Source organism: Microcoleus vaginatus HSN003 (assembly GCF_022701255.1).
GTDB lineage: Bacteria > Cyanobacteriota > Cyanobacteriia > Cyanobacteriales > Microcoleaceae > Microcoleus > Microcoleus vaginatus_B.
On sequence record NZ_CP031705.1, the window covers coordinates 288358 to 346028 of the forward strand.

Consider the following 57671-nt stretch of genomic DNA (forward strand, 5'->3'; position numbering starts at 1 on the left):
GTCAAAAAAATCACAAACCCCATAAAAATGCAATTTAAAAAATAATTTAGTTAATATAAAAATATTCCTTAAAAAGCCCAAAACATACAGAAAATATGCAATTTGCTAAACGTTTAGATCCACTGCAATTTAATGTATTTGCCGATATGGATCGGGCAAAAGCTCAAGCTAGAGCAGCGGGGCAGAATGTGATTGACTTGTCTCTGGGTTCTTCGGATTTGCCGGCGGCTGCTCACATTACAGAGGCGATCGCCCATTCTCTGTCCGACACCAGCACTCACGGCTATTTGCTATTTAACGGCACAAGAGATTTTCGGGAAGCAGCAGCTATTTGGTACGAGCAAAAATTTGGGATTGCAGTCAATCCAGAAACAGAAGTGCTGCCGTTAATTGGTTCCCAAGAAGGCACGGCGCATATGCCTTTAGCTGTACTCAACCCTGGGGATTTTGCTTTGTTGCTCGATCCGGGATATCCTTCCCACGCGGGCGGTGTGCATTTGGCGGGCGGTCAAATTTATCCGATGCCGCTATTAGCAGAAAATGCGTTTTTGCCGATATTTGAAGATATTCCGACAGCAGTGTTGGCTCAGTCGAAGATGATGGTTTTGAGCTATCCTCACAATCCTACAACTGCGATCGCCCCGGTTGCTTTTTTTGAGAAAGCTGTGGCTTTTTGTCGAGAACATGGACTGGTGTTAGTTCACGATTTCCCTTATGTGGATTTGGTGTTTGACGATCGCAATTCTCTCATAGAGGCAGAGTCTGGTAACGAGGAAGAATATCGAAAATTGATGGCGCCGTCAATTTTTCAGGCCGATAGAGATAAGAGTGTGGCGATCGAGTTTTTTACACTATCCAAATCCTACAGTATGGGAGGTTTTCGAGTCGGATATGCGATCGGCAATTCCGAACTAATTGCAGCGCTGCGACAGGTAAAAGCCGCAGTGGACTTCAACCAATACCGAGGGATTTTGAACGGAGCGATCTCCGCATTAACCGGCCCTCAAGATACCGTCAGAACCAGCGTAGAAACCTTCAGAAAACGGCGGGATGCCTTTGTAAACGCGCTACAGGGCATCGGCTGGCAAGTACCCGTACCCCCCGCCACCATGTACGTCTGGGCGAAACTGCCAGAACCTTGGGCCCAAGATTCCGTGAAATTTTGCACTCAGCTAGTGCAGAGTACAGGAGTCGCAGCTTCCCCCGGTGCCGGTTTCGGGAAATCAGGAGAAGGCTACGTGCGATTTGCCTTAGTCGAGTCGCCAGCAATTTTGGAAGCAGCAGTTAGAAAAATTGCTGAGTTTCTAAATTGAGCGAGGTGATATAGCCTTTCTGAGTAACAGGAAGTGCTCTCGGATCAAGGGCCTAGCGCATAGGGTATAGGGCATAGGGCCTACCTCACCTTCTTGAGAACTGCTATACAGCGTATCCCAGGTTTATCAAGGACACCAGCCTATCGCTCTATCCCCGCCCTAGGGAATTACCCTAGGCCGTGTCCCTACTTCATAAACCTGGGCGCTATAGGTATCAACTTAACGCGCAGCTCAAGATGGATGCAATTGCTAAAATAGTGTGATTTCTACCTAAAGAAATAGATATTTGCACGCAGTATCTGTCACAATTTCTTTTAAGAAATGTTAACGTGAGACATCTTGGGAATTACCAGTTCCGCTCACCCACTCTACAATTCCTTGAAGTGAATTCTGTCGGGGTAGCGATTGTTCCGTAGCCGCTAGCGCACACCCGAAAAAGACCACACTGCCCAAAATTGCAATCAGCGGAAAAGGCTTACCGAGCCCAAAGTCCCGCTGAAGGCGAGCTAACGGTCTGCTCTCGCGCCTGAGCATCTTTCCCACCGTCAGTTGTTTGAGACTAAAAGGATCGCGCACAAAATGACCGCTCCAGCTAATTACCATATGAGAATGGCAGTGGGGACAAGTGAATAGTCCACTGACCATCCCGACAGGGCCTACGACGCTAGAACGGTTGCAGATCGGGCAAGTGACAGAATGAGTGTTATAGGTGGGAGCGTTCATAACGGTTTTTCTTGACTAAAAAAAACTAACAAGTAATTGGGAGCCTGCGTTAACGCCTAAGGTATAGACCTTGAGAGGCACTTTTCCTTAATTCCTAGTTTACCGCTCCGATCGGGTCGATTGGAGCTCACTGCTTGGGAAAACCTTCAAATTGCCAATCCCGCAACGAGTGCAAGTCTGGAGCACAGGTGAGATTATATTGCAAAGGAGTTACGGTTATTCTGTTGTCGCGAATAGCTTGTACGTCAGTAGGAATATCATGCGGCACCGCCGAATCGGGGGCTTCTTCTACATCTTCTAACAATTCGCCAGCCAGCCAATAATAAGTTTTGCCGCGCGGATCGGTGCGCTTTTGAAATATGTCGAAATAGCGGCGAATGCCTTGACGGGCGATCGCAACTCCGGTAATTTCTGCTTGTGTGACTGCCGGTATGTTGACATTCAACAGCATCGGTTTCGCCATTGGCTGTTTTTCCAACTGTGCCAGCAAGGTGACAGCGAAATCCACCGCCGGCCCAAATTCCTGCGAAGTAAAGCTGGCGAGGCTGAAAGCAATACTGGGAATGCCTTCCATAATTCCTTCCATTGCTGCCGAAACCGTACCCGAACAGATGATATCCGTGCCTAAATTGGGCCCGTGGTTGATACCGGAAAGAACAAAATCCGGCGGTTTGTCAAGTAAAGCCCACAAAGCAAGTTTCACGCAGTCGGCGGGAGTACCCGAACAGGCCCAAGCTTGAACTGCGGGATCAAAAATAGATTCGACAATTTCGGCGCGGATGGGTTGGTGCAGGGTAAGGCCGTGGCCGGTAGCGGAGCGCTCTCTGTCGGGACAAACTACGCTCACGTCGTGGCCAGCAGCAGCGAGAGCGTTGGCCAGGCTACGGATGCCTTGTGCAAAGATGCCGTCGTCGTTGCTAATTAAAAGTTTCATTGAAATTTTTAGAGGCCTTATAACAATACTAAACTAGATTTAACTAGGGCGATCGCTCTAACATCGAATTACCTATTACAAATTATCCCTAACTGCCGAAAAGCTAAAACCTAAAATCTAAAATCTAAAATCAACCAGACTGTCGAGCCAAAATTGCCCTAAACTCAACTTGGCCCAAAACTGCCATCAATCTAAAATCTAAAATCAACAAGCTGAAGAGCCAAAATTGCCCTAAACTCGACTTGGCCCAAAACTGCCATCAATCTAAAATCTAAAATCTAAAATCTAAAATCAACAAGCTGAAGAGCCAAAATTGCGCTAAACTCAACTTGGCCCAAAACTGCCATCAATCAAAAATCAAAAATCAAAAATCAAAAATCAAAATGACTGTCCAGCTAAGCGACATTGAAACTCAACTAGAAACCCTCGGTCAAGAGTCCAAAAGTGCGATCGCCACTGCCAATACCCTCGAACAACTCGAACAGTTGCGCGTCGGCTATCTCGGCAAAAAAGGCCAACTCTCTCAAATTTTAGGCATGATGGGCAAACTGTCGCCAGACCAGCGACCCAAAGTAGGTGCGATCGCCAATACAGTCAAAGAAGCCCTGCAAGCCGATTTAGAAGACAAGCGCGCTGCCCTCCAAACCGCCCAAATTGGAGCCAAATTAGCCTCAGAAACCATCGATGTCACCATGCCGGGGATTTTTCGCCCCCAAGGCCGTGTGCACCCATTAAACGCAGTCATAGACCGCGCTCTCGATATCTTTGTCGGCCTCGGCTACACCGTCGCCAACGGCCCGGAAATGGAAACAGATTATTACAACTTCGAGGCGCTGAACACACCGCCAGACCACCCAGCGCGGGATATGCAAGATACATTTTACTTGCCAGGTGGCGACTTGCTGCGGACTCAGACATCCTCAGTGCAAATTCGCTACATGGAACAGCACAAACCGCCGATTCGGATTGTCTCTCCCGGCCGCGTTTACCGTCGCGATACTGTTGATGCTACTCACGCCGCAGTTTTCCACCAAATTGAACTTTTAGCAATTGGTGAAGGTCTAACATTTACTGACTTGAAAGGTACAATTAAAGAGTTTTTGCGGCAAATGTTCGGGCAAGATTTGCCGATTCGTTTCCGCACGAGTTACTTTCCCTTTACCGAACCTTCTGCGGAAGTAGATTTGCAGTGGAACGGCAAATGGCTGGAAGTATTGGGTTGCGGAACTGTCGATCCGAATGTTCTTAAAGGAGTCGGTTTAGACCCAGAAAAATATACTGGGTTTGCGGCCGGTTTTGGGGTCGAGCGGTTCGCAATGGTACTTTATGAAATCGACGATATTCGCCGGGTTTATGCTAGCGACTTGCGCTTTTTGCGGCAATTTTAAAGCAGGGTTTGGCGTCGGTTCTACAAACCCTCTAGAGATTCTGCTTAAGCTACATCAATTTTTCAGTTTCAAGTAAGCAGACAAGAACGACAAAACCATAAGATATGGTGGGCGGGTGAGTGCAATTAACTCTTGCTATCCAACTTATTTCAGGTCAAAACCCGCCCCGCACATCAGTTTATTCATGCCCGCTTACTTAAGTAGACAAGGGCTTTGCACTTACCTACTTATTTATTTTCTAATTGCTAAAAACACCCTTGATGCTGTCAACAGCGCTCTCGACAGCATTCTTGGTATTATCTACTGCTTTCTGAGTCCGAGCTGAATCTTCCGATGCTCTTTTCTCAATTGTGGCCGCATCTTTCTTAGCTTTGCGCTCTACTACACTACCATCCTCCGATGAGCGATCGACTTTACTAGCATTTGTCTTGGCAGTTTCCTTAACCTTCTCTTCTGTATCTCGGATGAAGTTCTTGGCTCGTCCAGCATCTTTGCTGGCTTTTTCTTGAACCACATCGCCCGCATCTTCTGTTGCTGCCATCGAGTTTACAGCAGGAGAAGCCATTGCTGCGGTGTTAGAGAAGAACGCACCAGACCAAACAAACGCCATTGCTGACACGCAAAGCACAGTTGCAGCCATCAAGCGCCCTAAAGTCGAAAGCCGTTTCGTAAAATAATTCAGTTTCATAGAATACAAAGCAAGATATGACATTCTATTTTTACTCGATCAGAGCGATCGGCGTAACCGTTCTCTAGATAGAGGTTATCCAGCGACGAGCGGTTAAAAAAGTTCCCTCTTTTGATAGATTCAAGCCAGGAATGTTAGTCACTGTTAGATTTTAGATTTTAGATTTTAGATTTTAGAGTTGACTCCCCAGCCGCCATTTGGAAGCTGGAACTTTGGTGAGTCGATTAAATATTAAAGATTAAACAATGGACTCCCCAGCCGGAGCGCAGAGCCACGCGCTTAAGTAGGTAGGCGGAAAAAATTATGTTTATGTAAAAAAACATTAACTAGCGTGATTAAAGTTAAATTTAACACGTTGTGTACGGCCATTAGGTAGGTGCCAATAAACTTTGGTATATCACAGACTGGCCAACTATCATAAATCTGGCGATTGTTTTCCTAAAATATCGCTTCTAAGCATTCTTTCACGGAGTGACAATCGCTTTGGACTACATACATATTTGGCGACTCATCTACTTATTTAGGAATAGGTTGTTCCCGAAATTGTGCGTGGAATATCAACATATAATACTTATCATGACTAATCACAATTTAGTAAAAAAGTCAATACCGTTTCATCAATTCCCTTTAGTTTCAAAGGCTTATATTTAACAATGCGATTTTCCTCAACATAATCTGCCACCGCCGCCGAAATTAGCACGGTGTTTGGTTCCGTCACCTCTTGCAAGCGGGCGGCAATATTCACGCTCGGCCCGATCGCAGTATAATCCGATCGATCGGGGCCGCCAAACATCCCCACCACCGCAGTACCCTGGTGAATTCCGCAGCGAAACCGCACCGGAGGCACCCCATTTTCCCCAACAATTCCCTGCTCCAACCAGCCCTTGTTAAGCTCCTTCAGAGATAGCACCATTTGCCTTGCAGCAGCGAGAGCGCGGCGTACTTGCTCGTTAGGCGTTAGTTCCTCCGGCGCGCCAAAGAAAGCCATTACCGCATCTCCAACAAACTTGTCCACCGTACCGCCACTGTCAAAAATAGCCTTAGTCATTGCCGCCAAATATTCATTCAACAGCTCAGCTACCCGGCGCGAGCGCAGCGTATTTGCCATTTGAGTAAAACCGACAATATCGCTAAACAAAATAGTAATCAATCGCGGTTCCGGGCGCAAATCCAATGCCAAATCTCCAGCCGCAGCGGCCTTCACCATCGCCGGCGGCAAAAATCGGCGTAACACCGACTCAGTTAAATAACTGTTCAACTGCTGCACTCGCCGCTCGTTTTGTTTGAGGGCGATCAAATTCCGCACTTCCGCCAACAATTCTCGATCGTTAAAAGGCTTAGACAAATAAGCATCCGCACCCCGTTCTACTCCTTCAATTCGAGTATCTTCGTCGGCTTTAGCAGTCAGCAAAATTGCCGGAGTTCCCTGCAATTCCTCATCCTCTCGAATCATCTTAATCAAATCCAAACCCGAGACCAAAGGCATCATCAAATCCGTTATAATTAAATTAGGGCGACGTTTTTTAGCCACGGCAAATCCTTCTTCTCCGTTGCGCGCCAGCAAAACTGCAAAACCGGAATCTCGCAGAATTGACGACACATAAAAGCGCAAATCAGGATTGTCGTCAACCACCAAAACAGTTCCCACTGCTGTTTCTGATCGAATCGGTTCGAGCGCCTCAAAATTATGATTCTCTGCCTCATTTTCCGACAAATCTGCCTCCACATCTGCCAGTTCCACCGCAGCTTTGGATGAGTGAAACTCCGCAGGTATTTCTAGTACCTGTTCCGGGGGCAAGTGAGTCGAACCGAAGTGCAGCCAAACGGTAAAAGTAGTACCTTCGCCGTAAACTGACTCAACTGAAATTTGACCGCCGTGGAGTTCGACCAATTCTTTGACAAGTGCCAAACCTAAACCGCTGCCTTCGTAGGAACGGCTAGCAGAACCTTCGGCTTGGTGAAAGCGCTCGAATAAATAGGGAATTTGTTCGGTGCGAATGCCGATACCCGTGTCTTTTACTTGCAACAAGCAGTGAGAGCCGGCCGATTCAACTTTCAGGGTGATAGTTCCGCCTTCTGGGGTGAATTTAACAGCATTTGATAGCAGGTTGTAAATAACTTTGTCAAATCTTTCCAGATCCAAATAAAGTAAAGGACATTCTTGCAGTTGGGTAATTAACTGCAGTCCTTTTTTCTCACAGTAAGCGCGGAACGACTCTGCGGTAGAGTAACAGAAACCGACTAAATCGCAGGGGCGAAAACTCGGCTGCATCCGTCCGGCATCGAGCCGCTGCAAGTCCAGCAGTTGATTTACCAAGCGCAGGAGGCGGCGGGAATTACGCAAAGCGATTACGGCTTGTTCGTAGGGCAAGTCTTCGTGGCGCCTGCAAGCTGATTCTAGAGGGCCGATAGTTAGAGTTAGAGGGGTGCGGAACTCGTGGGAGATATTTTGGAAAAATTCGGTTTTGAGCCGATCGGCTTCCAGAAGCCTTTCTGCCTGCTGTCTGGTAGTCTGGTAGAGGCGCGACTGCTGAACCGCTAGAGCCGCTTGAGTCGCGACTATTTGAGCCAGGTCAATATCTGAGATGTTCCAGCGGCGGATGCTGCGATTTTGGCGCAGGGAAATGCTGCCGATGATTTTGCCTTCTGAGAGTAAGGGAACGACTAACAAGGCGCGGGCTGGCGATCGAACTTGCAGTTCTGTAACATTTAACTCCGGGTGTTCCTCAAGATCTTCGATCGCCACCGGCTCTTTTGATACCATAACTTGCAGCAACACCGGATTGCCCCGAATCGGCACCAAAGACTGTGGCAAAGAAGGATGGGCAAAAACCCAGGCGCGAGTGTTCTCAGCAGCATCGTTAGAAGCCGTGTCGTAGCCCAGAGAGTTCGCAACTACCTCTGGATTGTCAATAAAACCCTGTTCTACAGCCACGGTATCTCTATCTGTGTCGTATAGCCCCACGCATTGGACGTATTCATCATCTTCAGTCCACAGAGATAGGGCGCAGCCGTCAACTTGCAAAGCTTGGCCGAGTTGTTGAGTAATGGCTGCAAAAATATTTTGGGGATCGAGACTCGATCGAATTGCCGTAGTAATAGTATTGACTAATGCCTCGCGCTTGGCCAGCGCCCGCACCTGTTCGTAAGCCCGGGCTTGAGAAAGCGCCAAAGCCGCTTGGTCTGCCACCGTAATTACCAACTGTACCTCGTGGTCTTGCCACTGGCGCGGTTGATCAAACTGGTGCAGCGCCAAGACTGCCATCAGTTCGATTTTGTAAAACAGCGGTACGATCAAGCTCGATCGAATATTCGCAGCTTCGTAAGCCTGCTGTCGCTGTTGATTATCCGAGTGTAAAACTCGATCGTCAGTTTGGGCATCTTGAATCACCTCCACATCCAAAGTTTCCCAAACCAAATCCGGCAGCAAATCCGGGGAGAGTTCCGCAGCAGAAGCATCTCCGGGCATCGCTTCCTCATCGCCCCCCAACCCTTGAGTTTCTGCCTTCTGGTAAACGAACCACTCATCAGCCACCCGGCCGTCTTGGAACGGCCGCAGCAGACAGCAACTCACCTCAAACATCTGCCCGACAGTTTCCACAATTCTTTGCAGCATTTGCTGGTAATTGGGAGCCGATCGGATAGTATTGGTAACGGCATAAAGCAGCGATTCTTGGCTCAAAGCACGGCGCAGTTCATTGGTGCGCGTTTTCAGAAGATTGTGAGTCTCAACAGCTTGACTGACAAGATTTATCAGCTCTTGAGCATCCCAAGGCTTGGTAACGTATTTGAATACTTTGCCCGCATTAATAGCTTCAACTAAATCTTCAACATCCGTATAGCCAGTTAAAATAATTCGGATCACGTCGGGGTACTGAGCCGCCGTCAGGCTGAGAAACTCCGTACCGCTCATTTTTGGCATTCGCTGGTCAGAGATAATCACCGCAACTTCTCCCTCTTTTGCCAAAATTTCGAGAGCAGCCGGGCCAGATTCGGCTCTGAGCACTTTGTAGTCTCGATGAAAGGTGCGGTAAAGCAAGTCGAGGTTATCCGGTTCGTCATCGACGATCAGAATTTTTAGCTTAGGATTTTCTTGGGAATTCATGCACCGTTCTCCTGTGCCCCGGGGCTGTTCGATTTAATAAGTCTGATCAAAGGAAGAATTCGCCGATTTAAATTGCTGAAGTCATACCATTTTCGATTTTCGATTTTTGATTTTCGATTGCGAATGACTGATGACATAAGGGTTGGGATTTTGCCTAGAGTGCCATTATTTTGGGAAAATGGTATCACAATAATTCGTGGATATGAAGTTGTTGTGAGTGTGCAAGGCAAGCATCAACCTTGATTTTTGAGGTCTGGGTTTTCAATTCGGAATTCTTCTGAGCCACAGTTATCTGTCGTGCACCCCAATTTTATTATTTAATAATATTCACATAAACTCGTCTCCCGATAATTTTCTTTCACCCCTTACCTTTAGGCAGCAGGAGAGCAAACACAAATCTGGCGATTTTAACTGCCGTCTGAATATCTCAGAATACATAGGAATAACCGTCCTGAGTGTGAGTTGACTTGCAAAATTTATGTTTGATCCTGGCTCCTGGGACTGTTTTATTTGGTATGTGAAAGCTGCCCGCAGCAAGATACAATAGACAACCAACCTCTTCGCCTGTGTTTTTTCCTACAAGTACCAGCAACTTTAACAGTCAGCCAAGGATACCGACCACAATCCGGCGCCGAGCCCTTGAGTGATATTCGGGGGTGGCTGACAGACCACAGAGGTGTCTGTGGGGGTGGCGCAATTGCTGTACCATTTTAGTTAGACTTGCACTTTTTTCCCCGATCTCGGCATTTTTTTTGCCTCCTGCAGACCAACGCCCAGGCCAATTACTGTGGCTAAACACCGCAAGCTCGAGCATCCATCTGTTAATCTTAGCTAGGGATGTACTCTGTGGAAACCGATCAGTCGATTTTAGATTTTAGATTTTAGATTTTAGATTTACTCCACAGATGAATCGCGGAGCTTGAACTAGGGTCTAAAATTTTGATCTGTCCCCGACGAGTGTCGGTGGCTTGTATCGGTTTTTGGGCAGGGTCAATCAGCTCGATCGAGGTTTTGAAGGTCTCGCTCGCGCGCAGCAGAGTATCGAACCGACGGAGAAAACCCCTGCAGACTGTTTCCAGGCATCCAAATTTAAATTGGAAGTTGGGAAAGTACCCCCTAGCTCAACAGGTAAGGCCGGTTCGATCGGGGACGGGCGATGGATAGCCCAGAACTGCTGAAAGCTGGGGTGTCAGGTCGGGAGGCGGCGGTGAACATCCGACGCGCGATCGTACCCGGTGTTAGTCTGGTCAGTCGTGGAGTTTTTCAACTACCGCTTGACGGATAAATTATATTCGATCGGGTATTTCCGTAAGCAGAGAGCGGTAGGATTCCGGGAACCTGACGTTAAAAAACCTTTGTGATTGTTTTTAATACCTTGCCCGCTAAGCTGTCGCGCATTTAATTTGTAAGCTACTGTTTACTTCAACTCTTGTGACGCTGGTCGAAAGCCCGCGATCAAGCTTCAATTTAAAAGCCAAATAGCTGAGCCATAAATCTAGTATTATGGGATGAGTTTTATTTTTTCATAACTAGAGTATTAAATGCTAAAACTTTTCCATTTCCCTCAAATACTACTTAAAGTCAAACACAAAAAAATGTAATTTAATCTGGCTAATAAACTCTGCCTATAAGTTACGTTATAAGATCAGTATAACATCAGTGAACGTTCTAAAAGGGCAGCTTAGAAACCCGCGTAAAAAAATCAATATAGTGGCCTGGCATTGTGAATCCTTCATTTTTTTCCTCACCATCTCACCAACAACAAACTCCCGGACTTTCTGGTTTTTCGATCCGGGTGGCTGCGCCCAACGACTTAACGCAGCTAGCTGATATTTTAGCCATGAGCTTTCACTCCCGCGAGGGGTTTGTAGAATGGGTGTATCCAGTGTTGCGTTTGGGCATTTACGAAGATTTAAAAAATCGACTACGTTCTAAGGCAGAACATTACATTTGTCTGGTTGCTGAGCTAGTCTCGCAGGAGGAGGGAACGCAGAATTATCGATCGCACCGAACTCAGCGCATGGCAGGAACAGTAGAAATGGCTCTGCGTTCTCGCTTTCCTTGGCAAATACCGAGTTCTGACTATCCTTATTTGTCGAATTTAGCCGTTCACCCGGACTACCGACGACAGGGCGTTGCTCAACAATTGCTCAGCAACTGCGAGGAAACAGCCAGAGAATGGGGATTTTCTGAGATTTACCTCCACGTTCTGGAAAATAATCACGCGGCGCGACAGTTGTACTATCAGGCCGGCTATCGCTTGCAACAGGTGGATTGGAATTGGACTGGTTGGCTGTTGGGCCAGCCGCGTCGGCTATTTTTACGCAAGCAGATTTCGCTATCTTAAGCTAAGTATTGGAATGGATCGTGGAGAATTGGGGCTTCGCCGTGAAAAAGGAAAAAACAGCTATCCGTGTATCTGTGACTTCCGGAGCGTGAATCAAGAGAATTGGTAATAGGGAATTGCGACGTAGAAAGAAGAAGTATTTAGTTATCTAGGAAAGAAGTATTTAGTTCAGGACTTACGCAGGCACCATACATACATCTAGTGTGCCGAAAAAAGAAAGGAGCTCGCGTTTGCTCTCACGAGCCCTCTTTTGTCACTTTGGGGACAGTATAAGACGCCGACAGCCACCGAAAATGTAACTGCTCGCTCCTTAAAATAGTTCCAAAATAATTCATAAAAGAGTTTATTAACCATTCTTAAAATGTTAGAATAGTCATCAGAGCATCTAAGATGTGACGGTTGTTTCGTCGCTTTTTTCCGAAATATAAAGTAGGGGAAATCGGGAGATTTTTTGTATGGTATCTAGGGAGCATCTCATATTTGTAAAAACACTTATTCTGGCTCCTTCCTTCTTCCTCCTTCCTTCTGACTCTTTCCTCCTGACTCCTGACTCCTGGCTCCTGGCTCCAATTTTGGGCTTGGCTGCAAAAGTGAGATGCTCCCGGTATCTAATTATTTTTGGGTGCGTTCAACATTTTTTACGAGGCCGAACCAAAAGCAGCTATCGCATCGTCAAGCCGATCCCCGATTTCTGAGAAAAATTATTTTGGGGAAACGCCATCGGCTGAGATACTACCCAATTACCTTCATGTGATACTACCGATCCAACTGGTGAAAACAGTTGGTTGGTATATTATGGCTACCCTTGAGGGAATATTCACCTAAAAATTGCTCTACTTTATAGTTTTACAAATTGAATTGAGTATGGCTTTAAGCAAGTCAAGAACGAGTTAGGATGGGTCGATTATTGTCGCAGGGATTATCCAAGCAGAGAAGGGTGGTGGGAAATTATTTTGACTGTTTACTTATTAGTAAGTATTCACGCCAACTATTTCGATGACGATGATGAGTTAGCTCGAAATTCAAGCAATAAATTGACTCCTTCATCTCAGTTAATTCTCCAATTTCAGCAACATAGTTGGTGCTAGAGTGCTCAAACATAAAAAAGAACGGTGAATAATTTATTTTAAATTATTCAACCGTACATTTTTTATTGTTTAATTCGTCGCTGCTTAGAAGGGTTCAAGCTGACAATTTTGGGACTAGAGTTGTGCAAATTAATCCATTAGTTGAATGAGTTTCGGACTCTTCTTAATGAAGGAGTAGTTATGGATTTGGTTGGGCTGCGAGCGTCTTATACTCTCCCCAAAGTGACAAAAGAGGGATTAAATATGCGATTTAGATGCACAACAGCTTAATAGTCGCATGAGGAAATTCAAATTTATAGTCAACACGATCGCTCCCTTCTACTGTTCTACAAGTGCTGGAGATAAAACGCCGTCGTCCATAAATTGTAGCAATCGCTGCCTTAAAGTATCTAAACCCAAGCTTTGAGTGGCTGAAATAAATACAGCTTCGGGATATTCTTGCTGGGCTAAAGCTAGAGTTTCGCTATCGACCCGATCCATCTTATTAAAGGCAATCAAAGCTTTCCCTGGAAGAGCAGGCATTTCTTCTAACACGTCCATCACTGAACGGATATGGCTTTGCCAAGCTGGATGGGAAAGATCGACGACATGAAGCAGGGCATCTGCCTCAGTAACTTCCTCTAGCGTGGCTCGGAACGCATCCATTAGCGGTGGCGGGAGTTCGTGAATAAATCCAACCGTGTCTGTCAGAAGAACCGATCGCCGTTCCTGGGTTTGCGGATCTTTAATGACAATCTTTCGCGTCGTCGGGTCGAGGGTGGCAAACAGGCGATCGGCTGTGTAAACTTCGGCATGAGTCAACACATTTAACAGGGTGGATTTACCCGCATTCGTATAACCTACCAATGCAATAGAGGGGACTTCTTGCTGCTGTCGTTGTTGCCGTAAGCGGGCGCGATGTGCCTGTAGTTGGTTCACGGATTCCTGGAGTTGCGCGATTCGTCGCTGAATGACTCGTCGCTCAGTCTCTAGTTTGGTTTCACCAGGGCCTCGCGTCCCAATTCCAGCCCCTAGTCTTGACATCGCCTCACCTCGACCCCGAAGCCGAGGTAGCATATACTCCAATTGCGCCAGTTCCACTTGCAATTTACCGGCCTGCGATTGAGCACGTTGAGCGAAGATATCGAGAATGACTTGAGTCCGGTCTACTACTTCGATCCCAATCTGGTTTTCCAAGTTTCGCGCTTGAGAGGGAGAGATATCTCGGTCAAAGACAATGAGATTGGCTCCAAGCTGATGAGCCAACAGCGCAATTTCTTCTACTTTTCCTTGACCGACCACAGTTTGAGGATGGGGATGCGATCGCTTTTGGTGCACCGTCTCCAGTACCTGTCCTCCCGCACTCTCAACTAACCGGACGAGTTCGTCTAGTCCATCTTGAAACCGTTGGGCAGTAAGATCCTCGGTCATTAACCCAACCAGCAGAACGCGATCGCCCTTAGTCTCAATTGCTGGCAATTGAGATGTTTCAAAGCCTGCTTCTTCAAACTCCCTTTCCCATCCATCAACTAAGTCGTCGAAGTCTTGCTCAGTCAGGTCATCCAGACTGAGGGGAGGAGAAACGAGGCAAGGCGTGTCTAAATCGGGTACCAGGTGAGCTAGATAAGCTTCTTTGACATAGCCAGTAGGGCTGTCATCTCCTCTTTGGGTTCCATTGCTGTTGGGGATTAACACCACCAAAGCATCTAAGCGTTGCCGTGCCATTGCCATCAGTGCTGCAGGATCAGGTGCCTCTCCTTTGAGTTGAGTGGCAACGCAACGGATTCCACTCAAGTGTCCAGCGCCCTGTTGAGGCAGCTCTTGTGGCGGAATTTGAGTCTGTTGCGGCGTACCTACCCCGACTCGGACTACCTGCCCGCGTCGATTGATGTAGCTGCATACTGGCTGATGAATTTCTGTACTAATGGCTGCTAGCTTCTGAGCAAATTCGAGGGCGATCGGGCGATCGCTTGGCTGCCGCTGCTCGGAAAGCTGCTGTAATTGTTTGATGTGACTCGGTTGTAATCCTTTAAGATTGCCGTAAATATTTTCGCTCATATTCCTCATAAAAATTGCGTCTGAATCCGTTGACTCTCTATATTTCTCTATGTTATTCGTCTTCCTTTTTGAGCCAATCTTTCCTGGGGAATAACTAGGGTATGAAGCTACAACTTGCTGTTTATGAGAACCGACCGTGACAATCCTTTGAATGTTCTACTAGAGGCCTACCAAATCTTAATTGTCAATCAAAAAAACACTCGCCTTCCCCTTAGACATTTTCCGGCTCAATCAGCCCCATCTCTGGAGAGAAACATAGTCATTTTAAGCATCTTACTAGAAAGTCTTCGACTACTAGAATTTACCGACTTTTTTTCCCCACCCATTCCCTATTAATTAACCTATGCTTCTACCTAAAGGAGTGGATTAAATGGTAAACTACAGTCGCAATATCTATCACCATGTCGTACTTGTCGAGGTACGGCTTGCGGGCGGCTAATGCCTGAGTAAAATACTGCACTGCCACTTTGAGTTCGCTATTAGCTTCACCGAACTGTTCTAGGATCAACCTAGCAAAGCGTGGATCGGGCTCGAACACCCGCGCATTGAATTCCAGCTCTTTGATGTGATAAAATATTTGGACTTCTTACCTAATATTGCTGTGCTTTGATGGGCTAGCGATGGGGATAAAAGCTTAAATCAATAGTTCGGACAGTTTTTAAGCAGCCAGAGTACCATAAGACAAGACTGAAGGAAGGTTAGGGTGATTTAAAATCAAATCCGGGTCTAAATCTAACTTATCAATAAAGGTAGAAAGTAGATGCTTATTGAATTCCAGACGTTTATAAGAAGCCATAGAAAACACAAAAGATTTGGCAGATGAATGACAACTAGAGAGTTCATATTTGGCTAGATTTAAGGCAATCAGACTGGCATTAAAATGAAAATCAAGCCGTGGTAAATGACGAGCTTGACAATCAGACAATCCCGTAAATTGTTTAGGATCACGAAAAATAAATTCGATTTGAAAACGAGCCTGATAATATTCAACAATTTGCTCAGGTGGTAGATGAATATCAGTGCTAAATAATAAAGTATTTTTGATTTTCCCATTGGCTTGAACCTCAGAAATACAAGCCAAGCTAATTTGGCAATTTAAACAACAACTCGCCTTCTACTAATGTATATAATGAAACTCCCGGTTTAATTTGTTTAACAAACTTAAGACGACTCAGATCTTGGCAGTTAACCTTACCATCATATTTGCGAGGTGCTCCCAGTTTATTTTGTTCACCTGTATAGAGATAGCGTAGGTTAGCATCAACTCTTAGCTTGCCAATAAAGTCTAAATTCAACTCCCGCACAGCATCCCAGAATTTAGAGCGATAATAATAGCCATCAGCCACCAAATAACGTACAGAAGTTGGGAAGGAACAACGAGTATTCTTTAGATGTTTTGCATAATCATCAACTCTTGTGATGTCAGGCGTTGAGCTTTGAGACTCCTGTTTTTTGCGAGATTTTTTTGAGCAGCTATTCTTCGGTTTTTGTGGCAGTTTTTTTCCTGGCTTTATTTGAGGACGTGATGGAGTTTGTTGCACGCTTAAGCTATAAGATAAACGAGTCTCAATTTCGACAATAGAAATCACAGAAATTTCCAATCCCTGTTCCGATTTACCAGCTACACCATTATAAAAATAAGCCTTGCCGTCAGTTTTTTTGCCACTTTTTCTTAAAAAAGAACAATCAATAACAGCAATGACTGTGTGTTCAGGATTTAAAGCTTGTTCGAGGAAATATTGATTAAATTGTGGAAAATTAAAGCTTTTGAGAAAGTGACGACGGTAGGTTTTTTCGCTCAAACAACTATAACGACTGAGATTTGTGAAGTTGACCTTGCCATAAGCCAGCAAGATAGTTGAGAATAAAGTGATTAAAAACTTCTTTTGGGGTTGACTAATCCCTGGCATTTGTTGTAAGATGGATTCAATGATTTTCATAAGGCAATCTGTTGAGCTTGTGTGTTTTTATAGCTTAACCGAAAAGAGTGCCTTTTTTTCTGTTGATTGTGGGTTCAGATTGCACTCACTTTTTTCACTTCTCTGCTGCAAAAGCGATCGTATCCCTCTTTAAAAACTGTCCGGAGTATTGTTAAATCAACGTTAAATCAACTCAAAAACTTGTTAAACAAACAGAACTGTAGAGAGACTATTATTGTAGGTTTATTTGCTTCCTCTACTTAAACAAAGTAACGGCTACACTTTTCCTTGCTTTCTATCTAGAGCTATAGATTGGAAGAGGATTTTTTCTAAGCTCTTATTAAAAGAGCTCCACGAATAAATTCAGGAAACTCTACCGCATTTTTTCAATCCAAAAACTATCCCACTACGGGAATGAGCATACACTCATCCCGCAGTAAGACGGTATCAGTCCTCTCTTAAGATCTGGGCGACGTGTTCATCTGTGGCATTGTTTGTGTGGGTTGGACAAACCCAAAGTAGCCAGCGACGGTGGCTGTTAGGGCGTTGAACCAAACATTAATGCCGAAAATCGGCATTAAGCCGAACGTTGTCTGAGCCACAGGCAGCAATCCCATGATTGCGATTAAGGCATAGGCGATCGCAAAACCCCGATTGTATAGACGCGCACCACCGGAACTGGTATACGCAACAATCCCCACGCTGCCAACTACTATGTGTACGATGTTATGCAAGAGATTGGTTGGGAATAGCCCGAATAGATAGCCAAATCCCGCCGAATAGATGTTAGGAGATGTATCAACCGGGATAGCCGCACCTGTAGGTGGCAGTGAAACAAGACCAGGTACAAATCCAGCCAGACCTATAACCGCGAAGAGGATTCCGATAATCAGGGCACAGTAACGCTGTCCCATATTTTCCCTGTTCATGTTGTCCATCTTTTTTATTCCCTCATTTTTTCAAATCTTCTTGAATGGTGTTCTTATCGCTTTTATTTCCACTTCAAGGGAGTTCCCTAAAGAATAGAAAGAAATACTATTGGGTAAGCTGACGCGACATATACCCCACAAGTACCGTCAGATTATCTATCCCTATTCTTCACCTACTCCCCACTCTTCATTTGAGAATCTCCTAGAAGCAGTGCAATAATACTTTCTATTAAAGCCATATTTTAGCCCGTTTACTCTATCAAAAGGAAGAAGTAGAGGGGTAGAATTAAGGCCGAGTGACAAACTCTTCGGTAACTAAAGGATGAAGCCGATTGCTTCATCGAAATGTTTATTGGTTGCCCTTAAGCGGGGGGATAAAGCCAGACATTTAATAATCTCTACAGCCGCTTCACCCACCATGTGAGCAGCACCAGATCAGATCGGCTATCAACAATTAACTTGATTAACGTGAGTTCGACGCGAGCGTGAGCGACTGGAAACATAAACGAACTCTTGCTCGCCAGCGTGCTCGCTCACGGTCTCGACAATTATCGGACACGGGCTTTGTTACTGCATCAACTGTCGCGCTCCGCGATCGTGAGTCCCTCAGAACTTACGTATGCACGCTATATAATATAGGGTATAAAAATTCCGAACGCTCGGAAAAATATGTGAGCGATCGTCATGAAATTAAGAATTTCAATTCTCAAAAAAATACCGATTTTTCTGTTAAAGGAGGAGGCAACATATAGTGGTTTTCAAGTTGTTGTTTGAGGTAACGTAACAATAATTACTACTTTATGTACTATATTATTTTTGCTATTAAATGTGCTGTTTTTGTGAAAAGATTCACACTAAAAGTGCACAGATAATATGATTTATTTGCTTCACGGCTTGGCGATATTGACCAGCTTATATGCCGATGAATTCTTTGAAATCGCGATGGAATTCTTCAACTGTCCAAAGTTCTACCAACTTTTTTGATATCGGTTGTGTCACCTTAATTTAAGTCATTGGTTGCTATATATTCCGTGCTGTTGGTAGAAACAGTAACACCAAAAAGCTTGACTTTTTTCTGTGCCGGGAACTTACGAATTTTTATGAGTTTACCTGACTGGATTTCTTGTGATATACACTCCATTTTTTCAAGTGATTTATTTAGACTCGGGTACTCCTCCGGTGTCATCTACTAAACGATTATTTTTCAATGGGAAATAGTAAATATTTCGCAAAATGTCAATTTTTGCCATCAGTTTTACCGGAGGTATACCAGCTATCCATAAGCACTTGGGCGAAAGAGATATGTTTGCTTTTGACCAAATCATCTAGCATATCGGCAACGTGTTATAGCTGGCTTTTACCGTCATCACAAGGGTAGTAAATCCGGTAAGTTATTACCCAAAATCCACCGCTTTCTTGGTTAATATATACAATTTATCAATTCTATTCCTGGTAATAGTCTGTGTTCTATTCCACTATATTGACGGCAGACAAATTCGATATTTTGATCGTATTTTTGGTCTAATACGCTCGTCATCAAAAACTAGGGATGCCTCAGCATATTCTTTGAGCTCTCCTTTCAGGTTGTGCCACAATAGGTTGGGTGTTAATTTTGATTTTTTTAAGTAACGGTTGATAGTATGATGGCTAAATTATTCTAAATGTTCGGCTAAATTGGTTAAAGTGTAGTAGGTTTGACTGGTCAGTAAATATTGGCAAGAATATCTGGGGGGGTGACGACCCGCCCCAAACCCATATTTAGTAAGGATTGAGCCAACTTGTGGTAAAAAAAGATAGGCAGCAGAGTTGTTACACGCTTGCCTATCCAAAAAAATAATGATACCAAGATTCTACCAGACTCATTTACAAAAACACCTGACGCCATCTCAGTTTTTGGTGATGACAATTTTGCTATCCTTGATGCAATCAGAAAAACAAGTGAGATTAGAGCGGCTCTCCCGAGTATTTCCCTGTCTAATTACAGCCGAAAGTCGGCGACGTAAATTACAAAGATTTTTAGATTTACAGAACTTAACAATCGAATTAATTTGGTTCCCATTAATTACTTATTGGTTGACCACTTATTGCCGTGTTGGTACTCGCTTATCAATCGCAATTGATCGCAGTCAATGGGGCTGTATTAATCTGTTCATGGTTAGCTTAATCTGGGAGCGAAGAGCAATTCCATTGTACTGGTCATTGTTGCCGAAATTGGGCAGCAGCAACTTCGAGGAACAAACTACAAATCTACAGCAAGTTTTACCATTGTTTTCAGAATATAAAGTCATCGTTTTAGGAGATCGTGAATTTTGTTCGGTCGATTTAGGAAACTGGCTGAAGGAAAAGGGTGTGTCTTTTTGCTTAAGAATAAAGAGGAATCATTGTATCGAAATAGAACATTTAGTTTGGCAGCGGTTAGATGAATTAGGAATAGTAGCAGGAACCTCTTTATATTTTCAAGGTAAAAGAGTTAGGAAAACACGGGCGTCCCACTGGATTTGATGTTGCTTGTAAGTGGAAAAGAAACTATGGAGCCTGGAAGGTTGATGAAGCATGGTTTATTCTCACAGATTTAGGTTCATTATCGGCAGCTATCGATGCTTACAAGCAACGGATGGGCATTGAAGAAATGTTTAGAGATTGTAAAACAGGAGGCTACGATCTGGAAGGAACTAGCTTAAAAGAAAATCGACTTATTAACATAATTCTGCTCATGACACTCGCCTACAGTTCGGCAATATTTGAAGGCACATCTCTTCGGAAAAAGCAGGTAGAAAAATATGTATGTCGGCGTCAAGAACCTAAAAAAAGATATCGAAGACGGAGTACATTTGGTGTTGGCTTAGATGGAGAAAAGTGGGTTAATTATCTCGAACAATATTCTGATGTGGTGGAACAGTTAATAAAGTTAACTCCAAATAAACGTCGCTTTTATCAACAAGGTATGCGGGCTGCAACCCTGATGGGGTCTATCTCCTAGGCCTCTTTGTCACCCCCCCCAGCAAGAATATACATAGCTAAATAACATTTAGACCAGGGTTCAGATGTGGAACAAGTATTTTAGCAGGAATCGCCTTCTAACGAGTCAATTGTGCAATACGATCAGCCTTTTCGTCAGCCTTTCATGCTGCGGAGCTCGCTCAATGTTAACTTGTGCTTGTACGATCGCACCTCTCTATCCATCCCGAACAAATTTTGAGTAACAGATCAATTAGTAGCGATTGCACAAGCACAGGCAAGCTACATATAGCGTGCCTGCGTAAGTCCTTTAGTTATCTATAGCCTTTCTCAAAAAGATGAGGTACAATAACAGCAGTGTGTAAACCAGTTAAAAATATTTGACGATGTAACTTGTCCGAACGCAAAATCTATGGCTTTTCCTAATTCTTGATAATTAGTAGTCTTGATAGAACGGAGAATGATTTTAAGTTTTGACCACAGATTTTCAATTGGTGAAAAATCTGGTGAATAAGGTGATAAGTATATTAATTTTGCCCCTGTTTTTTCGATCGCTTTTTTCACTTCTTCTCCCAAGTGAATGGGACAATTATCCATCACTACACAAGCACCTTTCCAGAGTTTTGGCACAAGTTTTCTGATAATAAAAGCTTCAAATGTAATTGCATCAGTTCCGCCTCTTAGATTAACCGATGTCAAAATCTCATTGACTGACATTGCTCCAATTATTGAGACATTTTTGCCACGTTTAGTTGGTTTTGACCCCTTGGCTCTTTCACCTTTTTGCATACCTAGCATATAACCTAACCATTGCCAAATTAACTCCCGATTCGTCAATGAATATTAAGTCTTTCAAACTAATCTCTTTAATTGTTTTCCAGAACTCACATCGCAGGATTTGAACTCGCTCTGTCCCTTTCCCTGAAGGGAAGAGAGTTTTTTTTGACAGTAATGTCTAAGAGTTTTATCATTCTTCCTATTGTTGCTCTACTAACAGAAAATCCAATTCTCCCATAAAGTAAATAACGGAGTTCTTCAAGAGTTGCATCATTATTTCCTTCAATCAATTCCGCCAAGATGAGTAGTTGCTCCGCATTCAGTTTGCCTTTGACTCCACATCGGTCAGTTCTCGGAGTAATGTTTTTTGTTTCACGATATTGTTTAAGCAATTTTTGTACAAAACTCAGGGCTACAGAAAAACGCTTAGCTATTGCTTTTTGTGAAATGGGTTCAGTATGATAAGTATCAAGGATTTTTTGCCTAAAATCAATCGAATAAGCTTTCATTTTTAACAATGTATGAAGTTTGGTACAAGTAAACGTGTTGTGAGTCAAGCATCGTGTGCTTTCAAAAAAATGCTATTATGTGTGGTATCCCTTTCGCGTGGCTTTACTCAACCATGTAATTATAGTTCATTTGATCTTATCTTCTCTGTTTGACCCTCACGAGTGAGTGTCAGTAACATCATACCTCATCTTTCTGAGAAAGGCTATAGGAGATTAGTTTCCTATTAAGTCCGATCGCACAACCCCAATAAAATTGGTTTGTAGTAAAAACTTGAACTACCAGCCCTTGTGTACCTTGGGTCACCTGAAAACCGCGATACAAAGTTATACCAAATCCGGTTTCTATACGCCTTTATTCTTTAGTCTCTTAGAGAGGGACGAAAGACAAGTGTAAGAGCGATGTCAAGGGCCGAGTGCTACAAAGTTTCTAACCCGGATTGAGTAGGGTGAGGAACGCCACAGAAGTTCTGATCTGCTGCGGCGTTTTGTTCGTCAGAACAGGAGACTTTCGCCGCCAATTCTAGAGCTCAGAGAGATTTGGTAGGAAATCCGAGGAGCCGATCGCCCCGTTAACCCCAACCAGATTCGCTAAAACGCGATCCGTTCCTGCTACTCGCAGCAACGTACCGTTGGGAGTGGCGCTAAATTGCAACTGCTGGAAACTCACCCCACCGCTCAAAACAAACTTATCGACGCCTACCTCGAAGTTAATCACAGTATCAGTGCCGCCCTCACCATTCAACACAAATCGATCGCTACCAATACCTCCAATTAAAGTATCGTCGCCCAAGTCGCCAAACAACCAATCGTCTCCAGCGCCGCCATTGAGCAGGTCGTTATCTTTACCCCCAATCAGGGTATCGCTGCCAGCATCTCCGTTGATAGTATCTTGGCCTTCGTTGCCGTAAAGCAAGTCATCGCCATCACCGCCGTTGATGCAGTCTTGCTGGTCGTTTGCGCCCACCGAGACACCCCGGTTATCAGCACGATCGCCATAGATGGTATCGTTGCCCTCGCCACCGCAGAGTTCATCGCTGCCGTCACCGCCGTAAATCAAGTCGTCGCCCTGATCTCCGTGTATGAGGTCGTTAGCTTTACCACCGTAAATCAAGTCGTTGTCTTGACCACCACTGATAGTATCGTCACCCTCATCGCCGAACAGCACATCAGCACCGATGCCGCCAAAGAGCAAGTCCTGACCGCCAACATCATTAGCTCGACTTCGAGCACCGCCGTACATGGTGTCGTCGCCGCTGTCGCCAACAAGGGTATCAGAGCCGAGTTCGCCCCAAATCAGGTCATTATCTTTGCCACCCCAAACACAATCATTGCCTTTACCTGCTTGCACGGTATCATTACCGTGCCCGCCGCCGATGATGTCGTTGCCGCTGTCGGCAAAGATTAAGTCTTGTTCGCCGAGATCCCCAATGGACTGGGAACTGCCACTGTCGCCGAGCAGAGTATCGGCTCCTTGGCCGCCGTAGAGGGTATCGGAGCCTAATTGACCGTAGATGATGTCATTGCCTTTACCTCCGTAAGCGCGATCGTTATCTTTGCCTGCAACCAGCGTATCGTTGCCTTGTTGGCCGTTGAGGAAGTCGTTACCGAAGCCTCCGTACAGCAAGTCGCGTCCCTGGGAGTCGCTGGCCCTTTGGTCGGCGATGCCCCCAAACAAGCTGTCGGAGCCGAGGCCACCAAACAATGTATCGGAGCCGAGTTCGCCCCAAATCAGGTCATTTTCTTTACCTCCAAGGGCAATATCGTCACCTTTGCCGGTATGGATGGTATCGTCGCCCTCGTTGCCGTTAATGAGGTCTGCACCCTCGCCTCCAAAAATCAAATCGCGAGCATCGTCAGGGTTCTGGGAGTTGTTCTGCCCGGTGTCTCCGAGAATCGTATCCGCACCTCGATCTCCAAACAGGGTGTCAGAGCCTAAGTCGCCGGCAATCCAGTCATTCTGTTTGCCTGCAAATACGATATCGTTGCCCTCGTCTCCGTAAACAATATCGGTGTCAATGCCCCCAAAAATCGTGTCATTGTCTTCGTTGCCGTAAATTTCGTCCGCGCCGTCTTCACCTAAAAGCAGGTCGTTGCCTTCAAAACCGACAATTTTTTGGTTGCCTTTGGTGTCTACGATGAAGTCATCGCCGTCGGTTCCTTTGGTGGTTTGTCCCTCTGAAAATTGTGAAATAGGCCGGACAAATCCAACTGCGGGTGGTTGCTGCGGGGGCGCAAAGTTAATTCCCGGTTTTTCAATAATGGGCTGACACAAACAGTCCGTATCTGGTTCTCCGAGCGGATTTGAGATGATCGGCGAGGCCGGCGTTGGTGTGGGAGTTGGCGCAACCGGCCGCAAGATAGCGACAACAGTAGCGGGTGCGGGACTGGTGGCGCCGCTGTTGTCTGTGGCGCTGTAGGTGAAATTGGCTCCTGTAAAGTTACCTGTCGTAAAGAAAAATAGTTGCTGCAACTGTTGAGGAGTCAGGGCTTGGCCTGGTGTCACTGGTACACCACCGTTGGCTGGATCTCCTAAAAACAGGAGTGCTTGGTCTGGTGAGGGCAGGGTGTTGATGGTGTAAGAGACGATCGACCCGTCGGGGTCGCTGCCTCCCAATCCCGTGACTAACTGGCTGCTGTTGGGCCCTAGGCTGGAGTTGGCATTGTTGGCAATTGGTGGTTGGTTGGGAGTTGAAAGTATGGCAGCCACAGTAGCGGCTGCGGGACTGGAGGCACCGCTGTTGTCTGTGGCGCTGTAGGTGAAATTGGCTCCTGTAAAGTTGCCTGTGGTGAAGAAAAATAGTTGCTGCAACTGTTCTGGCGTCAGAACTTGACCTGCTGTCACTGGTACGCCGCCGTTGGCTGGATCTCCTAAAAACAGGACGGCTTGGTCTGCTGGGGGCAGGGTGTTGATGGTGTAGGATGCGATCGACCCGTCGGGGTCGCTGCCTCCCAATCCTGTGACTAACTGGCTGCTGTTGGGCCCTAGGCTGGAGTTGGCATTGTTGGCAACTGGTGGTTGGTTGGGAGTTGGTGTGGGAGTGGGAGTTGTGGGAGTTGGTGTGGGAGTTGGTGTTGTGGGAGTTGGTGTGGGGAGTTGGTGTTAGCACTATCAGTCCATTCACAGTAGCGGTAGCGGGTGAACTGATAGCCCCGCTGTTGTCTGTGGCGCTGTAGATGAAATTGGTTCCTGTAAAGTTGCCTGTGGTGAAGAAAAATAGTTGCTGTAACTGTTCTGGAGTCAGGACTTGGCCTGGTGTCACCGCTTGGCCGCCGTTGGCTGGATCTCCTAAAAACAGGACTGCTTGGTCTGCTGGGGGCAGGGTGTTGATGGTGTAGGATGCGATCGACCCGTCGGGGTCGCTGCCTCCCAATCCTGTGACTAACTGGCTGCTGTTGGGCTCTAGGCTGGAGTTGGCATTGTTAGCCAATGGCGGTTGGTTGTCAGTTGGAGTTGGCGTTGGTGCGGGAGTTGGCGCAACCGGTCGCAAGATAGCCGCCACAGTAGCGGCTGCGGGACTGGTGGCGCCGCTGTTGTCTGTGGCGCTGTAGGTGAAATTGGCTCCTGTAAAGTTGCCTGTGGTGAAGAAAAATAGTTGCTGTAACTGTTCTGGAGTCAGGACTTGGGCTGGTGTCACTGGTACACCACCGTTGGCTGGATCTCCTAAAAACAGGACGGCTTGGTCTGGTGAGGGCAGAGTGTTGATGGTGTAAGAGACGATCGACCCGTCGGGGTCGCTGCCTCCCAATCCTGTGACTAACTGGCTGCTATTGGGCTCTAGGCTGGAGTTGGCATTGTTGGCAACTGGTGGTTGGTTGGGAGTTGAAAGTGTGGCCGCGACAGTAGCGACAGCGGGACTGGTGGCGCCGCTGTTGTCTGTGGCGCTGTAGGTAAAATTCGCTCCTGTAAAGTTGCCTGTGGTGAAGAAAAATAGTTGCTGCAACTGTTCTGGAGTCAGGACTTGACCTGGTGTCACTGGTACACCACCGTTGGCTGGATCTCCTAAAAACAGGACTGCTTGGTCTGCTGGGGGCAGGGTGTTGATGGTGTAAGAGGCGATCGACCCGTCGGGGTCGCTGCCTCCCAATCCCGTGACTAACTGGCTGCTGTTGGGCCCTAGGCTGGAGTTTGCATTGTTGGCTAATGGCGGTTGGTTGGGAGTTGGTGTGGGAGTTGGACTTGTGGGAGTTGGTGTGGGAGTTGGACTTGTGGGAGTTGGTGTGGGAGTTGGACTTGTGGGTGTTGGAGTTGGAGTTGGACTTGTGGGTGTTGGAGTTGGAGTTGGACTTGTGGGTGTTGGAGTTGGAGTTGGACTTGTGGGTGTTGGAGTTGGAGTTGGACTTGTGGGTGTGGGAGTTGGAGTTGGACTTGTGGGTGTTGGAGTGGGAGTTGGGCTTGTGGGAGTTGGTGTGGGAGTTGGACTTGTGGGTATGGGAGTGGGAGTTGGACTTGTGGGTGTGGGAGTGGGAGTTGGACTTGTGGGTGTTGGAGTTGGAGTTGGACTTGTGGGTGTTGGTGTGGGAGTTGGACTTGTGGGAGTTGGTGTGGGAGTTGGTGCTATCAGTCCAGCCACTGTAGCGGTAGCGGGTGGACTGATAGCACCACTGTTGTCTGTAGCGCTGTAGGTGAAATTGGCTCCTGTAAAGTTACCTGTCGTGAAGAAAAATAGTTGCTGTAACTGTTCTGGCGTCAGGACTTGGCCTGGTGTCACTGGTACGCCACCGTTGGCTGGATCTCCTAAAAACAGGACGGCTTGGTCTGCTGGGGGCAAGGTGTTGATGGTGTAGGATGCGATCGACCCGTCGGGGTCGCTGCCTCCCAATCCCGTGACTAACTGGCTGCTGTTGGGTGCCAGGATAGAGTTCGCATTGTTGGCAACGGGCGGTTGGTTGGGAGGTGGTGTCAGAGTTGTGGTGACTGTAGATTCGTTGTTGCCGGGAGTCGGGTCAGCGGTAGTTGAGGTACTTCTGGCGGTGTTGCTGACGCTGCCGGATGCAGGTGCGATGAAGCTGACTGTGTTGGTGACGGCGACACCGCTGGCTAAGCTGGCAACTGGCGCGAAGCTGACAATACCTGTAACCGGATCGTAGACACCGCCGTTGACTCCTGTTAAGCCGGGAACGATGGTGTCGGTAACGGTGACGTTTTCGGCTGTGCTTGGGCCGTTGTTGACTGTGGAAATTGTGTAAGTAACTGCTTCACCTGTTGTGGCTGCCGTAGTCCCGGTTTTGGTGGTAACAACGTCGGCACTAGGTGTCAGAGGTGTGGTGACTGTAGCTTCGTTGTTCCCCGGAGTGGGGTCAGCGGTAGTTGAGCTGCTTCTGGCGGTGTTGCTGACGCTGCCGGATGGGGGTGCGATGAAGCTGACTGTGTTGGTGACGCTGCCTGTGTTGGTTAAGCTGACAGCCTCGAAGGTGACAATACCTGTAGCGGCATCGTAGACACCGCCGTTGGAGGGGATTACTCCTGTTAAGCCTGGAAGGATGGTGTCGGTAACGGTGACGTTTTCGGCTGTGCTTGGGCCGTTATTGACTGTGGAAATTGTGTAAGTAACTGCTTCACCAGGTGCTGCTGCCGTAGTCCCGGTTTTGGTGGTAACAACGTCGGCACTAGGTGTCAGAGTTGTGGTGACTGTAGATTCGTTGTTCCCCGGAGTGGGGTCAGCGGTAGTTGAGCTGCTTCTGGCGGTGTTGCTGACGCTGCCGGATGGGGGTGCGATGAAGCTGACTGTGTTGGTGACGCTGCCTGTGTTGGTTAAGCTGACAGCCTCGAAGGTGACAATACCTGTAGCGGCATCGTAGACACCGCCGTTGGAGGGGATTACTCCTGTTAAGCCTGGAAGGATGGTGTCGGTAACGGTGACGTTTTCGGCTGTGCTTGGGCCGTTATTGACTGTGGAAATTGTGTAAGTAACTGCTTCACCAGGTGCTGCTGCCGTAGTCCCGGTTTTGGTGGTAACAACGTCGGCACTAGGTGTCAGAGTTGTGGTGACTGTAGATTCGTTGTTCCCCGGAGTGGGGTCAGCGGTAGTTGAGCTGCTTCTGGCGGTGTTGCTGACGCTGCCGGATGGGGGTGCGATGAAGCTGACTGTGTTGGTGACGCTGCCTGTGTTGGTTAAGCTGACAGCCTCGAAGGTGACAATACCTGTAGCGGCATCGTAGACACCGCCGTTGGAGGGGATTACTCCTGTTAAGCCTGGAAGGATGGTGTCGGTAACGGTGACGTTTTCGGCTGTGCTTGGGCCGTTGTTGACTGTGGAAATTGTGTAAGTAACTGTTTCACCTGGTGCTGCTGCCGTAGTCCCGGTTTTCGTAGTAACAACGTCGGCAAGAGCATCAACAATTGTAGTTGAGACTTGAGAAATGAGTTGGGAACTATTGTTGTTAGCTAGATCTGGGTCGAAAGTGCTGGAGCTGCTATAGGCAGTGTTAGTTAAGGTAGCGCCGGCGGTTGCGGGAACTGTGGCGGTGATGGTGCGAGTTTCACTAGCACCGTTAGCCAGAGTTGGAATAGTTGGCCAGATGACCATCCTCGTTGTGGGATTGAAAGTACCGTCGTTGTCAGTGTTGACGAAAGTTAAGCCCTCTGGGAGCGGATCTTGAATCAGGACGCTTTCGGCGTTGTCTGGCCCGTTATTTGTGGAGGTAATTGTATAGGTAATGGTGCTGTTGGGTATGGCATAGAGCGGGCCTTTTTTAACAATGGAAACGTCAGCTACGAGTGTAGGCGGATTTATACTTTCGACGATGACATTGTTAACTTCGTGAATGTTTGTGTTTCCGCCTGTCGAAGCAGCAAAGCCAAATTTAAAAGTACGTGGCACTTCTCCGTTTATAGTTGCCAAATTTGTTATGTCGATTAGTGTTTCGCCCGCATCAAATGTGCCACTACCGTCCAAGTCGAAGCCAACTGTCAGACGGTTAGGTGTTGCTGAATTCGTCGGGAATAAGGTAATTTGGACGGTTCTTTTAGCTTCAGCGCGAATGGTTGTATCTTTATTATCTATACCACCCGGAACGACAGTGCTAGTTAAAAAATTATAAGCTGTGCTTTCGCTGCCTCTAAGTCCTACTGCATCAGGTAGCGGTCCCGTGCCGCCCACACGCCCTGCAGTGGGATTGGAAAAATTGCCAAACTCGTCTAATCCGACACCTAAATAACCTCCTGAAAGACCAGTTGAAAACAGAGCAGGATCGGGATTATTATTCTGAGCATAGCCGAGAGAGCCGCCAAAGCCTCCCGCTTGTGTTGGCGTAGCTGTTCCGTCAATCAGGAAAAAACTAATGCCATCCGCACCCAGGAACTCACCCGACGGAGGAGGAACAGTACCTCTGTTATAGGCAAAGAAATCAAAGGTAATTCTCAGACCTTCAGTTGCAGAAATGGGGTTGTTGTAGATTACAAAAGCTGCTTGTCTCAATTGATTTGAGGTTAATCTCAAAGTACCTGTTCCGGGTGTATCGCCAGTCCCTAAAGCAGGAATAACGCCGCTGGGGTTTGGTGTACTACCTGCGGTTAAGCCTGGGTTAGCTGTAGAGGCGTTGCCAACTCCATATATCCAAGGCCCGATTACTGTTGAATTTTTAAATTCTTCAGCCGCTAAGGTGGCCAGGACTGATGTGTAGCCTTCTAGGACTTCTTTTTCAAAGGCTATTTCGGTATTTATTTGTCCTGTGGCAATTTCTAATTCCCAGTTGCCACCTAGTGCTGCACTACCAGTTAAATTATTGGAAGCCGCAACATTTGCTCCTGTTATGTGGCTGAGTTTTTGTATAAATTTTAGACCTGAGTCCCCGGCGCCGGTGTTGCAACTTAACAGCAGAATGCTACCTGTTTCGTTGAGAGCTTTACCCCACTGCTGCAATTGGCTGGAATAGATTTCTATATTGTGAATATTGAGTTCTGTTGAGCCAATTTCTACTGATGCTGATGCGCCGTGAGCAACTATTTGAATACTGTTGAGGCTGTGCCGCGAGGCTGCAATTTCGGCAATTTGTTCGATTCCATCCCGGGTTCTATCGAGCAGGATTACTTCTGTATCGCTTTTCACTCCCCTGAGAAACTCTTGGTAGTTTTCTACTTTTGAATCCACAATCGCTAGATTTTTTGGGGGAGCGGTCTCTTCTTTATAGCTGGCTTGTCTGAAGATTTTAGTTTCCATATTGGTATATTTCCGTGTTTGTGCGGCTGACAAATTTGACAGATTTGGGAGGGTTTTCATTTTTGGTTAATTGGGTTGCTAAATCTAAGCTACCCCTTTTCATAGATGACGATAAACTTTCAACTATAAAGTTTATAAAATTATTTTATTAGAAAATATAATGGTTACCTCTATTTGTTATTTGTGATGTTAGTCAATCATTAGACAGGATTTACTGCGCTCGCCCTGGGATGTCCTGAGGCGGCCGATCGCTGCAACTCCTAACATGAATAAGGGGTAACAGCCTTTGTGTTAGCCAATATGCTCTATTTTTGGGAAAAATGATCTCAGGTCTAACGTTAGTTATATGGTAAATTACTTACGGATTCATCAGCATAAGGGGTGTGACCCCTCAGGATAGTTTTCTGAGTCGGGTGACATCGAGGCTGGCTCAGACAACTTGAACCGTAAATATACTGAGAATATTAACTTCCTAAAAATTGGCAGATTTTGACTTGGAGGTGCGATCGCTGTTGAAAGTTGAAAGTACCGTATTTCTAGAGATTTATACTTATACTAATTTGGCGCGCATTAAACTCACAGCAATGTAATAATAGCCACTCAACGCTACAAAAGTTAATTAAAAAAACGGGGAAATTAGATATGTTAATAGCAGGATTGCGGTGACAAAAAAGAACGATCGCCCTTGAATTAAAAAAGTACGATCGCCCTTTACACCCTCTTTATATCTAAATCATGAAACTGCGTCTATCGCACCCTCTAAGGCAGCTTGCTAAGCGTCAATATCGAGTTCGCGCACTAAAAAAGCCCATTCATCAGCCAATTCTTCAATCACTTTAGCAGTAGGTTTGCCGCCCCCGTGTCCCGCTTTAGTTTCTATCCGAATTAACACGGGTTTTTCTCCGGCGTGGGTTTCTTGCAAAGCAGAAGCAAACTTGAAACTGTGGGCGGGAACCACGCGATCGTCGTGATCGGCAGTTGTAATCATGGTAGCCGGATAAGCCGTTCCCGGTTTGAGGTTGTGCAGGGGAGAATAGCCGTAAATTGTCGGAAATTCCTCGGCATTATCGGGAGAACCGTATTCCGAAGTCCAGGCCCAACCAATGGTAAACTTGTGAAAGCGCAGCATATCCATAACCCCGACTGCGGGCAATGCTGCACCGAACAATTCCGGCCGCTGAGTCATGCAAGCCCCTACTAATAAACCGCCGTTGCTGCCACCTGCGATCGCCAATTTGGCAGGTTTGGTGTATTTGTTTTCAATCAGCCATTCAGCGCCAGCTATAAAGTCGTCAAACACGTTTTGCTTGTTCAACTTTGTCCCTGCTTGGTGCCATTCTTCGCCGTACTCGCCGCCGCCCCGCAAACATGCGATCGCATAAACTCCGCCCAGATCCAGCCACACGACATTGCTAATCGAAAAACTTGGAGTTAGCGACACGCCAAAACCGCCGTATCCGTAAAGATAAGTAGGATTATTGCCATCAAGCTGCAAGCCTTTTTTGTGGGTGATAAACATCGGTACTTGCGTGCCGTCTTTGCTGGGATAAAATACTTGCTTTGTCTCGTAATCGTCGGGGTTAAAATCTACATTCGGCTGGCGGTAAATTGTGCTTTCGCCTGTCACCATGTTGTAGCGGTAAATCGTGTTTGGTGTAGTGAAACTCGTGTAAGCATAAAAAGTTTCGGTATCGTGCCGCTTGCCGTCAAATCCTCCCGCCGAACCGATTCCCGGCAAAGCTATTTCTCGCACGAAACAGCCGTCTAAGTTGAAGATTTTAATTTGGGTGTAGGCGTCTTTCAGGTAAGAAGCCACAAATTGATTGTTGAGGATGCCAATACCTTGGAGGGTTTCGGCTGCTTCGGGGATAATTTCTGTAAATTTCCCTTGACTGTCATCGCCAGCGAGGGATAAAGGAGGGGGGTTGTTGGTGTCGATCGCAATTACCCGGCCGCAGGGTGCATTCAAGTCAGTTTGAAACCAGAAGAGAGGGCCTTCATTGTTGATGAAACTGTACTCTGCCTCGAATTCGTTAATCAGTTCTACAACCGACGATTCAGGGGCAGTTAAGTCTTTATAGAAAATCAGGTTTTTTGTTTCAGTTCCCTGCCAAACTGATACAATTAGGTATTTTCCGTCTTCAGTGACGCCGCCGCTAAATCCCCATTCTTTTTGGTCTGGGCGATCGTAGATTAATACGTCTTCAGATTGGGGCGTGCCGATTTGGTGGTAAAACAGTTTTTGGTAATAGTTAACGTCTTCGTGCTTGCTTTTTTCGTTGGGTTCGTCGTAGCGACTGTAAAAAAAGCCTTTACCGTCGTGAGTCCAAGAGGCGCCTGAGAATTTCACCCACTTTAAATGATCCGATAAATCTGCGCCTGTTTCGATATCGCGGACTTTCCATTCTTGCCAATCCGAACCGGAGGTTGACAAACCGTAAGCCATATGTTTGCCGTCTTCGCTGATAGCTACGCTACCCAAAGCAACGGTTCCATCTTCTGAGAGAGTGTTGGGGTCAATTAATACTTTGGGCTCGCTGTCGAGCGATGTTAAAGTATAGAGTACGGATTGATTTTGCAGGCCGTCATTCTTGTAGTAGAAATAGCGATCGCCTTCTTTGAAAGGTATGCCGTATTTCTCGTAATCCCAAAGTTGAGTCAGGCGCTGTTTGATTTTTTCCCGCGCCGGAATTTCGTTGAGGTAGCCGAAGGTGACTGCATTTTGGGCTTCCACCCAAGCTTGGGTTTCCTCTGAGTCAGGATTTTCCAGCCACCTGTAAGGATCGGGTACTTTGACGCCGTGGTAGTCGTCTGTTTGGTCGATTTTGCGGGTTGTGGGGTAGCTTAAAGGTCGATCGAATTGGGTCATGATTTTTTACTCTCGGTAACTTTGTCCAGTTTACCCTTTCGCGGCAGTGACAGGGGAGAGTCGCTCAATTTGGGAGTTGAGATTTTATCCTAAATCGGGGTTGAATAAGTAACCCCACCTTAAAAAAAAGAAGATTCCGATCCCTAAATTATTTAAAATATTGGGTGTCTAACATAGAAGCAATCGCCAATAAATACTGTTTTAAAATGAGATATAATTGATTGAGTTTTTTCGGCATAAAGTGATTCCCAAAAATGACTAAATTTCCCCATGACCAGTTTGCCAAAGAATACCTAAGAGAGTTATTGTCACCTCTCGGAGAAGTAGAAACAAGTAAAGATGTTTCTGCTCAGGTTCGAGAAATTGATATCTGGTTTAAACCAACTTCTGTCTCGCCGGAATACGTAGAGAATTTAGGTTTATTAGGTCAAATGACTGCGACTGTGGCTGCGATCGAACCATTTCGCAATGCCGTCAATACAGAGGATATCTTCAGTTGTGTTGTCAAACTTTTAAATACTAGGGCAGAATTACTGCGCCGAGCTAATCGAGAAGAGCAACGTTTAGAATCCCAGCAATTACCCCGGTTGTGGATTCTGACTCCCACTGCTTCGGAGGCTTTGTTAAGCAGTTTTAATTTTATGGTTCCAGAAGAGTCAGAAGGTTGGGGGAGGGGGGTTTATTTTCTATCGGAAGTTTGGCGAGTAGGATTGATAGCTATTCACCAGCTACCGAATGTTCCAGAAACGATGTGGTTGCGAATTTTAGGTAAGGGTAAGGTACAGCAAGGGGCGATCGCGGAATTAACAAGATTGCCTGTTGATAGTCCCCTACGAGCTAGTACGCTAGAATTATTGTACAACCTGCAAGCGAATCTGCAAGTAAATTTAGCAGCTAGTGCCCCAGGAAATCAGGAAGATAAGGAGTTAGTTATGGCGCTCGTACCTCTGTTACAACAAAAAATAGATGAGGCCACACAACAAGGAAGAGAAGAAGGAAGAGAAGAAGGAAGAGAAGAAGGAAGAGAAGAAGCACAGCGCTTGATTTTGCAGAACTTTCTGCAAGTCAGATTTGGGGAGTTAGACGCTCAGACAAGTGCCTTTTTTTCTTCTGTCTCGGCTTTACCTGTTGGTGAGTTCACTATGTTGTTAGTGCAATTATCCACATTGCCAATCGCTTCTTCAGATAGACAGCAAGTACAAACTTTAATCGCCGAAAATGTCTTGAGAAAGCGCTTTGGTCAATTAGAAGTAAACACCGTCAATCTCATCCCAAATTTGCTCGCATTGTCTGCCGAAAATTTATCGCTATTGCTGTCACAACTGCCAGATTTGTCAATAGAAGAACTAATTGCTAGATTAGAAAACTCTTCACTTTGATTAAAAAAAGAGCGATTAAGCTTGAGCAAGTTCTTGTGGAAAGTAGGGGTTGGGCGTCCCGCCCGCCAGAAAACACAATTTAGATGCGGGACAACTTATAACTAATCCAACTCCCTCCTTCCTTCCAAAGCACGAGCCAATGTTACTTCATCGGCATATTCCAAATCTCCCCCCATCGGTAAACCAAAAGCTATGCGCGTCACTAGGGTAAAAGGTTTTAATAAGTGACCGATATAAAGAGTAGTAGTTTCGCCTTCCACGCTGGGACTAATAGCAATAATTACTTCCTTAATCTTTTGCTGACTGACACGCCTGACTAACGGTTGAATGTTCAATTGTTCCGGCCCAATTCCATCCATCGGCGAGATAACGCCACCAACAACGTGATATTTGCCCATGTATTCCCGCGTTTTTTCTAAAGCGATTACGTCGCGGGATTCTGACACTACACAAATGGTATGACTGTCGCGGTTGGTATTGCGGCAAATTTCGCAAACAGGGTCAGCAGATAAGTGAAAGCATACTTGACAGAAACCTACTTGCTGTTTGGCATCAATCAAAGATTTAGCTAGGGCTTGCACTTCTTCGTCGGGCCTCTTCAAAATATGTAAAGCTAAACGCTGGGCTGTTTTTGGGCCGACTCCGGGCAAGCGCTGCAATTGTTCGATTAAACGAGCTAAAGGTCGAGTGTACATTAAAAATTGGCGGTAATTGGTAATATCATTTCTGGTTGATTGGCGATCGTAGAATTTGCGCGATGTAGCGGCGGGTTTTACCAACCATCTATGTTTAAAACTAAGTATATCATAAACCCGCCCCGCCCATACACTGATGAGTATTGACTAATTTACCCTCCACTAATTTTAGCTTTGTAGCCTAACTTTGTGATAATTTCTAGCAGTTTTTGCTTGTGTTCGCCTTGAATTTCGATTTCATTTTCCTTAACTGTTCCGCCAGTACCGCATTGGGCTTTTAGCTGCTTTGTCAAAGCTGCTAATGTTTCGGGTTTTCCCTGGAATCCGCTGATGACTGTAACTGTTTTACCGCCGCGTCCTTTTCGGGATGCTTCGATTTTGAGGTTTTGTTGATTTGGGGGAATTTCTTGTATTCCTCGTTGGAGGGCCGCGGAGTTGTCAATATTGCCAAATTCGGAGTAAACAATTCGTTTTCCTGATTGGTTATTGGTATCGGAGTTTTTGGGTTTTGATGTACTCATAGTAGTTTGGTGTTTGGAGTTAGGCTGGGTAGCCGATGAGTTCGGCAGTTCGGCAGGGAATGAATTCTCTGCCTCATAGCTAAAGTCCTCTGAAGAGGACTTTAGAATGTGTTTGAGAATGGTTGATTTAGGTGAGTTTTCAGGGAATATAATCTCTGAGATTTGCGGTTGGTTGTACATAGATTGTACTTGATATTAGCAGTCAGTTTTAACTGACTTTAGCTCTCTCGACAGGGAATTCATTCCCTGGCGGGCTATCAGGGCGATCGCACATTCCCCGGTTTCAATTGAATTATATCGTTTACCGTTGTTTCTGGAGGAGTGAACCGCTGAGGGCGTCCAGGAAGAGAAGAGGGAGATGGATAATTCTGTTGAAGCGCGGGTTTGAGATGGGTGGGGAATTTAATTTTAGTTGGTTAAGTGCGATCGGGCGCAAGCAAAGAACCCCGACTTCGCAGAAGTTGTCGGGGTTCTAATCAATTAGTTTCACCAGTAAGTGGGGATAAACCCGATACCTTCATAGAAACGTTGGCACTGATTGAAGCGTTTCTATATATCGAGGGAATAAAACCCGATTAGAAGCAAATAATGCCAGACCACTCTTGATGTCCTCGACCTGGTTGACACTGAAATTGCCGTCCGACCCAAATAATTGCCCATTTATTTTGGTTGCGTTTTAATTCAACGCGGTGTCGTAGTGCACGGGCTGAATCGTCAGCTAGACCTATTCTGGTGTATAAAATTACAGATGTTCCTTCTGGGGAATATGTAATTGAAATCTCTTCATAACTTCTTCCTTCTTCATCTTCTAACCCCCTAAACAATTGTGCGGCTACGGCTTTTGGATTAGTCGCTGTAATGCGTTCAGAAAAGATAAATTCTTGTACGTTAACCACCTGAAAATTAAAACGTGGATTGTTCGCTGCATTTAGTTTAGCCCAAGTCTTATCGCCGACAATGCCGTCGGGAACCAGTTGTTGGGACTTTTGGAAATTGATGACAGCTTGCTTAGTTTTTGACCCAAAAATACCATCAATGATACCTGGATCAAAATTTAAATTTTTCAAACCTTCTTGTAGCTTGGTGACTTGGGTGCCTTGTGAGCCTTCTTGAAGCAGAATAGAAATAGAGTTCATGATTTGTCCTTGCTTAGTTGTATGTTATATTTCATGTTTGAGATAAAGATGCACTTAACTTCACTACTGAATATATTCACTCCTGAATATACCCATTCCGTATAAACACGTATAAAGCATAAATTTTCTTCAAATACTCAATTTTGGAGATGATCGAAAACGACCGAATCGACCTTTCAGCGATTTGCACACCCGATCGCCCACAGCCCCACCGACTAGATATAATAAAGTCTGTCCCATTATCCCCACAAGTTTGTGACTGTCACCCCTCTGCATCTCACTTCCGAAACCAGCGCCCAACGCCCCGACTCCCTCGGCAGATTCGGCAAATTCGGCGGCAAATACGTCCCCGAAACCCTGATGCCGGCTTTGTTCGAGCTAGAAGCCGCTTTCCACAAATACAGCAGCGAACCGGAATTTCAACAGCAACTTCAACAATTACTCAAAGATTATGTCGGCCGCCCCAGCCCTTTGTATTTTGCCGAACGCCTCACCGAGCACTACGCTAAAGCAGACGGAACTGGCCCGCAAATTTACCTAAAACGCGAAGATTTAAACCACACCGGTGCTCACAAAATTAACAACGCTTTAGCTCAAGCATTGCTTGCAAAACGCATGGGTAAAAAGCGGGTAATTGCTGAAACTGGTGCCGGTCAGCACGGCGTTGCTACTGCTACAGTTTGCGCTCGTTTCGGTATAGAATGCGTTGTCTACATGGGCGTTCACGACATGGAAAGACAGGCTTTAAATGTGTTTAGAATGCGGCTGATGGGAGCCGAAGTGCGGCCGGTGGCGGCGGGTACGGGAACGCTGAAAGATGCGACTTCCGAAGCGATTCGCGACTGGGTAACAAACGTGGAGACAACTCATTACATTCTTGGTTCGGTAGCGGGCCCCCATCCTTACCCGATGATGGTGCGCGATTTCCATACGATAATCGGTCAAGAAACCCGCGCTCAGTGTCAGGAAAAGTGGGGTGGTTTGCCGGATATTTTATTAGCTTGCGTCGGCGGCGGTTCTAATGCAATGGGTCTTTTCCATGAGTTTGTCGGGGAAGAAACTGTCAGGTTGATCGGTATTGAAGCCGCAGGCGAAGGCGTGGAAACTGATAAACACGCTGCTACTTTGACTAAGGGAAGTGTGGGAGTTCTGCACGGGGCGATGAGTTATTTGCTGCAAGATAATGAAGGTCAAGTAATCGAGCCGCATTCGATTAGTGCAGGTTTGGATTATCCGGGCGTCGGGCCGGAACACAGTTATTTGAAGGATGCGGGCAGAGCTGAATATTATAGCGTAACTGATGCAGAAGCGCTGGAAGCATTTCAGCGGCTGTCGCAGTTGGAGGGGATTATTCCGGCTTTGGAAACTGCTCATGCGATCGCCTATTTAGAGACTCTGTGCCCTCAGCTAACAGGTAATCCGCGCATTGTGCTGAACTGTTCGGGACGCGGCGACAAAGACGTGAACACTGTGGCGAAGGTTCTGAATATCTAGGTTAGCGGAATGTGGGGCGATCGCCCTGTAGGAATTAGTAACAATTAATTGGTGTCAACTTAAGACTAAAATCCTTTGTATCTCTCGTTTGTATCGAAGTCTAGATCCCCCCTAGCCGCCCTTCTTAATAAGGGGAACCCGAAGCGCTCTTTCGTCCCCCGGACGCGGGGGATGCGAGGGGGATTGAGAGGCTCATCGTCAGATGGTATACTCATATTACTTTTGGCATTAAGTTGACACTAATGGTAACAATTAACTTTATTTTTCGTTTGATTTCATGTCCAAAGGTTTAATTTTGACGTGGGTGGGATTGTTGACAATCCTGCTGCCAAAGTGTGGCGCGGTCACTCTTGAGCCATCGCGGCCGGAAACTTCCATGAATACTAAGGTTGCTTCGAGTGCTATTACTGACTTAGAAAAAGCGGTTAACGAACAGATAAATCAATACCGAGCATCTAAAAAGTTGCCGCCGCTGAGTATCGATCCGCGAATTAGTCAGGTAGCAAGAATTCACAGCGAAGATATGGCTAAGGGTAAAGTAACTTTTAGCCACGAGGGATTTGAAGGGCGGGCGAAAGCAATTACGATTCCTTATAAAAGTGTAGCGGAAAATCTTGCTTACAATTTTGGCTACAACGACCCGGTACGCAATGCTGTTGAGGGTTGGATTAAAAGTGACGGCCACCGCAAAAATATGGAAGGTCAGTTTAATGTGACAGGTATTGGGGTTGCAAAAAATGCCAAAGGCGAGTATTATTTTACTCAGCTTTTTGTTCGCAGCCGGTAATTTGAAGGAAGAAGGAAGAAGGAAGAGGGAAGAAGGAAGAAGGCCGTCAACAGTCAACAGTCAACAGTCAACAGTCAACAGTCAACAGTTACCAATAATGGAATTTGCAGATTTTCAAGTGTGCGATGGTGATATTCCCGATTCTCTCTTATCTTATTATTTGACTGCGCCGGCGATCGCCGTTGATACGGAAACAATGGGTTTGCTACCCTGGCGCGATCGCTTGTGTTTGGTGCAGTTGTGCAATCCCGAAGGTAAAGTTGCAGTGGTGCGGATTGCCAAAGGCCAGACAGCAGCACCGAATTTAAAGAAGTTAATGGAAGCCGAAAGTATTGAGAAAGTATTTCATTTTGCGCGCTTTGATATGGCAACAATGCGTTACAATTTAAGTATTGACATTGCACCAGTTTTCTGCACCAAGCTAGCTAGTAAACTTGCTAGAACTTATACCAACAAACACGGATTGAAAGACTTAATTCTAGAACTAGAAAAGGTAGAATTAAATAAAACATCTCAAAGTTCCGACTGGGGAAATGCGACTAATCTTTCTGACGATCAACTAAATTATGCTGCTAACGATGTCCGCTATTTGCTGAGCGCTAAACAAAAGTTGACTGCCATGTTGCAGCGAGAAGAACGCTGGGAAATTGCACAGCAATGTTTTCAGTGTTTGCCAGTTTTTGTGAGTTTGGATTTATTGCAGTACAAGGATGTTTTCGAGCACGGCTAATACCATTTTAGATTTTAGATTTTAGATTGGGAATGACTGATGAATACCAGGGTTGAGAACACGGGCATACAATTGCATTCTTTTTGGGAACTGGTATAATCTTCTGTCACCTCGCAGAACTGCCATCAAATTGGTTTGTAGTGAAGACTTGAGTTATCATAAAACTCCCTCGGAATTTAGTCCTCACTACAAACGTAATTATTATTATTATTTGACCGAACTTGATGTGAGTTAAAAAAAAATCAAAACCGTCATCTATGGCTGATTAGGACTACTGGGGATTGTGTTCGTGCAGCAAAGCTTCAATTTGGTCGTCCACATTTCTAATCACCTGTTCCAAAGCGGGCAACCCCTCTAAATGCCCAGGAGAAAGCCGAGTTTGATCGCGAATTTGATTCACTTTTCGCTGCAATTCTTCGGCCAGCCGCAGCGCGTCGCGACTCAAAGTAGACAACTGCTGCTGCTGGTAAAACCTCAAAGCTGCCCCCCGCAAAACTTGCAGGGTGGCTTCTTCCTTGCCACCCACAGTCATTACCCGCAACCGCAACAGCAAATGAGTGTTTTGATATATGCGTTCAACTTCGACTTGTTTGGGGTGTTCCACGGGGCAAACAGGCATACCTGTTAGCCGCTTCAACTCGTCGATGACCTCTTGGAAAAGGACGAGATCGATACCTTCGAGCATCGATTTCAAAACGCCATCTTGACTCCAAAGAATCCGGCCTTGGGACTGGTGCCGCTCAAAAAACAGGCGGCCGATACCCTCTCGCAGCACTCTACCGAGCAATTCTTGCAGCAGTTGGGGCGCGGGCAAAGTTGCCAAAACTTCCACTTGGCTTGACAAGTGCAAGGCATCGACATTCAAAACCGATAGCTGTGTCGGTGTCGGAGGAACCTCAGCGCCAGCAGGTTGAAACCCCCCATGAGTGGGCATCGAGGGTTGTTGCCTAGGCAGCAGCGTTTCTGTTTTGGGGCCTGAAGTTGCTGGTGCGGGATTTTTGGGTGTTGGGGCTGCTGCGGTTTCTGTCTGGCTGGGTGCTCGGAGCTGGCTCCCGTGGAGCAAGTAAGCTGAGAGCATCGAGCGCTGAGTTTCCGACGCAATTTGCTCAGTTGTGACTGAGCAATTCATGTAAGCTAAAATCCGCTGCACGTAGTCCAAGGCGGAGTCATCTTGGGCATCGACTACGCCCAATTTAAACCGATTACCTTCTAGAGATAGAGGCAACACTTGATAGTAAAGGCAAGCTTCAAAGGGGACAACTGTATCGATTAGTTGAAATATTCGATCGGAGTCCATTGTAGCTGCGGAGTCTGTGGAAGATGTATGTATCATTAGCTGCTTTGTAGTGGGAAGCGCGATCGAGCGCGACGCACCAACCTGATGCGAGAAAGTTCAATGCTGCAAGTTCCTTGACGGAGGAATTGCTCTAACAACCGGAAGCTTTTATTAAATAAAAATCCTTAGTCCCAGTATTTTCTCCGTTCTGTATTGCAGCCTCAAATTTTACCAAAAGATTGACAACTAGATGATGACTGGCGCACTCTTGACCAACTATCATCGATCGCGCGAGATTGATTCCCGTGGCTGGCAACGACAGAATTATGTCTTTAATACGCAAGTATTACAGATGCACCCCAACCGATGATTTACGGACAACCGCTTAATTTAAGATTGGTTAAAAAATCCTCAAAAGTCGATCGCGCTGATAGTATCTTATCCTACGCAGCAGCGATCGTCATTAATTCCCTTGCCGTTAACCTTCGACGGACGAGACGGAATTGCGGAGAGATTGAGCTGCTAAATAAAGTTTGCTCCACTCCCCGATGACTTGATTGGTTTTCAGCTTTAATTCAGATGCGATCGCCTCTACACTTTTCCCTGCTTTCAGCGATTCTACCAAGTGCCGCTGCACCGGCGTGAGATCTTGTAAATATTGCTGCCACTGGGCGGGAGTCAAGCCCAAACTGTGTTCTTTGAGCGAAGTTTCCAGCCAGTTGGCCACTAATTCCGGTGCTTGTTTGACTGCAAAAACCCGAATCGCGTGGTAACTGACTTTTTCTCGCAAGCGGTAAATTTGCTTGATCGGAACCTTCAACTCCTCGGCAATTGCCTCTTGGGAACGACCTTGCAGGTAAAGCCGCAGCCACTGGGAGGCCAGCGGATCGACTTCAGCGGCTAAGTAATTCTCAAATTCTTGTTGGACAATCTGCCGCTGAGTTTGCTGCTCCTCCCAAGCTTGATTTTCTCGATACTCGGACATTGCCTGTTCGTCTAGGAGACTAAGCGGTTCGTCTGTATCGTCGGGTAGAACCTGTTCCGACACCAGCCGCACCCAGTCTCCCGCAGGCACCTGCGTCAACCCGCCCCGCTGGGCACGCCGCAAATAGTTGACAAAACGGTACACCAACAGGGGCTGGTTGCGGATCGGCCGTAAGCAGTATTCTTCGGTGCTCGCTAGCAGCAAAGCATTTCGCAGGCGTCTGTCTGAGGTGCATTCGGCAATCCAGGCGACTTGCTGCTGCAGGTAGCGATCGGAATTGAGCATTTCCTGAATCACTTCTTGCAGTACCTCCACCGTACTCCGCTGTCTGTCGCGACTCAGCGAAACCCACGCTTGGATTTTTTGCCGGAGTACAACTAAGCCGCCAAGCCGCCCGATCAAGTTGCGGTAAGCTTTTTCTGGCGGTATTCCCAAATACCGAGAAAGCAAAATTCGATATAAAAAGTCGATCGCCCCAGAGGCGACAGACAATTGAGTTGGGCTAAGAGTGTCAAATCTTTCGGGCTTGTCTCCCAACAGCCAGCGGACAACACTCTCGCGAGTGCTAGAACTCTCCTGCGGGCAATCTTGTTCGAGTCGAGACTTCCAATCTTGTCCTAGTCTTTCCGCCAAGGTCATGGGCTGTCGAGAATATTGTCTTTCACCCCCGATTTTACGTGGTATCCTGAATTTTTGAGTATTTTTCAGATATACGAGCGCGCGATCGGATAAATTACCTTAAATTACCCTAAACAAAATTCCATTACGGTGCGATATGCCTAACTTTTTATTAGAACTCGGTACAGAAGAATTGCCCGCATCTTTTGTCACAGGCAGCGCCCAGCAGTGGCAGCGACTTGTACCTGCAACGCTGGTCGAAGAATCCTTGACAAATGACTCTATTAATGTATACGCTACTCCGAGGCGTTTGGCCGTTCTCGTGAAAGGACTGCCAGTTCAGCAATTAGACAGAGAAGAAGAGGTAAAAGGGCCGCCCGCGAGTTCGGCTTTTAAAGATGGCAAACCGACGAAAGCAGCCGAAGGTTTTGCGAAAAAGCAGGGCGTAGAAATTGATGCTTTGGAAGTTCGGGCTACGGATAAAGGCGATTTTGTGTTTGTGCTCAAAAAGATTCCGGGGCGGATGACAGCGGATATTTTGACAGAACTTGTGCCGCAGTGGATTAATAAGTTAGAAGGCAAAAGATTTATGCGGTGGGCCGACGGAGATTTGAAGTTTCCGCGCCCGATTCGATCGCTCGTGGCACTGTTAGATGATACTGTACTGCCAATTACATTGGTCAGCGGTTCGGATACGGTCAAGAGCGATCGAATTTCCCAAGGACACCGGGTGTTATACACCCCCCCTACACCCCCCCTTGGCAAGGGGGGGACGGGGGGGGTCTCGATTCCGCAAGCCGAGGATTATGTCGAGTGTCTGCGGGCTGCTTGCGTGGAGGTCGATCGAACCCAGCGCAAAAATCAAATTAAAGCACAAGTAGAAGCCGCAGCGACAAAACAAGGCGGTTACGCCGCCATTACCGAAGATTTGTTAGAAGAAGTCACCGACTTAGTAGAATGGCCGAACGCAGTTGTCGGCAAATTTGACGAGGAATTTTTGATATTGCCGCCGGAAGTAATCACCACAATTATTGTTACAAACCAGCGGTATTTTCCGATTCTCAAAAGCCCAGATTATCCCGAACTTCTGCCCTATTTCATTACAATTTCCAATGGCGACCCGGCTAAAGCCGCGATTATTGCTGCTGGTAACGAGCGAGTAGTGCGGGCAAGATTGGCAGACGGTCAGTTTTTCTACAAAGCAGACTTGGTAAAACCTCTAGAGGATTATTTGCCCAAGTTGGCAACAGTTACTTTCCAGGAAGATTTGGGGACAGTACGCGCAAAGGTCGATCGTCTGTGCAAGATTGCCAGCCTCCTAGTCACTCAACTGCAAATAACAGGCGAACAACAAGCTTATATAGCAAGATCAGCCTTACTTTGTAAAGCCGACCTCGTAACCCAAATGGTTTACGAACTTCCCGAAATGCAAGGAATTATGGGGCAGAAATACGCCTTAGCAAGTGGCGAATCGGAAGAAGTAGCCACTGCGATTTTTGAACATTATTTGCCCAAAGGTGCGGGCGACAATTTGCCTCAAACTCTGACAGGTCAAATTGTCGCAATAGCAGACAAATTAGATACTTTAGTCAGCATCTTCGGCTTGGGAATGTTGCCCACTGGTTCATCCGATCCCTTCGCTTTGCGCCGCGCCGCTAATGCAATAATTAACATTATTTGGGCGGCTCAGTTGCCAGTCAACTTGCACGAGTTGCTCGCAGAAGTTGTGGCAGAATTTACCGCAGCCCGCCCGCAAACCTCGGCGGAGTTGCTGGATCAGTTATACGAGTTTTTCTTGCAAAGAATTCGGACTTTGTTGCAAGAAGAAAAAAACGTAGATTACGATTTGGTGAATGCAGTTTTGGGAGAAAATGACCCAGAATATACTGAACGAGCATTGAGAGATTTGTTAGACGCACTCGAAAGAGCGCTTTTCTTACAACAAATCCGCAATAACCAGACTTTGGATCTAATTTACGAAACAGTCAACCGTTCAACTCGTTTGGCGGCTCAAGGTGATTTGGATAAAATAGAATTGGAACCGAAAACGGCGGTGAAACCAGATTTATTTCAAAAGTCGTCTGAACAAGCTTTTTACGATGCAGTCGTGCAGTTAGTGCCGCAAACGCTGCTATCCAAACAAACTCGGAATTACCAGCAGTTGGTAGATAGTTTGACTGAAATTGCTCCGACTGTCAGCAACTTTTTCGACGGGCCAGAAAGCGTTTTGGTGATGGATTCCGACGCGGAAATTAAGCAAAATCGGTTAAATTTACTGGGTTTGCTGCGGAATCACGCGCGGGTGTTGGCTGACTTTGGGGCGATCGTCAAAAGTTAGAATTTACAATATTTGAGTCCGCCGGGGATTGAAAACCTCCGCTTCAGTCCGCCGGGGGTTGAAACCCCCGTCTCAAAGCGAAAGTCCTCGCTATGAGGACTGAAACGCACACATACTAGACTTTTCAGTCAGTTTTAACTCCTATGTTGCACCATTCTCAATTAGCCTTTTGTGAACAGGCAAGATGCCTGTTCCACAAGAGATGAATTTCATTGTGGAACAGGCATCTTGCCTGTTGCTGACAAGGTGCAATATCTCAGTTTTAACTAACTTTAGCTGTTAGACAGGGGTTTTCAACCCCTGGCGGGCCTTGAGAAACAACGGGCGAGCCTGTAGGCAAACCAACTTGAGAAACTTACTTCTTAAAACTCTCGTTCAAAATAACATTCAAGCTTACCAATAAAACGAGTAAATCTATTAGAATTTTTGCGAAACTGCGCGCGTCTCAGCAGAGTTCGATCGCTCTCTTACAAAATAGGCAAAATGGCCAATAGTCAACAACCAATTCAAGGTTAAGATATAAACTTAGAAAACCAGGGAAGTTCGCTCCATTACACACACAACTTATGCCGATAGCTCATATCATTGGACTAGGAAAATCAGGAATTGCCGCCGCCAGACTGCTCAAACGCGAAGGATGGGAAGTAACGCTGAGCGATCGCTCATCTTCCCCAAACTTGCTCGAAGAGCAACAGCAACTAGCTAACGACGGAATTAAAGTTGAGTTAGGTCAATCTTTTGAACCAGTCGAATCTATAGAATTAATAGTAGTAAGTCCGGGCGTTCCCTGGGACAGTCCAGCATTAGTGCGCGCCAGAGAGTTAGGGATTGAAACAATCGGAGAAATGGCTCTCGCATGGCGTTACCTCAAATCTCCTTGGGTGGGAATTACTGGCACTAACGGCAAAACTACTACTACTGCTTTAATTGCTGCTATTTTTGCAGAAGCGGGGCTTTACGCTCCCGCTTGCGGCAATATTGGCTATGCTGCGTGTGAATTAGCTTTAGCAGAAAAACAGCCGGATTGGGTAATCGCAGAAATCAGCAGCTATCAGATAGAATCCTCGCCGTTTGTAGCGCCGCGAATCGGAGTTTTGACGACTTTGACGCCGGATCACCTTAGCCGCCACAAAACTTTGGAAAATTACTACAACATTAAAGCGCATTTGCTGAAAAAGTCGGAATTGCAAGTAATCAACGGCGACGATCCTTATTTGCGGCAGCAAGGAGTTGACGTTTGGCCGGATGCGTGTTGGACGAGTGTCAAAGGTGAAAAAGAACTGTTGGGAAATACAGATTTTGGAGCCTATATTCAAGATGGTTGGGTAATAGCTCAAAGCGAGAAAATTTTACCTGCTGACTCTTTGCGGATGGTGGGAGAACACAATTTGCAGAATTTGTTAATGGCGGTGGCTGCGGCTAATTTGGCGGGGATAGATAAAAGTGCGATCGCCCAGGCGATCGCTACATTCCCCGGAGTTTCGCACCGCCTCGAACACATCTGCACTTGGGAAGGCATAGATTTCATCAACGACAGCAAAGCTACTAATTATGACGCCGCCCAAGTCGGGTTGGCTTCTGTGAGCGCACCGGCGATTTTAATTGCGGGTGGCGACCCAAAAGAAGGGGACGATCGCGCTTGGATTGATACAATCAAGGCGAAAGCTGCTGCGGTGTTGCTAATTGGGGATGCAGCGAGTCTTTTTGCCGATCGGCTCGAACAAGCAAATTACAACGCTTGGGAAATTGTCGAAACAATGGAACGAGCAATCCCGCGATCGGCAGAATTAGGCAAACAGAACAACGCTAAAGTAGTGCTGCTTTCCCCAGCCTGTGCTAGCTTCGATCAATACCAAAACTTCGAGCAACGGGGCGATCATTTCCGCCAATTATGCCTCGAATCCCTAGTTTAGATATGTCATTGTTCGCTGTGTACAAATTAAGATTGTTATACACAGCGAACACTAACAAAATTCAATCTGCGTTCATCCGCGTCTATCGGCTTACATCTGCGGTTAAAAATTAAAACCTTTGAATTCCACCTACTTTAACTAACAGTCTTCCAAACAGTCTTAATTCTATCCTGTTGTTCCCATTCTAGCGCCTGAAAAACTAGCATCATTTCCTCATGAGTGTAATCAATAATGATCGCCGCCAATTGAGCGGCAGTTTCCGCTTCCAGCATGGCTAGTTTCAATTTTGTCATTCCTTCTTTATCCATCAACACTAAAACTTGGATTTTTCCCTCACCTTTATTTTAATTTGACTTACAAATATCTGTTAACTTTGCCTTAAAATCAGCAATATTAGCAGCACTTAGTGTGTCAAAATTGCGCGAGGATATTTTAAATTCTTGCCTGCAAAGCTGAGAGAGCAATTTTTCATCAATCTCCAGAATCTGGCCTTCCGAAGTGACATTTCTGTGCAACAAAATTGCGATTTCTCTTTCCAGTTGGCGATAGCCTTGCTGAAAAAAATCTTGAGAGTTAGAACGAAACAAACCGCTATTGACTTGCTGAATTTGGCTGGGTGTCAGCGATTGAGCCGAGACAGCAGCCGGAAATCCAAAAGATGCTGCTAGCCACCAGCTATAAATTATCTGTTTGAGAATGCTGTTCATCACTGTCGGGAGGATTTTTTACCTCAATGGGTTTCTCGTCTTCTGACTCGCTTGCTAATTCATCTTCTCGTTCAAGTTTTTCTTGCCACTCGACAAGCTGCTGAAAAAGTTTCGGGTTAATTTCAAATACGGGTTTGTTGGTTTCTGACATATTTACTCCTAACATTTATTACATTTAACTGGTTTCCAGGCAGAGCCTGGAAACGAGTAGAAAAAGAATTATGTCGAGCAGAAGCTACGCTCAAATCTTCAGGAGCGACATAATTATTCCTGTTAAGGAACCACCAAGCAAAGCTAAAGTAGCTAAGGTACTAATGCCAAATCCTGCGGCTCTTTTTTCCGCAGCTTGATAGTAACCCCAAGCAAACAAAATGCGTCCAACTATCCAAACTGCGCCGATACCCGCCCCCCAAATTGGGCTGATAAATTGCGAGAACAGCCACAGCGAGGGCAAAAATAGAATCATTTGTTCTAAGGTATTTTGCTGAACTCGCACCACTCGCTCAAAGTCTGGGTTTCCTGTCATCTGCGGGGGAGAAACTTTGTGTTTGAATCTAGCTCTGCCGACGTTGATGGTAACAACGAAGTAGAGAATTAATGCTGAAACAGTAATTAGACTAGGCCAAAGTGTCGCGTTTGCTTCTGCGAGCATGATTCGGTATGATTGGGTTGGAGTATATATATTGATTATAAATGAATTATTGCCGATCGCGTCATTCATGGCCATCTCGTCATTCAAGGCAGGGGATGTGATTCAACTACTGGGGATTAGTGCGGCGGCAATTCCTTTTGGGTTCCGCGACATCCTCGAAAACTTGCTGGCTGGGATTTTGATTCTTTTGCTCGCACCTGCATAGGGATACAAGCCCCCGACTCTTGTCGTGAGTAGCCCACATTTTAAACTCTTATTCAACATCCCCGATTCATCTGTGGAGTAAATCTAAAATCTAAAATCTAAAATCTAAAATCTAAAATCTAAAATCGACTGACCGCACCTGCATAGGGCTACAATCCCTCGACTTAAGGAGATTATTTTGCTCAACACTATTAGAAACCGTCTTAAATATTTCACCAGGAGCAGGATTGAGCCACAGCATTTAAAGAAAATACGAGTTGACTTGTTAGAAGAATCAACCCTAGATATTGACTATCTGGTCTTAATTCTCGGCTCCTGTATAATCGCTACCTTTGGACTGCTTGCCAACAGTGCGGCCGTCATCATCGGTGCTATGATCATTGCGCCTCTGATGTTGCCAATCCGAGGATTAGCATTTGGAGCGGTAGAAGGTAACGTTCTCCTCTTCCGCAAAGGTTTAATTGCATTAGCAGTCGGGACGGTGCTAGCAATTTTTCTAGCTTGTTTGTTGGGCGCTTTGGTACAACTTCCCGGCTTTGGGAGCGAAGTTCTAGCTCGTTCTAAACCTACATTACTAGACTTAGGAATTGCGATCGCCGCTGGGGGAATCAGCGGCTATGCGAAAGTTCAGCCCAAAGTTTCTGCTACTCTGGCGGGAACTGCGATCGCCGTGGCTCTCATGCCGCCAATTTGTGTTATAGGTTTAGGCTTATCTCAAGCTAATTGGTCGCTCAGTTTGGGAGCAAGCCTCCTGTATCTTACTAATTTGCTGGGGATTACTCTCTCCTGTATGCTAACCTCTTTAATGGCCGGCTACACCCCCCTGCATCGCGCCGGTAAAGCCCTCTTGTGGGCGCTAGCATTGACGGCTATACTTGTGATTCCTCTGGGGGTGAGTTTTGCGGAATTGATCGAGCAAGCGCAACTAGAAGCCAGTCTGAAGCGGGCGTTGCTTAACCGGACTATCACTTTTCAACGGGTGGAACTGATTAAAACTGATACTAACTGGTTGGCCAAACCGCCGGAGGTTCGTCTGATTGTTCGCAGCAGCGAAGCTTTGACACCCAAACAGGTGCAGCTTTTAGAAGCATTTGTCGAAAAAGAAATGGGCCAAAAATTTACCCTGATTTTTCAAGTCAGTCAAGTTGAAGAAGTGCGGGGTTCAACGGCGGATAAGTCCCGATCGAAACCAAAGCGTTAACTATTTTCTCCCTAATTGTATGACCCCAGAAACTCTAATTCACGAAGTGACTATCGAGGGCAATCTGAAGCAATTTCTCTTAGTCCTATTAGTTTCCTTAAGTGTGGCGATACTGCCGCAAATATGGGGCTGGTTGCGCCAAATTCCTTACACGCTGCTTTTAGTAATTGTCGGGTTGGGTTTGGCTTTTATAGATGTGCGATTGGTGTCGCTCTCGCCCGAACTGATTCTGTTGATTTTTTTGCCGCCTCTTTTGTTTGAAGCTGCTTGGAATCTGGAATGGTCTAAACTCAAGCGGGATTTAGTGCCGATCGCTCTTTATGCGGTTTTGGGTGTTGTTATTTCCGTTGCTGGCGTGGCTTTTGCTCTCAACCAAATAGCTGGAGTTTCTTTAGGAGTCGCCCTTTTGGTAGGAGCTAGTATATCTGCTACAGATCCTGTTTCAGTTATTGCATTGTTCCGGGAACTGGGAGTTGAAAAACGCCTAGCTTTGCTGGTGGAGGGAGAGAGTTTATTTAATGATGGCATTGCTGTTGTTGCCTTTAGTTTTTTGGTGGGATTCTCTTTAGGGACGGATGAAGTTGGCATCCCATTTCTGGTGGGGCGTTTCTTAGCTTTTGTGGGAATTGGGATTGCTGTCGGGAGTGCGATCGGTTTTGGGATCTCCTATCTCACCCAACGGTTTGATTTACCTTTGGTGGAGCAATCGTTAACCTTAGTTTCAGCCTATGGCACTTATATAATTGTTGAGGAATTGGGTGGTTCTGGGGTGATTGGTGTGGTGGTGATGGGCTTGATATTTGGAAATTTCGGCTCTAGAATCGGTATGCAACCCAGCACCAGACTGGCGGTAACACAATTTTGGGATTTTTTGGCATTTTTTGTAAATTCGATCATGTTCCTGCTGATTGGCGATCGAATTAGTTTTGCTGGTTTGGGAGCAAATTTAGGAGTGATTGGCATAACTGTGGCGGCGATGTTTGTCACGCGAGCGATCGCTATTTTTGGTTTAGGATGGTTGAGCAATAGGTTTGCAAAATCTGAAATTTCATTAGCCGATAGAACTGTGATTTGGTGGGGAGGATTGCGGGGATCTGTCTCGATTGCTTTAGCTTTGAGCGTGCCGGATGTTTTCCCTGATCGGGAAAAAATTATTGGAATCGTGTTTGGCGTAGTTTTATTTACCCTGCTAGTACAAGGTTTAACCACCAAGCCGCTGCTGGAAAAATTGGGGTTGTTGAGCAACCAGGAGTTGCGCCAGCAGTATCTGGAGGCGATCGCCCAACGTGTTGCTCTCAATCGGGTTCTCAAGTATCTATCTGAAGTATCGAGCGATCGTAAAGTCGAGCCTGAGTTTTCCAATCATCTCGTGAGTCAGCTTCAAGAAAAATTAAACTTGCTCCAAGCAGAAATCAATCAAATGTACGATCGATCTCCTGAACTGCGGCAGATGACTATCGACAAACTCGAAGGGGATTTGCAGGCAATAGAGGCTGATACTTATGCTGAATTTGTGCGAGCGGGTCAATTGAATGAGATGCCTATTTCTGTGTTGCAGCAATGTTTTCAAGCTGAGAATGAGAAAATTGTTTCTTAATAGGATGTGGGTAGGGATAATCCACGTGATTGTCCCATTTATGACCTGCTAAGCTGTTGTGGCATTTAAATTGTCTGTTAAAAAACAAAAATTCTTGTGGGGTGTCGCGCCCGCCTCGAATATGCAATTTAAATGCGCGACAGCTTATCTTTGGGAAAGCATCACTAAGTCAGCCGGATCAGTGCGCTTGTTTATATCGGGTTTCATCAAGTTTCTGCCAGAAATACCGACTCTTTTACTCATGCGGTTAGTATTTAGTGCGGGGTTTTGGCGCTTTGGAATGTTCCGCGCACTCGCAGCGAATTCGTTGGCATAATTAACCGAAATAATTTCTACTTAAAACGAGTACGGGTTTTTGGCTTTCGACTGAAAGCATTGTTGGCAATCAAAAACAGTCCGAATTGTTGAGGGGCGGAGATGGTATAATTCCTGATATTGTACGGTTCGTCAGCCTACGATAATTTGAATATGAGCTAGATCATAGAAAGATTTGGGAAAATTTGGCATACTGAGAGTAAGGTTAAATAGGAGGTCAATTTAATGACCAATACTGCTCTCAATTTTAAGACTGCACCCGGACATGAAGTTCTGGCCGCGGCGGGTAAGAGAATGCTGAGGCCGGGGGGGAAACTTGCTACGGAACAGTTATTTGAATGGGCGGATTTTCAACCGGGCGAGACTGTTTTGGAGTTGGCTGCTAGTTTTGGATATAGTTCGATCGCCCTTGTTGAACGTTTTGGCGTAAAAGTAGTGGGAGTTGAGAAAAATCCCGAGAGTGTGGCCCGCGCTCGTGCTAATGTTGCAGCAGCGGGTTTGAGCGATCGAGTGGAAATTGTGGAAGGAGATATTTTTCACTTGGATCAGATTTCCCAACAGTTTGATTGGGTGTTGGCTGAAGCTATCCTGACCATGCAGTCGCCGTCGGGGAAAGCTAAAATTGTATCGGGAATTTGCGATCGTTTAAAACCAGGCGGCAAGTTTCTCTCTCACGAACTTTTAGTTAAAAACCGAGAATCTGAAATTCACAAAGCTTTATCAGAAGTGATTAGGGTTAATTCAACGCCTTTGTCGGAGTCTGGCTGGATTGCTGTTTGCCAAAACGCGGGTTTGCAAGTAGAAAAGTGTCAAAGTGGGGCGATGGGCCTCCTAAATTTGCAGCGAATGCTGCAAGATGAAGGGTTTGTGGGTACTGTGAGGATTGTGTGGAATATATTAAGTCGATCGCAAATTCGCGATCGTATCTTAGCAATGCGTCGAGTTTTCCAGCATTACCAACAAGATCTAGGCTACATCGTTATCTCTGCCAAAAAACAATCTTAACCGACTCAATCGATTTTCGATTTTCGATGGAAGAAAGTGAAGCCACTGATAAATTCGGGGCTTGTGACCAAATTAATTAATTGTCAAAAACTATGACTACTACTCTTTTACCGCTACAATCTTCAGCTATCCAACTCCGAGACGCAATTGAATATCCCGCCGCCGGAGTGTCGAGCAAAGTTTTAATCAAAGACAGTAATTGTCAGTACAATTTACTTTGTCTGGCTGCTGGTAGCGAGGTTTCCGAACACTCTTCGCCGCGCAATGCCACAGTTAATGTCATCGAAGGAAAGGGGATTTTGACTCTAGAAGGCAAAGATATTGTCTTGGAACCGGGGGTGTTTGTTTTTCTGCCCGCCCGCGCCCTCCACGCTTTGAAAGCTGAACAAAATTTGGCATTTATCTTGACACTTTCTGAGCCTAATTAATGCCATTATTATTCGGTAGGCGCGGGTTTTACTAACCATAATTGCCGAAAATCAATAATCTGATAAACCCGCCCCGATTCACGGGTTGTGGGGGGCGGGTTTATATAGATAGTGAGTGGCAGTCAAATATTGTTTGTGAAACCCGCCCTTACAAAAATTGGGATTTTAACATTTAATCTATTTCATCTCCAGAGGCGATATCCTCCAATTTTTTCCAGTCCAATACAATAATTTTACCGCCTCGACTGTAGGATACAAACGGCTTGAGTTTCTTAAACAACCTCACGCATTCTTCGTAGGTAATTCCAATACTGCGAGCAATTTGATAGTAGGGAAAATGTTTTTCTAAACATACACTATTATTCGCAATCTTCGTACCTTGCTCGACGGCAAAATAATGAATAAATCGGGCCAGCCGCACGATCGCCCTTTCCGACACCAACCCGTGCACAGTCTGGTGCAGTTGCTGCAACCGCTGATTAAAAACCGCCAATATTCGCAAAGCAATCTCGGGATTTTCCCGAATTGCTGCTAGCAAAAATTCCCGTTCTGTGGTAAGAACTTGCACATCAGTTTCTGCCGTCACCGTTGCCGGGGCAATGCCGTTGCCTAGCAAAGCAGGTGCCGCAAAAATATCTCCCTGAAATAAAGTGCGGAGAATTGTTTCTTTGCCCGCCGCCGCTGTTTTTGCCACTCGCAGAGAACCGCTCAAAAGAGTGTATAATTTTTCGGGGAGGCGATCGCCCTCATACATCACAACTTCTCCCTGTCGGTAACTGCAAATTACTGTGTGTTCTTGCAATCGCTCTAATTCAGTTTGGTTTAAGCTGGCAAATATTCCAATTTTAGCCACTTGCTCGACAGTTGCTTTCATAGATTTAACTCTACCCGATCCGAGTCCATTGACAGTATAGTAACGGTGAATTCAGAATATATCGAGACAAGCAGAGCCATCTACGAAAATGCAGAACCAGAATATCGGCGATATTATTTTGATGAGATAGCTGCCGGATTTGTGCTAATTCACCAACAACACAATCTTAATAATTCGGAAAGTTTGGTCGCTGAAGTTTTGGCTAAAATGGGAAAGAGAGTTACGCTGTTGAGCGAGCAAGCAGCAGAGGGTGTGAGAACGCCAGACGCTGAGATAGACGGTCAGATTTGCGAATTTAAGGAGTTAACAGAATCTACGAGGAACATCAGGTATCGAGTTCAAGAAGGAATAAGCAGGGCAAAAACTCAAGGTGCATCAGTAGTTATTTTTCACATCAACCGAGAAAAATACGATGTCTGGAAAATCAACGCTGGCATCAAACAAGGTCTGTTTTGGGATACCCAAAACCAGATTCAACAAATAATTTTTGTTGCCAACAGCAAACAAATTAAAATCATTACAAGGGAAGACTGGCAAAATGGAAGACCATTTCAGCGAATTTAAAGAAATCGTAGAGTGCGGGTTGAAAAATAATATGCCGCGAGATGCTAAACTAATTACTGTAGGCCAAATTTTATATGCTGTTACCCGCGATGATCTAACCATAAAAGAAGGTTGGCAGCTTGAAGAAATGATGGGTGGCAGAACACAGTGGGAAGAGGCACTTGAGTACAGCATTTTTGGCTATCCAGTAGACACAGCAACGCCACCTTTAGACAAACCTCTGGTTATTGCCGGCAAAACTTTTCATTCTCGCTTGATGACGGGTACGGGAAAATATCGCAGCATTGCAGAAATGCAGCAAAGTGTCAACGCTAGCAGGTGCGAAATTGTGACTGTAGCTGTGCGGCGAGTGCAAACAAATGCTCCCGGCCATGAAGGATTGGCAGAGGCTCTTGATTGGACTAAAATTTGGATGCTGCCAAATACTGCCGGTTGTCAAACTGCCGATGAGGCGATTAGAGTAGCTCGTTTGGGCCGGGAAATGGCGAAACTTTTAGGGCAAGAAGACAATAATTTTGTCAAATTAGAAGTGATTCCCGATTCTAAATATTTGCTCCCAGATCCGATCGGCACTTTGGAAGCTGCAGAACAATTAGTCAAAGAAGGTTTTGCCGTTTTGCCCTACATCAATGCCGATCCCTTGCTGGCAAAACGCCTAGAAGAAGTCGGTTGTGTGACAGTCATGCCTTTAGGTTCGCCCATCGGTTCAGGGCAAGGGATCAACAATGCCGCCAACATTCAAATAATTATTGACACGGTAAATGTTCCTGTGGTTGTGGATGCGGGAATCGGAACCCCCAGCGAAGCGGCGCGAGCAATGGAAATGGGAGCCGATGCACTTTTGATTAATTCCGCGATCGCCAATGCCCAAAATTCCCCGGCAATGGCAAAAGCAATGGGAATGGCAGCAGAAGCGGGCCGGATAGCGTACTTAGCAGGCAGAATGCCGGTCAAAGATTACGCGATCGCCTCTTCTCCCCAAACAGGCACTGTTACCTCCAAATAAATGGCCGAATTTTCCTGGGCGCTTTTTTGGTACAGTTGTAAACATCAAAAATATTAAGGATTGTGACTGATGCCTTACATCAAAGATGACGATGGACGCCTGAACAACTTTGCTAAAGAGCCGAAAATGTACGGCGCCGAACCTCCCAACCAGAACCAGCAGCGGAACTATCTCATCATGGGTATTGCTGCAGTCATGTTGGTCGCGGGTTTGGTGTTTGTGGCTGCTTCCGTCTAAAAGCTGGGCTTACACTCAAAGCTGATTCAAATCGCAATTTTAAATAATCATTCAACAAACCATGTTTTCCAACCAATGGAAACATGGTTTTTGTGTTTCAATACAAAGCAGGTAGTTGCGACAGTCCTGAAGCGTGCCGAGCGAGCTGGAAAGCTAAATAATATCAATTCCGGTAACACCGGAATGATGGAAAGTGCGGAGTGCGGAGTGGGGAGTGGCAGAATGTGGAATTATTGACCTTGACTTGATCATTCCCATCCAACCGGAAACGATATAAGACCAGCAGAAATTTGGTTCTTTGCTCTCGGCTGTCAGCTTCAGGGACTTGGGTTGCACTTAATCACACTGGTTCATCACCCACATAAAATTGCCAATTGAAAGTCTACAATCCTTTAGTCATCACCGGTGCGATTGACTGCCTTCGGGGCTTAGTTGGGAGTTATGAGCGATCGAGATTTCAACTCTCAACTCTACAATCTAAAATCTACAATCCAAAATCTAAAACCTAAAACCTAAAATCTAAAATCTAAAATCGGCTGATCCTGATGTCTATTCCTTCCCAAAAAGTTTCTAGCTCGAACAAGCTGATCTACCAACGCTTGAAACAGGCGATCGACCTCAATTTACGCCGTCAAATTTTTATTGCCGCCTGCGACGACTTGGGCCTGCGGGACTGTCTGGCAGCCCGCTTGCACGCAGAATTAGCTGCAGAGAGCGCAGGCTCCGATCCTCGCTCCCCGATCGACTACCCCCGATTTGTCAGTTTGGAACTTGACTTGAGCAATCCAAATCCTTGGGGTTCGATCGCCGCGTGGCTGACCCAACACCCACCGCCCCAAAACAGAGGCAGCTACAGCCCTTTGCCGGGATTTCAAATTCTTGGGGCAGAACACCTGACCAGGCAGTCAGCAGGCGTGCAGTGGTCGTTCCTGAGCTATTTGAGAGACATCGAAGCAAACTTGCAAATGTGCGAGTCTACTGTGTTGCTGTGGGTGTCGCGGCCCTGGCTAAGTTCGATCGAGCAATCGGCCCCGGAATTTTGGCACTGGCGAACCGGAGTATTTGAGTTTGAAGGCGAACCAACTCCACCTAAGGGAGACTTCGGGTACTTTGAGGGCTTCGGGAACTCCGGAGACTTGCAAAACTTGCGGGACAGCGCAGACTTTGGCAACCAACTTTTAATATCTTCTTTCTCTGGACAATCCCCAATTCCCGATGAACAATCCCCAATTCCCGATGGACAATTCCCAATTTCCGATGAACAATCCCCAGCGCCAGATTCTAAATCCGTCCAACTGATAGAGGACGAACAATCCCCAATTTCCCATCCCCCGTCCCCAGCGCCTGATTCTAAATCCGTCCAACTGGCAGATTTGGTGCTAGCAGCGGCTTCTGAGGATTCGGCAGGCGAAAATAATCTCGCATCAGAGGAGAATTTTCTGCCGCTGCAAACCCTGCAATACATCGAACTGCTGCAAGAACATCAGTGTTCTTGCGAAGCTTTGGCTTTGGCTTATCACAGTTTGGGGAATTACTACCGCGATCGCATTCTGGGCGGAGACGTTTCAGAGCAAAACCTGACAATCGCCATTGGCGCGATCGAACAAGTGATTGCGTATCTCGACGTTGACACCAACTCGCAGCAAAATCAACCACTAACTGAGGAATGTGCGCGGCTGATTGCCCAATTGACACAAAATTTAACTCAGTACGCCCAGGAGTCCAACAGCCTACCGCCAATTTCCGATCTGCTCAACGATCTCGGCACTCTCTATTGGATGCTGTCGCGCGATCGCACCAATGCCCTCAACGCCTCAGATCCGGTATCCAGCCTTGAACGCAGCATCGCCCTGTACCTTGAAGGTTTGAACCGAACAGATGCCGAAACCGTACCCCAAACCCGCGTTAGATTAAACAAAAATTTGGGAATCGCCTCGGCAGATTTAGCCCGCTATCGAGACAAGACAGAGAACTTGCAGCACGCAGTTGCAGCTTACCAACAAGCGCTGCTGGATCTAGACCCCGCCGTGGAGCCTCAGCAGTACGCTGCTGCTCAGAATAATTTGGCGACAGCATACTGGAATTTAGCCCAAGATGGTGAGCCGATCGTATATCTCAAAAGCGCGATCGCAGCTTACACCCAAGCCCTCTCCTGCTACAGTCCTGAACGAGAACCCCTCAACTATGCCGGAGTGCAAAACAACCTCGGTACCGCCTGCTGGAACCTCGCCCAGCACGAACCCTCAGAACCCCTGCTAGTCAGGGC

At 46.2% G+C, this 57671-nt stretch carries 43 protein-coding genes and 1 pseudogene (1 of these 44 running past the window's edge); 21 read left to right on the forward strand and 23 right to left on the reverse strand.

Going from position 1 to position 57671, the window contains the following annotated elements; genetic code table 11:
• The first annotated feature begins 95 nt into the window (after positions 1-95).
• Positions 96-1313 (forward strand): LL-diaminopimelate aminotransferase, encoded by a 1218-nt coding sequence (locus tag D0A37_RS01305; protein WP_242720261.1) that lies wholly within the window; start codon positions 96-98, stop codon positions 1311-1313.
• A gap of 324 nt (positions 1314-1637) precedes the next feature.
• Here D0A37_RS01305 and D0A37_RS01310 read toward each other — a convergent pair whose 3' ends face one another.
• Complete coding sequence (locus tag D0A37_RS01310; RefSeq protein WP_242720263.1) at positions 1638-2036, reverse strand: hypothetical protein; 399 nt, start codon at positions 2034-2036, stop codon at positions 1638-1640.
• Positions 2037-2163: 127 nt separating this feature from the next.
• A complete protein-coding gene (gene surE / locus D0A37_RS01315) occupies positions 2164-2970 on the reverse strand; it encodes a 5'/3'-nucleotidase SurE (protein WP_242720265.1) in 807 nt (268 codons plus the stop codon).
• Between the two features lie 383 nt (positions 2971-3353).
• On the opposite strand from surE, the gene pheS reads away from it, so the two are divergent.
• Positions 3354-4358, forward strand: a complete 1005-nt coding sequence (gene pheS, locus D0A37_RS01320) for a phenylalanine--tRNA ligase subunit alpha (protein ID WP_242720267.1) — start codon at positions 3354-3356, stop codon at positions 4356-4358.
• A 238-nt stretch (positions 4359-4596) separates the two neighbouring features.
• On the opposite strand, the gene D0A37_RS01325 is transcribed toward pheS, so the two are convergent.
• Entirely contained in the window at positions 4597-5046 is a 450-nt protein-coding gene (locus tag D0A37_RS01325) for a hypothetical protein (RefSeq protein ID WP_242720269.1), read from the reverse strand.
• A gap of 580 nt (positions 5047-5626) precedes the next feature.
• On the reverse strand, positions 5627-9151 hold the full coding sequence (locus tag D0A37_RS01330) for a response regulator (RefSeq protein ID WP_242720271.1): 3525 nt from the start codon (positions 9149-9151) through the stop codon (positions 5627-5629).
• 1156 nt (positions 9152-10307) lie between these two features.
• Here D0A37_RS01330 and D0A37_RS28820 point away from each other — a divergent pair.
• Both D0A37_RS28820 and D0A37_RS01335 read left to right on the forward strand, forming a co-directional pair.
• A complete protein-coding gene (locus D0A37_RS28820) occupies positions 10308-10436 on the forward strand; it encodes a hypothetical protein (protein WP_278187130.1) in 129 nt (42 codons plus the stop codon).
• A gap of 438 nt (positions 10437-10874) precedes the next feature.
• Positions 10875-11498 (forward strand): GNAT family N-acetyltransferase, encoded by a 624-nt coding sequence (locus tag D0A37_RS01335; RefSeq protein WP_242720273.1) that lies wholly within the window; start codon positions 10875-10877, stop codon positions 11496-11498.
• Between the two features lie 1406 nt (positions 11499-12904).
• On the opposite strand, the gene hflX is transcribed toward D0A37_RS01335, so the two are convergent.
• The 5 genes from hflX to D0A37_RS01360 form a co-directional block, all read right to left on the reverse strand.
• Complete coding sequence (gene hflX / locus D0A37_RS01340; protein ID WP_508632740.1) at positions 12905-14632, reverse strand: GTPase HflX; 1728 nt, start codon at positions 14630-14632, stop codon at positions 12905-12907.
• Between the two features lie 340 nt (positions 14633-14972).
• A complete protein-coding gene (locus tag D0A37_RS01345) occupies positions 14973-15161 on the reverse strand; it encodes a manganese catalase family protein (protein ID WP_242720275.1) in 189 nt (62 codons plus the stop codon).
• Positions 15162-15281: 120 nt separating this feature from the next.
• A complete protein-coding gene (locus tag D0A37_RS01350) occupies positions 15282-15704 on the reverse strand; it encodes a transposase (protein WP_242718010.1) in 423 nt (140 codons plus the stop codon).
• A 1-nt stretch (position 15705) separates the two neighbouring features.
• Entirely contained in the window at positions 15706-16563 is an 858-nt protein-coding gene (locus D0A37_RS01355; protein WP_242718009.1) for a transposase, read from the reverse strand.
• A gap of 437 nt (positions 16564-17000) precedes the next feature.
• Entirely contained in the window at positions 17001-17480 is a 480-nt protein-coding gene (locus D0A37_RS01360; RefSeq protein ID WP_242720277.1) for a DUF4383 domain-containing protein, read from the reverse strand.
• A gap of 1827 nt (positions 17481-19307) precedes the next feature.
• On the opposite strand from D0A37_RS01360, the gene D0A37_RS01365 reads away from it, so the two are divergent.
• Positions 19308-19973, forward strand: coding sequence for a hypothetical protein (locus D0A37_RS01365; RefSeq protein WP_242716793.1), 666 nt, complete (start codon positions 19308-19310; stop codon positions 19971-19973).
• 112 nt (positions 19974-20085) lie between these two features.
• A complete protein-coding gene (locus tag D0A37_RS01370) occupies positions 20086-20451 on the forward strand; it encodes a hypothetical protein (RefSeq protein WP_242716792.1) in 366 nt (121 codons plus the stop codon).
• A 308-nt stretch (positions 20452-20759) separates the two neighbouring features.
• On the opposite strand, the pseudogene D0A37_RS01375 reads toward D0A37_RS01370, so the two are convergent.
• The 4 genes and pseudogenes from D0A37_RS01375 to D0A37_RS01390 form a co-directional block, all read right to left on the reverse strand.
• Positions 20760-21715 (reverse strand): annotated as a pseudogene (locus D0A37_RS01375) (IS630 family transposase).
• A gap of 520 nt (positions 21716-22235) precedes the next feature.
• The gene (locus D0A37_RS01380) at positions 22236-24218 is read right to left on the reverse strand and encodes a calcium-binding protein (protein WP_242720279.1); all 1983 of its coding nucleotides are present in this window, start codon (positions 24216-24218) and stop codon (positions 22236-22238) included.
• A complete protein-coding gene (locus tag D0A37_RS01385) occupies positions 24154-29874 on the reverse strand; it encodes a DUF4347 domain-containing protein (RefSeq protein ID WP_242720281.1) in 5721 nt (1906 codons plus the stop codon). The genes D0A37_RS01380 and D0A37_RS01385 overlap by 65 nt, the downstream gene beginning before the upstream one ends.
• Before the next feature lie 772 nt (positions 29875-30646).
• Complete coding sequence (locus D0A37_RS01390) at positions 30647-32743, reverse strand: prolyl oligopeptidase family serine peptidase (RefSeq protein ID WP_242720283.1); 2097 nt, start codon at positions 32741-32743, stop codon at positions 30647-30649.
• 254 nt (positions 32744-32997) lie between these two features.
• Between D0A37_RS01390 and D0A37_RS01395 the strand changes: the two genes are divergently transcribed.
• Positions 32998-34122, forward strand: coding sequence for a flagellar assembly protein H (locus tag D0A37_RS01395; protein ID WP_242720285.1), 1125 nt, complete (start codon positions 32998-33000; stop codon positions 34120-34122).
• 101 nt (positions 34123-34223) lie between these two features.
• On the opposite strand, the gene recR is transcribed toward D0A37_RS01395, so the two are convergent.
• From recR to D0A37_RS01410, 3 genes are all read right to left on the reverse strand, one after another.
• Positions 34224-34817 carry a recombination mediator RecR gene (gene recR / locus D0A37_RS01400; RefSeq protein WP_242725844.1) on the reverse strand — a complete coding sequence of 198 codons (594 nt, stop codon included), beginning with the start codon at positions 34815-34817 and terminating at the stop codon, positions 34224-34226.
• Between the two features lie 152 nt (positions 34818-34969).
• A complete protein-coding gene (locus tag D0A37_RS01405) occupies positions 34970-35338 on the reverse strand; it encodes a translation initiation factor (RefSeq protein ID WP_242720288.1) in 369 nt (122 codons plus the stop codon).
• A gap of 575 nt (positions 35339-35913) precedes the next feature.
• Positions 35914-36474 (reverse strand): peptidoglycan-binding domain-containing protein, encoded by a 561-nt coding sequence (locus D0A37_RS01410; protein ID WP_242720290.1) that lies wholly within the window; start codon positions 36472-36474, stop codon positions 35914-35916.
• Positions 36475-36729: 255 nt separating this feature from the next.
• Here D0A37_RS01410 and trpB point away from each other — a divergent pair, with 255 nt between their 5' ends.
• The 3 genes from trpB (at position 36730) to D0A37_RS01425 (ending at position 39485) form a co-directional block, all read left to right on the forward strand.
• Positions 36730-37968, forward strand: coding sequence for a tryptophan synthase subunit beta (gene trpB, locus D0A37_RS01415; RefSeq protein WP_242720293.1), 1239 nt, complete (start codon positions 36730-36732; stop codon positions 37966-37968).
• Between the two features lie 277 nt (positions 37969-38245).
• A complete protein-coding gene (locus tag D0A37_RS01420; RefSeq protein WP_242720295.1) occupies positions 38246-38755 on the forward strand; it encodes a CAP domain-containing protein in 510 nt (169 codons plus the stop codon).
• Positions 38756-38852: 97 nt separating this feature from the next.
• Positions 38853-39485, forward strand: coding sequence for a ribonuclease D (locus tag D0A37_RS01425; RefSeq protein WP_242725847.1), 633 nt, complete (start codon positions 38853-38855; stop codon positions 39483-39485).
• A 271-nt stretch (positions 39486-39756) separates the two neighbouring features.
• Here the strand turns inward: D0A37_RS01425 and D0A37_RS01430 are convergent, their stop codons facing one another.
• Positions 39757-40818 carry a GspE/PulE/PilB domain-containing protein gene (locus D0A37_RS01430; protein ID WP_242720297.1) on the reverse strand — a complete coding sequence of 354 codons (1062 nt, stop codon included), beginning with the start codon at positions 40816-40818 and terminating at the stop codon, positions 39757-39759.
• Positions 40819-41239: 421 nt separating this feature from the next.
• Entirely contained in the window at positions 41240-42385 is a 1146-nt protein-coding gene (locus D0A37_RS01435) for a HetZ-related protein 2 (protein WP_242720299.1), read from the reverse strand.
• A 136-nt stretch (positions 42386-42521) separates the two neighbouring features.
• On the opposite strand from D0A37_RS01435, the gene glyS reads away from it, so the two are divergent.
• Together glyS and murD are read left to right on the forward strand one after the other, a co-directional pair.
• Positions 42522-44702, forward strand: coding sequence for a glycine--tRNA ligase subunit beta (glyS, locus tag D0A37_RS01440; protein WP_242720301.1), 2181 nt, complete (start codon positions 42522-42524; stop codon positions 44700-44702).
• Between the two features lie 566 nt (positions 44703-45268).
• Positions 45269-46615, forward strand: a complete 1347-nt coding sequence (murD, locus tag D0A37_RS01445; RefSeq protein WP_242720302.1) for a UDP-N-acetylmuramoyl-L-alanine--D-glutamate ligase — start codon at positions 45269-45271, stop codon at positions 46613-46615.
• 134 nt (positions 46616-46749) lie between these two features.
• Here murD and D0A37_RS01450 read toward each other — a convergent pair whose 3' ends face one another.
• The 4 genes from D0A37_RS01450 to D0A37_RS01465 all read right to left on the reverse strand — a co-directional run bounded on the left by D0A37_RS01450 (position 46750) and on the right by D0A37_RS01465 (position 47974).
• The gene (locus D0A37_RS01450; protein WP_242720304.1) at positions 46750-46908 is read right to left on the reverse strand and encodes a hypothetical protein; all 159 of its coding nucleotides are present in this window, start codon (positions 46906-46908) and stop codon (positions 46750-46752) included.
• A gap of 51 nt (positions 46909-46959) precedes the next feature.
• Positions 46960-47322: a hypothetical protein gene (locus D0A37_RS01455; protein WP_242725850.1), complete on the reverse strand. Its 363-nt coding sequence runs from the start codon at positions 47320-47322 to the stop codon at positions 46960-46962.
• Complete coding sequence (locus D0A37_RS01460; protein WP_242720306.1) at positions 47291-47473, reverse strand: hypothetical protein; 183 nt, start codon at positions 47471-47473, stop codon at positions 47291-47293. The genes D0A37_RS01455 and D0A37_RS01460 overlap by 32 nt, the downstream gene beginning before the upstream one ends.
• A 90-nt stretch (positions 47474-47563) precedes the next feature.
• A complete protein-coding gene (locus D0A37_RS01465; RefSeq protein ID WP_242720308.1) occupies positions 47564-47974 on the reverse strand; it encodes an MAPEG family protein in 411 nt (136 codons plus the stop codon).
• A gap of 31 nt (positions 47975-48005) precedes the next feature.
• Here D0A37_RS01465 and D0A37_RS01470 point away from each other — a divergent pair, with 31 nt between their 5' ends.
• The 5 genes from D0A37_RS01470 (at position 48006) to D0A37_RS01490 (ending at position 52724) form a co-directional block, all read left to right on the forward strand.
• Positions 48006-48179: a hypothetical protein gene (locus D0A37_RS01470; protein WP_445242465.1), complete on the forward strand. Its 174-nt coding sequence runs from the start codon at positions 48006-48008 to the stop codon at positions 48177-48179.
• A gap of 177 nt (positions 48180-48356) precedes the next feature.
• Entirely contained in the window at positions 48357-49379 is a 1023-nt protein-coding gene (locus D0A37_RS01475) for a DUF389 domain-containing protein (RefSeq protein WP_242720310.1), read from the forward strand.
• A 19-nt stretch (positions 49380-49398) separates the two neighbouring features.
• Positions 49399-50976: a Na+/H+ antiporter gene (locus D0A37_RS01480; protein WP_242720312.1), complete on the forward strand. Its 1578-nt coding sequence runs from the start codon at positions 49399-49401 to the stop codon at positions 50974-50976.
• 540 nt (positions 50977-51516) lie between these two features.
• Complete coding sequence (locus D0A37_RS01485; protein ID WP_242720314.1) at positions 51517-52296, forward strand: SAM-dependent methyltransferase; 780 nt, start codon at positions 51517-51519, stop codon at positions 52294-52296.
• Between the two features lie 92 nt (positions 52297-52388).
• Positions 52389-52724 (forward strand): cupin domain-containing protein, encoded by a 336-nt coding sequence (locus D0A37_RS01490; RefSeq protein ID WP_242720316.1) that lies wholly within the window; start codon positions 52389-52391, stop codon positions 52722-52724.
• Positions 52725-52896: 172 nt separating this feature from the next.
• Here D0A37_RS01490 and D0A37_RS01495 read toward each other — a convergent pair whose 3' ends face one another.
• On the reverse strand, positions 52897-53598 hold the full coding sequence (locus tag D0A37_RS01495) for a Crp/Fnr family transcriptional regulator (RefSeq protein WP_242720318.1): 702 nt from the start codon (positions 53596-53598) through the stop codon (positions 52897-52899).
• A gap of 45 nt (positions 53599-53643) precedes the next feature.
• On the opposite strand from D0A37_RS01495, the gene D0A37_RS01500 reads away from it, so the two are divergent.
• The 4 genes from D0A37_RS01500 to D0A37_RS01515 form a co-directional block, all read left to right on the forward strand.
• Positions 53644-54162, forward strand: a complete 519-nt coding sequence (locus D0A37_RS01500; RefSeq protein ID WP_242720320.1) for a CdiA C-terminal domain-containing protein — start codon at positions 53644-53646, stop codon at positions 54160-54162.
• On the forward strand, positions 54137-55168 hold the full coding sequence (locus D0A37_RS01505; RefSeq protein WP_278187131.1) for a thiazole synthase: 1032 nt from the start codon (positions 54137-54139) through the stop codon (positions 55166-55168). Before D0A37_RS01500 ends, D0A37_RS01505 begins: the two co-directional genes overlap by 26 nt.
• A 69-nt stretch (positions 55169-55237) precedes the next feature.
• Entirely contained in the window at positions 55238-55405 is a 168-nt protein-coding gene (gene psb34, locus D0A37_RS01510) for a photosystem II assembly protein Psb34 (RefSeq protein WP_006634438.1), read from the forward strand.
• A gap of 545 nt (positions 55406-55950) precedes the next feature.
• Positions 55951-57671: the 5' portion of a tetratricopeptide repeat protein gene (locus D0A37_RS01515; protein ID WP_242720323.1), read on the forward strand. The gene runs 574 nt beyond the window's last position; the window shows 1721 of its 2295 coding nt (coding positions 1-1721); it begins with the start codon at positions 55951-55953; the stop codon falls past the right edge of the window.

Bases quoted from the DNA above. Each gene is read 5' to 3' on its own strand.
- D0A37_RS01455 (WP_242725850.1), bottom strand. From the start codon at position 47,322: ATGAACAGCATTCTCAAACAGATAATTTATAGCTGGTGGCTAGCAGCA.
- D0A37_RS01355 (WP_242718009.1), bottom strand. From the start codon at position 16,563: ATGAAAATCATTGAATCCATCTTACAACAAATGCCAGGGATTAGTCAA.
- D0A37_RS01425 (WP_242725847.1), top strand. From the start codon at position 38,853: ATGGAATTTGCAGATTTTCAAGTGTGCGATGGTGATATTCCCGATTCT.
- D0A37_RS01325 (WP_242720269.1), bottom strand. From the start codon at position 5,046: ATGAAACTGAATTATTTTACGAAACGGCTTTCGACTTTAGGGCGCTTG.
- D0A37_RS01450 (WP_242720304.1), bottom strand. From the start codon at position 46,908: ATGACAAAATTGAAACTAGCCATGCTGGAAGCGGAAACTGCCGCTCAA.
- D0A37_RS28820 (WP_278187130.1), top strand. From the start codon at position 10,308: ATGGATAGCCCAGAACTGCTGAAAGCTGGGGTGTCAGGTCGGGAGGCG.
- D0A37_RS01505 (WP_278187131.1), top strand. From the start codon at position 54,137: ATGGAAGACCATTTCAGCGAATTTAAAGAAATCGTAGAGTGCGGGTTG.
- D0A37_RS01490 (WP_242720316.1), top strand. From the start codon at position 52,389: ATGACTACTACTCTTTTACCGCTACAATCTTCAGCTATCCAACTCCGA.
- D0A37_RS01365 (WP_242716793.1), top strand. From the start codon at position 19,308: ATGATACCAAGATTCTACCAGACTCATTTACAAAAACACCTGACGCCA.
- D0A37_RS01405 (WP_242720288.1), bottom strand. From the start codon at position 35,338: ATGAGTACATCAAAACCCAAAAACTCCGATACCAATAACCAATCAGGA.
- hflX (WP_508632740.1), bottom strand. From the start codon at position 14,632: ATGAGGAATATGAGCGAAAATATTTACGGCAATCTTAAAGGATTACAA.
- murD (WP_242720302.1), top strand. From the start codon at position 45,269: ATGCCGATAGCTCATATCATTGGACTAGGAAAATCAGGAATTGCCGCC.
- D0A37_RS01480 (WP_242720312.1), top strand. From the start codon at position 49,399: ATGACCCCAGAAACTCTAATTCACGAAGTGACTATCGAGGGCAATCTG.
- glyS (WP_242720301.1), top strand. From the start codon at position 42,522: ATGCCTAACTTTTTATTAGAACTCGGTACAGAAGAATTGCCCGCATCT.
- D0A37_RS01385 (WP_242720281.1), bottom strand. From the start codon at position 29,874: ATGGAAACTAAAATCTTCAGACAAGCCAGCTATAAAGAAGAGACCGCT.
- pheS (WP_242720267.1), top strand. From the start codon at position 3,354: ATGACTGTCCAGCTAAGCGACATTGAAACTCAACTAGAAACCCTCGGT.
- D0A37_RS01395 (WP_242720285.1), top strand. From the start codon at position 32,998: ATGACTAAATTTCCCCATGACCAGTTTGCCAAAGAATACCTAAGAGAG.
- D0A37_RS01370 (WP_242716792.1), top strand. From the start codon at position 20,086: ATGGGCATTGAAGAAATGTTTAGAGATTGTAAAACAGGAGGCTACGAT.
- D0A37_RS01420 (WP_242720295.1), top strand. From the start codon at position 38,246: ATGTCCAAAGGTTTAATTTTGACGTGGGTGGGATTGTTGACAATCCTG.
- D0A37_RS01485 (WP_242720314.1), top strand. From the start codon at position 51,517: ATGACCAATACTGCTCTCAATTTTAAGACTGCACCCGGACATGAAGTT.
- D0A37_RS01460 (WP_242720306.1), bottom strand. From the start codon at position 47,473: ATGTCAGAAACCAACAAACCCGTATTTGAAATTAACCCGAAACTTTTT.
- recR (WP_242725844.1), bottom strand. From the start codon at position 34,817: ATGTACACTCGACCTTTAGCTCGTTTAATCGAACAATTGCAGCGCTTG.
- D0A37_RS01310 (WP_242720263.1), bottom strand. From the start codon at position 2,036: ATGAACGCTCCCACCTATAACACTCATTCTGTCACTTGCCCGATCTGC.
- D0A37_RS01495 (WP_242720318.1), bottom strand. From the start codon at position 53,598: ATGAAAGCAACTGTCGAGCAAGTGGCTAAAATTGGAATATTTGCCAGC.
- D0A37_RS01430 (WP_242720297.1), bottom strand. From the start codon at position 40,818: ATGATACATACATCTTCCACAGACTCCGCAGCTACAATGGACTCCGAT.
- D0A37_RS01360 (WP_242720277.1), bottom strand. From the start codon at position 17,480: ATGGACAACATGAACAGGGAAAATATGGGACAGCGTTACTGTGCCCTG.
- D0A37_RS01435 (WP_242720299.1), bottom strand. From the start codon at position 42,385: ATGACCTTGGCGGAAAGACTAGGACAAGATTGGAAGTCTCGACTCGAA.
- D0A37_RS01410 (WP_242720290.1), bottom strand. From the start codon at position 36,474: ATGAACTCTATTTCTATTCTGCTTCAAGAAGGCTCACAAGGCACCCAA.
- psb34 (WP_006634438.1), top strand. From the start codon at position 55,238: ATGCCTTACATCAAAGATGACGATGGACGCCTGAACAACTTTGCTAAA.
- D0A37_RS01330 (WP_242720271.1), bottom strand. From the start codon at position 9,151: ATGAATTCCCAAGAAAATCCTAAGCTAAAAATTCTGATCGTCGATGAC.
- D0A37_RS01390 (WP_242720283.1), bottom strand. From the start codon at position 32,743: ATGACCCAATTCGATCGACCTTTAAGCTACCCCACAACCCGCAAAATC.
- surE (WP_242720265.1), bottom strand. From the start codon at position 2,970: ATGAAACTTTTAATTAGCAACGACGACGGCATCTTTGCACAAGGCATC.
- D0A37_RS01465 (WP_242720308.1), bottom strand. From the start codon at position 47,974: ATGCTCGCAGAAGCAAACGCGACACTTTGGCCTAGTCTAATTACTGTT.
- D0A37_RS01305 (WP_242720261.1), top strand. From the start codon at position 96: ATGCAATTTGCTAAACGTTTAGATCCACTGCAATTTAATGTATTTGCC.